This window comes from Stenotrophomonas sp. NPDC047960, assembly GCF_043204395.1.
Lineage (GTDB): Bacteria > Pseudomonadota > Gammaproteobacteria > Xanthomonadales > Xanthomonadaceae > Stenotrophomonas.
Genome location: NZ_JBIDBX010000008.1, coordinates 172,573 through 229,397 on the forward strand (window position 1 = coordinate 172,573; position 56,825 = coordinate 229,397).

The following is a 56,825-nucleotide window of genomic DNA, read 5'->3' on the forward strand; positions in this document are numbered from 1 at the left end:
CAGTGCCTCGGTTACCGGATCGCGCTGGATGGGCGCATCGTCAATCAGTTCCAGCGTAAACATGCGCCGCCCGCGTCGCAGTGCGATCACCAGCGCCTGCGCCGCCGCCGTCAGCGCAGCATCTTCGCCGGGCGCTCCCGGCGCGAACCATGTGAGCAATTGCCGACCGCCCTGGGCCAGGTACATGCGCAGGCGACCACCGCCGATCACCACGAGCGCCCCGGGCCGTCGCACCGGCCGCTGCGTTGCGTGGTGCGCCGGCCACGGCAGCACCGGCCCGAACGGATTGGCCGGATCCACCGCCGACAGCCCCAGGCTCAGTCCAACCTGCCCCGGCTGCTGTGCCTCGGCCACCTCACGCAACGCATCGACCATGCCACGCTCTGCGAACTGTGCGCCGCCCATGCCATCGACAAACCGCCCTCGCAGCACCCGGCCGGCATCTTCCATGCCGCGATACACCTGCACCAGCGCCGGGAAACCGCCGGCGATGCCTTCGGCGATGGCCGCGCCGCGCGTCACGATACCGTGGCGCTCCAGCAGCCCGTTCGCCAGCGCGACCGCGCGCACCGTGTCGCTGACCGGCGGCCGCTGCAACAGCGACCATCGGCCCGCGAGGGTGGGTGTGGCCAACGTGGTCGCCATCGGATGCAGGCCGCCCGCCGCGCCGAGTGGATCCATCATCGCCCTGCCCCGTGCGTAGCGACTCTGCCGCGCAGACGTCGTCGCCCGTGGGCGCGCGGGTCGGGTGGCCGACAGGTGGCGCAGCGGCGTCCATAGATCGGTAGTCACGACACCCGCCCACGCCAGTTCCCATAGCGCGGTGTGCAGCGTCTCGGCGTCGACCACGACGTCGCCCACTCCCGCAGCCGCCAGGCGCGCCTGCACTGCGGCGGCCAGCTGCCGTGCAAAGAACGCGCCCCCGTCTGCCAGCACCGTCAACAGCGCCGTCTGCAGGGGCGAAGGTTCGATCGCCTGCACGACAGGCAACGTTTCGCCCATGCCCTCCTGCACGTGAAGCGACACCAGACCGTCATCCTCGCCCAGGCGGCCGTGCCCCACCCACGCCACCGCGCCGGTTGCCAGCAGTTCGTCCAGCATCGTCGGTGTGTAGTCGGCTACCCGTGCCGACAGGATCTGCTGCTCCCACGCCGACACCGGCAGTGGCACGCCGGCCAGCAGCTCGATAACACGCAGTACGCCGTCCGCGCCTTGCAACGCGCCGTGCGCAGGGACCGCGCTGGAGCGGGACGCCACCGTCGCGTCGGCCACCAGCCCATGCCGCTCCAGCAGCAGCGCCGCATACGCCTCACGGCTGGCCGGACGGGTCGCTTCGCGCGCGGCCTGCAGGGAGCGCAGGCGCAGGCGCTGGAACACGGCGTCCCCCACCCATTCGCGGCGCGCCAACGGAACCGTTGCAGCATCGTCGCCATCGCCGCGCGCCTACCCCGCGCCGAAATGACCACTGAGCACCTTGCCCTGTCCGGCCAGATGCTCCAGCGCCGCGTCCACCACGGCCACCCCCAGCCCCCAGTGACGTGCGGCGTCGCCCGTCGTGAATGCAGCATGGGTGCGTGCGTAGCGACCCAATAGTTCGCCCAACGGGTCGCTGGCAGGCTGCAGGAACACGGCAGGTACACCGTCCGGCAGTTCAACGGCGAGCGCATCCCGTAAACGGGCGGCGTCCTCCACTGCGGCCCAGACCTGCCGTCCGCCTATCGGAACGGACACGATGCGCTGTTCGCTCTCAAGCGACAGAAGATGCACCCTGACGCTGTCTCCATCGATCAGGCGCGCCGCGATGTCGGTTTCGCTCAATGGCCCCAGTTCACGCAGCAGGTCGGCAACTCCTTCCCTGCCGTTCGCCTGGCGCCCCGGTGCCAACCGCTGCAGCTCCCACCCCACCTGTTCCACGACGGAGGGATCAAGCAATTCACCCAGATCCACCTGGCCGAGCAGGTCACCCAGCAGCCCGGCATCCAGCGACAGCACCGAGGCGCGGCGCTCGGCCAGCGGCACATCGGTGCCGTACATGAACTCGGCCACGTAGCCGAACAGCAGGTTGGCGGCGAACGGCGAAGGTACCTCGGTGGTGACCTCGGCGATCTCGATGCGGCCCTCGGCAAGCCGCTGCATCACCGTGTCCAGCGCATCCAGGTCGTAGACATCCTGCAGGCACTCGCGCGCCGCTTCGATCAGGATCGGGAATTCGGGATAGCGTTGCGCGATGGCCAGCAGCTCGGCGGCGCGAAGGCGCTGCTGCCACAGCGGCGAACGCTTCCCGGGCTTGCTTCGCGGCAGCAACAGTGCGCGTGCGGCACACTCACGGAACCGCGCGGCAAACAGCGCTGAATTGCCTACCGCCAGCGTGACCTCACGACGCAGCCGTTCCGGCTCGAACAGGAACAGCTCGGCACCGGGCAGCCGCCCGGACGAATCCGGAATGCGCACGATGATGCCGTCGTCGCTGGCCACCACCGCCGGGTCCACGCCCCAGCGGTCCTGGATGCGCCCTGCCAGTGCCAGCGCCCAGGGATCGTGGATGCGCCGTCCGTAGGGCGAATGCAGCATCACCCGCCAATCGCCGGATTCGTCACGGCAGCGTTCCACCACCAGCCGGCGGTCGGTCGGCAGCACGCCGGTTGCCGCGCGCTGCTCGTCCAGCAGGCCGACGATGTTGGCGATCGCATTGGGCTGCAGGCCCGCCCCCTGCAACCGCGCGAGCAACGCCGGTGCAAGCGTGTCGTTGCCCGCGTCGGCATCCAGCGCGGCCAGGAACGCGCCTACCGCCTCACCCAGTTCCGCCGGACGGCCCACGCCTTCGCCCCGCCAGAACGGCAGCCGTGCCGAGCGCCCGGGCGCGGGCGTAACCACCACCTGGTCATGGGTGATCCGCTCGATCCGCCAGGAAGTGGCCCCCAGCGTGATCACGTCATTGACCCGCGATTCGTGGACCATCTCCTCGTCCAGCTCACCGACCCGGCGCGAGCCGGCACGTTCTTCGCCTTCGGGCAGCATCACGCTGTACATGCCACGGTCGGGAATGGTCCCGGCGCTGGTCACCGCCAGCTGCCTGGCCCCGGGGCGCGCGCTCAGTTCACCGGTCTGCCGGTTCCATAGCAGGCGCGGACGGAAGCCGGCGAAGTCGTCGGACGGGTAGCGCCCGGCCAGCATGTCCAGCGTGGCATCGAACGCACTGCGCGGCAGCGTGCGGTACGGTGCCGCGCGACGTATGCGCGCATACCAGACCTCGACATCCAGTGGCTCCATCGAGGCCGCCGCCACGGTCTGCTGGGCGAGCACGTCCAGCGGGTTGCGCGGCGGATCCACCGCTTCGATGCGCCCTTCCAGCATCCGCTCGATCGCCACTGTGGCGTCGATCAGGTCGCGTCGCGTGCGCGGGTAGACCAGCCCGGTGGAAGTCCCGCCGACCTGGTGGCTGGCCCGGCCGATCCGCTGCAGCGCACTGGCCACAGACGGTGGCGCCGCGACCTGGATGACCAGGTCCACCAGCCCCATGTCGATGCCCAGTTCCAGGCTGGAGGTGGCCACCACGCAGCGCAGCGAACCGTCCTTGAGCGACTGCTCGATGTCGCGCCGCTGTTCCTTGGAAACCGAGCCGTGGTGCGACCGCGCGATCAGCTCGGGGCTGGCCACCACCCGCGACACGGTGCTGCCGGTGAACGAGCCGTACTGCTCGGGTACCGGCGCGACCGGCGGCTGGCCGGCTGCGCGCGCGCTGCGTTCGGCATGCAGCTCGTTGAGCCGCGCGGTCAGCTTCTCGGCTACGCCACGCGAGTTGGCGAACACGATGGTGGAGCGCCGCGCCAGCACCTGGTCGAGGATGCTCGCTTCCACGTGCGGCCAGATCGAACCCACCCGGCCGCCCGGTTCACGTTCCGCGCCGGGCCCTGCGTGCGGCGGCAGGTCCGCCATGTCCTCCACCGGCACCACGATGCGTACGTCGAGATGGCGCGGACTGTCCGGGTCGACTACGGTCACCGGCCGGTCACCACCAAGGAAGGCAGCCACCTGCTCCACCGGGCGCACCGTGGCGGACAGGCCGATGCGCTGCGCGGGCACCTGCAGCAATGCGTCCAGCCGCTCCAGGCTGAGCGCCAGATGGGTGCCGCGTTTGCTGCCGGCCACCGCATGGATTTCATCCACGATCACGGTATCGACCTCGCGCAGCGTCTCGCGCGCTTTCGAGGTCAGCATCAGGAACAGCGATTCGGGCGTGGTGATCAGGATGTCCGGCGGCCGCCGCACCAGGCGCGCACGCTCAGCCACCGGCGTGTCGCCGGTGCGGATGCCAACCGTCAGGGCCACCGCGGGATCGCCACGCCGTTGGCGCTCGGCGTCGACGCCCTGCAATGGCACCTGCAGGTTGCGCTGGACGTCAGCACCCAATGCCTTGATCGGCGAAAGGTAGAGCACGCGGGTCCGGCGCGGCGCTGCTCTCGAAGCGCCTGCCTGCGCCGCTGCCTCCTGCTGTCGCGCGCGGTACAACTGGTCGATCGCATGCAGGAAGGCTGCCAATGTCTTGCCCGATCCGGTCGGCGCGATCACCAGCGTGTGTTCGCCCGCCGCGATGGCGCGCCACGCCGCCGCCTGCACCGGAGTGGGTGCGGGAAACGCCGACGCGAACCAGGCGTGGGTAGCGGGCGCGAATACGGTCGGGGCGGAAGCAGCGTCGGAGGCCATGGCTGCCCACCTTACCTGCTGCTGCGTAGAAATACCGATCACGTCCACGCAGATTTTCCGATGCGGACGGCGCCTTTTCATGCAAGGCTCACGCTGGGTTGTTTCCTCGGCCAACGGCGGAGCGTCCAGCATGAATCCGCAGGCGATCAGAAACACCCTGGTGGCGGTGCTGGTTGCCATCTGCGCGCTGCCTGCCGCCCCTGCGCCTGTCCACGCGCAGTTCTCCCCGCTTCTCATGCCGAAAGCCGACCAGGCACCGCGACCCGAGCCGGCCGACCGCTGGCGGTTGGAGTTCAGCGACGCGGCCGATTCAGACGGCATCATCAGCTTCCGTCTCTGGGTGCATGAGGAGTCGCCGATGCATGTCGATATTCCGATCCGCAAGGGCGAGTCGAACGTGGACATCGCCATCGCCGTCCGCGATGCACTGGGCGGGCGGCTGGGCAACCGCTATACGGCGGTGCTGGTCGGTGGCGAGGAAGTGGTCATCACGGCGCGACGCGGCTCACCGCGTTTTACGGTCGAACTGCTACGCGACGCCGCACGGGACGTGGACGTCGACGTAGAGCGCGACTGATCCGATGCGTGGGCTATCCTTGCATGGCACCCGCCCCAAGGTTTCCTCCATGCGCACGCTCTATCCGTCGATCACCCCGTTCCGCGAGCACCACGTTCAGGTCGATGACCTGCACACCCTGCATGTGGAGGAATGCGGAACGCCTGACGGCATCCCGGTCGTGTTCCTGCATGGCGGTCCTGGCGCGGGCGTTTCGCCGACGCACCGGCGCTTCTTCGATCCCGCGCGTTACCGGATCGTGTTGATCGACCAGCGCGGCAGCGGCCGCTCCACTCCGTTCGGCGAACTGCGCGACAACACCACCGCGCACCTGGTGGCCGATATCGAAACCGTGCGATCCCGGCTGGGCATCGAACGCTGGCTGGTGTTTGGTGGCTCATGGGGCTCCACGCTGGCCCTGGCGTATGCGCAGGCGCATCCCGAACGCGCCACCGGCGTGATCGTGCGCGGCGTCTACCTGGGCCGCGCCGAAGAGAACCGCTGGTTCAATGAAGCCGATGGCGGTGCACGCTGGGTGTTTCCCGAGCGCTGGGCGAACTACGCTGCCCATCTGCCGGAGGGCGAACACGGCAACATGATCGAGGCCTATTGGCAACGCATGGACAGCGACGACAGTGCCACCCGAATCGCAGCGGCGCAGGCCTGGCTGGGCTGGGAGGACTTCGCCGCCACGCTGGTACACGACGTGGACGCGGTCTCCGACGCCGACCCGTTGGATACCCTGGCCAAGGCGCGGATCGAAGCGCACTACTTCCGCCACAACGCGTTCCTGGAGCACGGCCAGCTGCTGCGCGACATCGACCGCATCCGCCACTTGCCCGGGGTGATCGTGCAGGGGCGCTACGACATCATCTGCCCGCCGCGCAGCGCATGGGACCTGTCCCAGGCATGGCCGGAAGCCAGACTGGAGATGGTGCTGTCCGGCCACAGCGCGACCGAGCCGGCCACGGTGGACGCGCTGGTGCGCGCCACCGATGCCTTCGCCGATCAGGCCGCAGCGTACGCCGGGTAATCGGTGTAACCCTTCGCACCACCGCCGTAGAACGTGGTGCGGTCCGGGGTGTTCAGCGGCCAGCCGTTCTGCAGGCGCGCCACCAGGTCCGGGTTGGCGATGAACGGCGTGCCGAAGGCGGCCAGGTCGATCAGGCCAGCGTCGATCAACTGCTCGGCGCGTGCGCGGTCCAGGCCACCGGCGAGGATCAACGCGGTGTTGGGCAGGTTGCCCTTGATGGTGCGCAGCAGGCCCTGGAAGCCCCCCTCGGCGCCGGGGTCGACCACCACATCGCCCACCTTGAACCCGGACTGGTCCATCAGATGGACGAAGGCCAGCCCACGTTCGCCGATGGCCTTGCTCAGCACGCCGTAGGTCTGGTCGATGCCATCGTGCAACGGCATGTCGAACAGCTGCCCATACGGCGACAGGCGGATGCCGGTGCGCGCCGCACCAATTCGGGCCACCACCGCGTCGATCACCTCCAGGGTGAAGCGCAGGCGGTTTTCCATGGTGTCGGCCGAGTACTGATCGGTGCGGTCATTGACCAGCGGGTTCATGAACTGCTCGAACAGATAACCGTTCGCGCCGTGGATTTCCACGCCGTCGAAACCGGCGTCGATCGCATTGGCCGCCGCCTGCGCGAACTCGCCCACGATGCGTGCGATCTCGTCGGTGGCCAGCTGGCGCGGCGCCGGCGGTGCCACCAGGGTCGGCGTGCCGGTTTCGTCGTAGCCGAACGCCTGCGCGCCCACCGGCTGCTTGGAACTGGCGCTCACCGGCAGGCGGCCATCGGCCTGGATGGTCGGGTGCGAAACCCGGCCCACGTGCCACAGCTGGGCCACGATGCGGCCGCCCAGGGCATGTACCGAGTTGGTCACCAGGCGCCAGCCCTCGATCTGTTCCGGGCGGAAGATGCCCGGGTTGAACAGGTAACCCTGCCCTTCCTGCGAGATCGGGGTGCCTTCGCTGACGATCAGGCCGGCGGTGGCGCGTTGCGCGTAATAGAGCGCGATGCGCTCGTCGGCGATGTCGTTGGGCGCGCGGGCGCGGGTGAGCGGGGCCATCACCACGCGGTTGCGGAGCGGCGTGCCGGCGAGATCGAACGGGGTGAACAAGGACGTCATTGCGGTGTTCCTGGGGAGGGGCCCGCCAATGCGGGCAGGTGTGCATGCTAGACAGATGCCGATACAGCTACAATCCAGCCAACGGGCAAATCACAATTGCTCAAATGGCATTCATGGAGCACTCCCCATGCAGCTCAAGGCCCTGCGCTACTTCCTGATGGTGGCGAGTACCAGCAGCTTCCTGGCCACCGCCCGGCATTTCCGGGTACCGGCCTCCTCGGTGTCGCGCTTCATCGCCGCGCTGGAAAAAGACCTGGGCCGCCAGCTGTTCTACCGCAGCACCCGCGCGGTGCGGCTCACCGAGGACGGCGAGCGCTTCCACCAGCAGGTGCGCGAAGCCATCGAACTGCTCGATGCGGCCGTGGACGACCTGGGGCGCGATGACGGCGGGTTGAGTGGCCGGCTGCGGATCAATGCGCCGGAAGCGTTCGGGCGGCTGCACGTGGCCGCACTGATCAACGCGCTCCAGGCCGGGCACCCGGCGCTGGATGTGGAACTGCAGCTCACCGACGCCTACATCGACCCGGTGCAGGAAGGCGTGGACATCACGGTGCGGATCGGGCCGCAGGTGGATTCGGGATTGATCGGCAGGACCGTCGCTGCCCAGCAGCAGATCGTGGCCGCCAGCCCGGCCTACCTGGCCGCGCACGGTACGCCGCAGGTGCCCGCCGACCTGCTGGACCACCGCTGCCTGCTCTACAAGGGCCAGTTCGGCACCCAGCGCTGGTACTTCCGCGAGGAGGCATCGCAGCCGTTCGAAGGCATCAACGTCAGCGGGCCGTTGTGCAGCAACAACGCCGAAGTGCTGCTCGCCGCGGCGCTCGAAGGGCACGGCGTGGTCTTGTTCCCCAGCTGGCTGTACCACCGCGAAAGCTTCGCGAAGCAGCAACTGGTGCCATTGCTCGGGGCGTGGGAGGGCTCGGTCGCGACCGAGACCTCCTACATCCAGCTGCTCTCGCCCGAGAACAAGCTGCGCTCCCGCAAGGTCCGCGAGGTGACGGCGTTCCTGCTGGAGGGATTCGGCAACTGGGATCGCCCGTAGGGGCACGCCATGCGTGCGACCAGCGTTGACCCGGAACGCATGAAAGTCCTGTACGAGGTCGGCCATGACCGCGCCCGCGCCGGCCCCGAGTGGCTGTCGCGGCCACCCGGGATGACGCCCGGCGACGATCCCTGACGCGGGTCAGTGCGACCCGCCGCCACGACTGGCCAGCAGGGCGATCGCACGATCCGGCAACCGCCACGTGCCCTGGTCGTCGGCCTGCACCGGCGTGTCGTCCACCGAGGTGATCAGCAGCCGCCACGGGGTATTGTCGGCCGTGGGTGGCACGAACACCTGTGGTTCAGCGGCAGCATTGATCAGCAACAGCAGCTGTGTGCTTTCGGCCGCGTGTGCCTCGCCCTCCTGCGGCATGGCCGGCAACTGCAGCATCAACGCGCGCTGCTGCGGAGCGTGCCAATCGGCCTCCTGCATCGGCTGCCCATCCGGACGGATCCAGTGCGCGGCGTCAGCCTCGTGGCCGTCGCGAGCGTCAAGGAAGCGGCTGCGACGCAGCTGTGGATAGCGGCGGCGCAGCGCCAGCAGGCGACGGACGAACTGCGACTGCTGCTGGCCCTCTTCACTGGCCGCGCGCTCCCAGTCGATCCAGTTGATCGGGTTGTCCTGGCAATACGCATTGTTGTTGCCATTCTGGGTGCGGCCGAATTCGTCGCCGGCCAGCAGCATCGGCGTGCCCTGGGCCAACAGCAGGCTGGCCAGCAGGTTGCGCATCTGCCGACGGCGCAGCGCTAGGATGCCCGCGTCGTCCGTAGCGCCTTCCGCGCCGTGGTTCCAGGAAATATTGTGGTCGCTGCCGTCGCGACCTTCCTCGCCATTGTCGATGTTGTGCTTGTCGTTGTAGCTGACCAGGTCGTGCAGGGTGAAGCCGTCGTGGGCGGTCACGAAATTGACCGAGGCCGGCGGCCGACGGCCGTTGTGGTCGAACAGATCGGCCGACCCCATCAGGCGTGTGGCGAATTCGGACAGCTGCCCTTCATCGCCCTTCCAGAAGGCACGCAGGTTGTCACGGAAACGATCATTCCACTCGGCCCAGCCGGGTGCGAAGTTGCCCAACTGGTACCCACCCGGGCCGATATCCCACGGTTCGGCGATCAGCTTGACCTGGCTCAGCACCGGGTCCTGGCGTACCGCGTCGAGGAAGCTGCCGGACGGATCGAACCCGGCCCGCTCGCGGCCAAGGATGGTGGCGAGGTCGAAGCGGAACCCGTCCACGTGCATGTCCTGCACCCAGTAGCGCAGCGAATCCATCACCATGCGCAGTGCGCCGGCATTGGTCAGGTCGAAGGTGTTGCCGGTGCCGGTGTCGTTGATGTAGTAACGGCGGTCATCGGCCAGGCGGTAGTAGCTGGCGTTGTCGATGCCCTTGAACGACAACGTGGGCCCCAGTTCATTGCCCTCGGCCGTGTGGTTGTAGACCACATCGAGAATCAGCTCCAGGCCGGCATGGTGCAGGCTGGCCACCATCTGCTTGAACTCGGCGATGGTAGTGGTGGACAGATACGCCGGGTCCGGCGCGAAGAAACCCAGCGTGTTGTAGCCCCAATAGTTCTTGAGCCCGCGCTCCACCAGGTACTGGTCATCCACGTGCGCATGCACCGGCAGCAGTTCCAGCGCGGTCACCCCGAGGTGACGCAGATGGTCGGTGATCGCGTCGGCGCGCAGCGCCGAGAACGTACCGCGCGAAGCCTCCGGAACCTCGGGATGCTGCATCGAAAGCCCCCGCAGGTGCGCTTCGTAGATCACGGTGCGGTCCCACGGTACCGATGGACGACGGTCGTCGCCCCAGGTGAACGCCGGGTCGACCACCACGCAGCGCGGCACGTACGCGGCGCTGTCACGCCGGTCGAAACTCAGGTCCTTGTCCTTGTGCCCGATGGTGTAGCCGAACAGGTGCGGCGCCCATTTGATCTGCCCGACCAGCTGCTTGGCGTAAGGGTCCATTACCAGCTTGTTGGGATTGAAGCGGTGGCCGGCATCGGGCGCGTACGGCCCATGCACACGATACCCGTAGCGCTGTCCCGGACGCGCATCGGGCAGGTAGCCGTGCCAGATTTCGTCGGTATATTCGGGCAGGCGGATCCGCTCCACCTCGCGGCCTTTTTCGTTGAACAGGCACAGCTCCACTTGGGTGGCATGGCGGGAGTACAGGGCAAAGTTCACCCCCAGCCCGTCCCAGGTCGCGCCCAGCGGATAGGGCCTTCCGGCCTTCACCCGAGAATGGCTGGTGCTGGTGGCGCGGCTCATCGGCTGGCCTCCTGGTCATGCAGGGACGCTTCGATCTCAGCGGCGACCAGCCGCTCGGCCATCTGCCAGTGACGCGCCGAGTGCCCATCCGGGCGCCCCTCGGCCTCCCAGATCTGCCGGGCCAGTTCCCGGGTGCGTTCGGCCTTCTGTTGTTCGTCCATCATCGTCGTCTCAGCAGGTGGAGTAGATCGCAACCGGGCTGCCGTTGAACAGCTGCCGCAGTCGCATGGGAGAACCGTCGCTCACGAGGGAGGCGCCGGTCAGAACGTTGCGGTACGTCCCCTGGGGAATCACCAGGAGCGCACCGGCTGCGTGTGAGTCGCCCAGGGCTGCACCCTGTCGCGCAGGTTGCAGCACGGTATGCCGCGCCACCGCGACCAGCAGCGAGTCGTGCGCATGCCGACGCAGGAAGGCAAGCATCGGCACCTCGCGGTCGGCGTGCAGCGGCTGGTAGTCTCCGCCGGCGAACAGCGCGGGTCGGGCCTGCCGCAGCGCAAGCAGGCGCTGCACAAGGCGTGCCTTGACCGCGCCGTCCTGCCAGTCTGAAAGCAGCTGTGGCCACGAGCGGCGATCTTCCAGCCAGGCACGGCGCTGCGCATGATCCACCGGCGCTCGATTGTCCGGATCCACCAGCGACAGGTCCCAGCCTTCAGTGCCCTGGTACAGATCGGGAACACCGGGTTGGGTCAGCCGAAGGGCGACCTGTGCAAGTGAATTGCGCGCGCCAGCGGCACCCACGTGGGCGACCGCCTGCTCCAGCACGTTGCGCAGCGACCCCGTAGCCGGATGCAGCAGGAGCGTTTCAATGAAGGTCTGCACCCTCTGCTCCATCACCGCATCGGGGTCGGTCCACGAGGAGAACAGGTCGGATTCGCGCAGTGCCTTGCACTGCCACGCCACGATGCGCGCGGCGAAGCGTGCGGGATCCTCGATGCCCTGCGTCGGCCAGGCGCCCAGCAGGGTCTGCCAGAGCATCTGGCAAACTGCCGGCGGCGGCAGGGCCAGACCCAGGCGGGCCGCGCGGCGGTCCAGCGAGCGGGTCTGCCGCGCCCACCACTGCGGACGTTCGGACAACACCGCCAGGCGGGCGCGGCTGTCTTCGCCCCGCTTGTGATCGTGGGTGGCGGTCGCCAGCATCGCCTGCGGGTGGCGGCTGGCGCGCATCTGCGTCCGCGTGTGCAGGGCACGGCTGGACAGCGCGAAATGATCGGGGTGGCTGCCCACTTCATTGCGCGACAGCAACACGCCATGACGGTAGAAGGCCCGGTCTTCGACCGCTTTGGCATTGAGCGGGGCGCTGAGCTGCTGGAATCGCCGGCGCAGCGTTGCGCGCGCCTGCAGATCGGCTTCCGCGGTGGCGTCCTGCCAGAATCGTGCGGCGATCCAGCGTGCGGCCAGTGCCGTGTCCTCGGGCTCTTCGCCTGCCACCCCGTCCAGCACGTTGTCCCAGCGCTGGCGATCGGCGTCATGGGCCGTCGTCGCCGTCGCATAGGTGCGGTACACCGGGAACCGGACCAGCAGTGCGGTCAGCCCCCGCGACAGGACCGCGCGGCCCAGCCGTGCGCCCGGCTGCACCGCACTGCGCTCGTGTTTCACCACCAGCCGCAGCAGCGCATCGAACTCGCTCCGGAGGCCGCGCTCCAGGACTTCACGGCGCGCCAGCCGCTCCTCGCTGCTGAAACGTGCGGTCCGGGCCGTGGACTGGCGCCACTGCCGCGCCAGTGGCGCTTCACCCGAGGACTGGTGCAGCCACGCCCCGACCTGGTCCATGAAGTCGTAGCCGGTGGTGCCGTCACAGTCCCATCCGGATGGGAGGTCCTCGTCCGGCGCCAGGATCTTTTCCACCCACAGCAGGGGCCGCTCCGCGCGTTGGCCCCACGCGTGATCCATGGCGGCCCGCAGTCGTTGCAGGTAGGCCTGCGGGTCGGCCAGACCATCGACGTGGTCCACGCGCAGCCCGTCAACCAGGCCCTCGGCCAGCAACGCCAACGGCAACCGGTGTACGGTATCGAACACGTCGTCGTGCTGCACCTGCAGTCCGACCAGCGAGGAGATGGTGAAAAAACGCCGGTAGTTGAGGCGGTCATCGCCCAGCCGCCACCACAGCGGCCGGTACGCCTGCGCGCCCACCACCGCGCGCAGGTCAGGCGCGGGCGTGTCGGGCACGCTGCCCGGCGCCAGCGGCAGCCGCGTGTCGTGGTGGCGCAGCACCGGTTCGCTGCCGCTGCTGTCGATGCGCAACGCGCCTTCGTCCAACGCAGCGTCCAGCGGCCGGTCCAGCACGGGCACCTGCAGGCGGCCCTGCGACAGGGGCGCGCGCCAGTCGATGTCGAACCAGTGTGCGTACGCGCTTTGACGCCCGTGCCGAAGCACGTCCCACCACCAGCGGTTGTCGGCGTGCGCGGCCATGTGATTGGGCACGATGTCGAGGACCAGCCCCATGCCGAGCGCACGCGCCTGCGCCGCCAGGGCGCGCAGGGCGTCCTCGCCCCCCAGGGCGGGGTTGATCGCACTGGGATCAACCACGTCGTACCCGTGCGTTGAGCCTGGCACGGCGTGCCAGACCGGAGACAGATACAGGTGGCTGATGCCAAGCGCGGCGTAATAATCGAGCTCGCGCGCGGCGTCGTAGAGGGTAAAGCCGGCATGCAGCTGCAGCCGGACGGTCGCACGCACGATGCTCATGCCTCGGCCCTGCGGCGTGCGGCTGCGAAACGGGCCATCGAATCCTCCAGTGTCTGTCCAGCGCCCGATACGGGCAGGCGTTGCCGCCAATTGGGATGGGTGGCCACGGTGCCCGGCAGGTTCACCTGTTCGGCCATGCCGAGCGCGTCTTCCACCGGCAGCAGCGCCAGCGCGGCCGGGCTGGACGCTACATACTCCAGCGCAGCCAGGCGCACGTCTGTTTCATTCCCGGCCGGTTGGCCCAGCGCGAGATCGAGGCGCTGCACATCGGCCGCGCGTTCGGCGGCCTGCGCCTGCAGGGCAATGTCATCCATCTCACCCAGACGGTGCCGCCAGCCCAGGTCGAGGCCACGCCGCCATCCGACCAGGGTAGGAAGATCATGGGTGCCGGTCATCGCCACCGCGTCCGCGCGCCAGGCCCGGGGCGACAGGAAGCCGCCTGCCTCGTCGCGGGCGAACGCAAGCACATCCATGCCCAGCACACCGCGCGCGGCCAGTGTCTGGCGGATGCCGGGCGGAACCACGCCAAGGTCTTCGCCGATGACGATGCAGCGCTGCCGCCAGGACTCAATTGCCGCGATGTTGAGCAGGTCCTGCAGCGGGTAGCGCAGGTAGGCGCCCTGCCCTGCGCCGGCCCCTTCCGGCACCACCCACAGCCGTTGCCAGCCCAGGATGTGATCGATGCGAAGTCCGCCGCGGTCGCGCATCACCGCGCGCAGCAGCGCGATGAAAGGCGCAAAGCCCAGTTCGTGCAGTCCCTGCGGAGAATAGCTGGTCACTCCCCATACCTGGCCGCCGGCGCAGAATGCGTCGGGGGGCGCTCCCAGCACCAGGCCCTGCAGGCGGGCGCTGCCCGCAGCATCAGCTTCGGCACCACGGGGATCGAAACCCACCGCCAGATCGGCGATCAGGCCGATACCCATGCCGGCGCCTCGCGCCAGATGCTGCGCCCGTCGCCAGCCACGGCTTGCCACCCATTGCCCGAACCGGTACAGCGGTGCAGACACGCCTGCGTGCGGGTGCGAGAACGCGACGTGCCGCTCCAGCGCCTGCCCTCCCTCTTCAACGAAGCGCTGCAGGTCCTCGGCTGCTGCTGGATCTGCAGAAACGGCGGCGTGCACCGCGGCCAGCCACGCCCACTTTGCCCCGGCGGCAGCGGGCCAGTCGATCAGCGTCGCGTCCTCCTGCGCGGCGAGCTTCTCGCGCAGCGCAGGATGCTGGTCCAGTACCTGTAGTGCGATGTCGCCAAAGGCGTCCACAGGCGCGGCATGGATCGCCTCCAGATAGCGTCGGTCGCCCGGCGAGTAGGGACTGTAGGCGGCGTCGATGCCGTTGGCGGCGTGCACCGGCCCCAAGGCCAGCGCGTCCGCACCGGCGATCGCAGCGCGTTGCGCCCACGCAGCACACGCGGCGGTATCGCCCACCCCACCATCATGCGGGCCGCGCGCCGCGTACGGCTGCAGCACCAGTCCCCAAGGGTGCGATCGCCCCTTCACCGCGTCCGGCACTCCGAAGCAACGTGCGGGAGCGACAGCAACGCGCTGGCTGCGCGCGCCGCAGGACAGGGTCCAATAGCCGGGGCGCGCGGGTGCCTGCGCGTTGCCGTGCGCGTCTGCACGTCCTTCCTCTCGACCGCCGTCCTCATGCTCCCACAGGCAAGGCGCGTCGGCGGGACCCGCCTGCACCCGCTCACCCACAAGGGTGGTGCAGAGTACGGGGCGCTGCCGTGCCAAGCGCAGTGACAGCAGGGCGTCGCGTCGGTGTGCGGGATTCGCGCTCGGTACCCCGAGCGCCTCCAGCAGCGGCACCAGCGCGTCCTCGTGCACCCGCTGCGGCCGTCCGTCGACGTCGGTCCAGTCGACACTCAGACCGACCGCGTCGGCCAGCGCGCTTAGTGACGCGGCGCCGTTCATGCGCCATCGACCAGAACGGCATACAGCCCGTTCGGCTCCAAGCGCCCGTCATCGCGCGCCGCACCCAGCCTGAATACTTCACGACCGGACGGAAGGCTCACGGCCTCGGCCGCATCGCTGGCGTTGAATGCGATCCACCACTGCGCACCGGGCAGTTGCCAGCCGGCACGCAGCACCCCCGGCGCCAGCACCTCGGCACCGAGCGGACGCACGTCGACCGCGGTTCCGAGACAGGCCGCACGTACCGCCAGCAGGGCGCTGAACCAGCCCAGCCAACACGCTGCCTCCGCATCGCCCGGGTCGGGCCAGGGGCAGCGCGACGCCTCGAACGTACCGGGCGCATTCGGGTCGGGAATGCGGGCGCGCAGGGCGTCGTCGCGGAAACTGCTGAAATGGGCAAACTCGGCGCGTCGCCCGTCGCGTACCTGCACGTCCAACGGCGGACGGTGGTCGGTGAAAAACAGGAACGGCGTCGTGGCCCCCCAGGGTTCGCCCATGAAGAACAGCGGAATCGCCGGGGTCAACGCGGTCAGCGCCAGCGCCAGCGCGGTCCGGCGCGGGCCGATCAGCTGCAGCAGGCGCTCGCCCTGCGCGCGGTTGCCGATCTGGTCATGGTTCTGGGCGAACACCACGAACTGGCGCGGCGCAATGGCGGCACTCGGTTCACCGCGCGTCCGACCGGATGCATTGACCTCGCCCTGCCAGGCGAAACCTTCGGCCAGCACCCGACGCAGGCGGCCGTTCGGATCATCGGCGAAATCGCGGTAATAGCCTTCATGCTCGCCGGTCAGCAGCGCGTGCAGCGCATTGTGGAAGTCGTCGTTCCACTGCGCAGTGAAGCCGGCGGCGAGCAGCGATGCCTGGTTGTGCTCATTCTCCAGCACCAGCGCGATCTCGCGGCCGGGCAGTGCCGCGTGGATGCGCGCGCGCAGGGTCTCCAGGAACGCCGTGGGCTGGATGGCATGCACTGCGTCCAGGCGCAGTCCATCAATGCGGTAGTCGCGCAGCCACATCAGCGCGTTGTCGATGAAATAGCGCTGCACCTCGGGCCGGCGGAAGTCGATGGCCGCCCCCCACGGGGTATGTACATCTTCCTGGAAAAAGCCTGGGGCGAGCGCCGGCAGCGGATTACCATCCGGCCCGAAATGGTTGTAGACCACATCCAGCAGCACCATCAGGCCCAGCCCGTGGGCGGCGTCGACCAGCGCCCTCAGCTGATCCGGGGTGCCGTAGGCTGCAGCCGGCGCGTACTGCAGCACGCCGTCGTAGCCCCAGTTGCGGTTGCCCGGGAAAGTGGCCAGCGGCATCAGTTCGATAGCGGTGAACCCCAGCGCCGCCAGCTGCGGCAGCTGTGCGCGCACGGCATCGTAGGAGCCTCCCGCTGCGCCCACGTGCACTTCGTAGATCACCGCCTCATGCCAGGGGCGCCCGCGCCAGGACCGGTGCTGCCAGGCAAAGGCGTCATCGAGGGCGAGTGCACTGGGGCCGAACAGGCCCTCCGGCTGCTCGCGCGAGGCCGGGTCGGGCACCACGCGTTCGCCGTCCATGCGGTAGCGATAGCGCATGCCTGCCGCCGCCGGGGTGCGCAGCGTGAACCAGCCACTGTCGTCGCGCTGCATCGTCAGCTCGGCGCCTTCCAACAGCAGATCCATGCGCCGCGCGGCGGGCGCCCAGAGCGAGAAGTGCCAATGACCGTCCGTGCCCGGCCAGGCACCCCAGCGCCCTGCCTCGACGCTCATTCCTCTGCCTGCAGGTAAAGCACCGACAGGGGTGGCAGGGTCAGCGGCAGCGACTGGGCGTGGCCATGCATCGGCCGGGCAAGCGTGGACACACGACCGGCATTGCCGATGTTGCTGCCGCCGTAGAACGCACTGTCGGTGTTGAGCAGCTCGGACCACTGCCCCGCCGACGGCACCCCCAGCAGATAGCCGTGACGGGTCACCGGGGTGAAGTTGCACACCACCAGCGTGGAGCGTCCCTCGCCTGCCGGGGCATGACGAACGAAGGCGAGCACGCTGTTGCGGTGGTCGTCACTGACACTCCACTCGAACCCTGCTTCCTCGTCGTTGCCAAGGCGCAGGCTGGGTTCCTGCTGCAACAGGCGGTTGAGATCGCCGATCAGCCGGGCCATGCCGGCGTGTGCTGGCTGCGCGGCGCTGTCCCAGTCCAGGCTGGCGTCGTGGTTCCATTCGGCCGGCTGGGCGAACTCGCCGCCCATGAACAGCAGTTTGCTGCCCGGGTGCGCCCACATGAAGCCGTAGCACGCGCGCAGGTTGGCCAGCTGCTGGTCGCGGTCACCGGGCATTTTGGCCAGCAGCGAACCCTTGCCGTGCACCACTTCATCGTGCGACAGCGGCAGGATGAAGCGCTCACTGAAGGCATAGATCGCACTGAAGGTCATCTCGCCGTGGTGGTGGCAGCGGTGGATGGGGTCGCGGTGCAGGTAGGCCAGGGTGTCGTGCATCCAGCCCATGTTCCATTTATGGGTGAACCCCAGTCCGTGCGCAGCGGTAGGAGCGGTCACGCCTGGCCAGGCCGTCGATTCCTCGGCCATGACCAGCACATCCGGGAAGCGGGCGCGAATGGCATCGTTGAACCGGCGCAGGAACGCCACCGCCTCGAGGTTCTCGCGCCCGCCGTTGGCGTTCGGCAGCCACTCCCCTTCAGCGCGGCTGTAGTCGCGGTAGAGCATGGACGCAACCGCGTCCACGCGCAGGCCGTCGATATGGAAGCGATCAATCCACTCCAATGCGCTGCCGATCAGGAAGGCGGCCACTTCGGCGCGACCGTAGTTGTAGATCAGCGTGTTCCAGTCCGGGTGAAGCCCCAGGCGCGGGTCCTCGTGCTCGTACAGCGCGGTGCCATCGAACCGCTGCATGCCATGGGCATCGGTGGGGAAATGGGCGCCCACCCAATCCACGATGACCCCAAGACCCGCCTGGTGGCAGCGGTCCACGAAGGCGGCGAAGTCATCCGGGCTGCCATGGCGTGCGGTGGGTGCAAACAGACCCAGTGGCTGATAGCCCCACGAGCCGCCGAACGGGTGCTCGCTGACCGGCAACAGCTCCACGTGGGTGAACCCCAACGCCTTCACGTAAGGAATCAACTGTGCGGCAAGCGCATTCCAGTCGAGAGGGGTGCCATCTGCGTCGCGCCGCCAGGAGCCGGCGTGCACCTCATAAACCGAGATCGCCTGACCCGGCTGGATGGACCGGTTTTCCATCCAGCCACTGTCATTCCATTCGTGGCGGGACGCTGCGCGCACACGCGAGGCGGTATCCGGTGGCAACTCGCAGGCGCGCGCCATCGGATCGGCCTTCAACATCACCGCACTTCCGTCTGCGGCGGTCAGCGCGAATTTGTAACGGGCACCCTCCTCCACCCGCGGCAGGAACAGCTCCCAGACGCCCGCGTCATGACGCAGCCGCATCGGGTGGCGGCGGGTGTCCCAGCCGTTGAAATCGCCGACCACGGCCACGCGGCTGGCGTTCGGCGCCCAGACCGCGAAGCGGACCCCGCGCACGCCGTCGCAGCTGGTCGCCACCGCACCGAGCCAACCTCGCGCGGCATCGGGGTCGCCGGCACGCAATGCATGCAGGTCCGATTCGGCCAGTTGGATGCCGAAGGCATAGGCGTCTTCGATCTCCTGCACATGATCAGGCCACTGGATGCGCAGCAGCCCCGTACCCCGTTCTGTGACGTGGGCCTGGAACAGACCCGCGGGGTCTACCCGCGCCAGCGCCAGCCAACTGCCAGACGACAGCTGTGCGCTGGCGCCGCGTGCCCCCGGCAGCCAGACCGTCACTTGCCAGCCTGCCGCCTGCTGGTGCGGACCCAGCAGCGCGAACGCATCGCAGGGTCGACCGGCCACCAGATCGGCGTACGCCACGGGCAATGGCTCGGCGGCTTCCTCCCGCTGCTCATCAACCACAAGGTCTTCGCACCGCACACGCACATCCTCACTCATGCCTGACGCTCCAGCACGCGGTCGTACAACCGCAGGTAATGGGAGCCGGCCAGGTCCCAGCTGCCCGGCCGCAGCATCGCAGCGCGGCGCATCGCCGAGAGCAGGCCCGGCATGCGATAGGTACGGAAGGCGCGCTGCACGCAGCGACGCAGGGCATCGGCATCGGCGGAGTCGAACAGCAGCCCGGTCACGCCGTCCTCGATCGTATCGATCAGGCCGCCGGTCGCATGGGCGATGGGCAGGCAGCCGAATCGCTGCGCGTACATCTGGCTCAGTCCGCACGGCTCGAAGCGGGACGGCATCAACAGGAAGTCTGCACCGGCAAACATCTTGCGGGCCAGCCCTTCATCGAACCCCGGATAAACCCCCACCGAGGAAGGAAAGCGTCGCGACAGCGCGGCCACGTCGGCTTCGATGCGCGGCTCACCGCCGCCGATGATGGCCAGCTGCCCACCGGCCGCGGCAATCTGATGGGCGACCGCGCAGCTCAGGTCCAGCCCCTTCTGGTGAACCAGCCGCGACACCACTGCAAACAGCGGGCCGTCGCTGTTGGGCAGGCCAAGCGCACGCTGCACGCGACGTTTGTTGGCCACCCGGCCCTCCCAGCGGTGCAGGTCGAAGTGCTCGGTAAGATGGCGATCAGTGCGCGGATCCCAGCTGCTGTCGATGCCGTTGACGATGCCGCTCAGGCGGCCGCTGGCGGCGTGCCGCGACAACAACGCGTCAAGCCCGCAGCCCTGCTCCGGGCCGGTGATCTGACGGGCATAGCTGACGCTGACCGTGTTCACCTGGTCGGCGTGGACGATCCCGGCCTGCAGGAAGGAAAGCCGCCCGTGGAAGGTGATGCTGTCCATCTGGTCGGCCGAAACGCCCAGTGCCGCCGCCTGGTCCAGCGGGAACAGCCCCTGGTAGGCAAGGTTGTGGATGGTCAGCAGCGCCGGCACAGCCGAGCCGTACCAGCGCAGGTAGGCGGCTGCCAGCGCGCACGGCCAGTCGTTGAGATGCAGCAGTTCCGGCTGCCACTCCAGCCCCGCATTGCCGCAGGCGATCACCGCAGCGGCGCGCGACAGCGCGGCAAAACGCACCGCGTTGTCGCTCCAGTCCTGGCCGCTGCCATCGACGTAGGGGCTTCCGCCACGCTGGTACAGCGCCGGACACACCAGTACCAGCACCGGCAGCCCATCCGGCAGCGTGGCTTCGCCGATGTCGCAGGCCGGAATGCCCGCGCGCGCCGGGACGCGGCCGACCAGACGCAGGTCGGGCGAACCGGCAATCACCTCGTCATAGCCCGGGATGAGCACGCGCACGTCGGAGCGCCCGCGCAGAGCGCGCGGTAGCGATGCGGCCACGTCGCCCAGCCCGCCGGCCTTGATGTAGTCGGCCATTTCCGATGTCACGAACAGTACGCGTCGCGCACGCGCGGTCCTGGCGGTGGGCGCAGGGGTGCTTTCCACCGCGCGCAGGCGGGGCGCGCGGCGCACGCGGTTGCCGCGACCAGCGCCCTCTGCAGCGGGAACAGGCAAAGGAACAGGAACAGCAGAGACGCGCGGAGGCGACATGGGGGTTATCTCGAAGGTGGAACCGCTGTGGGGGTGCCCATGGCGTTGCGCCAGGAGCGGGGGGTTTCTGCGGCGCCGGAGCCGTCGCGCGTCAACCTTGGTTGGAATCTACCTGTGATGCGAATAAACAACTCGTGAACCCGGCGCGACAACTTCGTGACCACCGACCGCACGAGCGCCAGAATGCGCCTCGATCTGCCCCTGCGGATCGACCATCTGCTTTCCATAACGCATATGGACATGCGCCTCTGGCATGAACCTCAGTGCATGGCGCAGTAAAAACGCCGAGTCTTAAGCGTTCACACTTTTCACCGGTGACGCTGCAAGAACCTCGATCCAGGTGGGGGCATGGTCACTCGCCTTCGCCAGCCCTCTTACCCAGCGATCAACGCCAGCATCCTTCAGCCCATCCGCAAGCACGGGATTGAGCAGCAGGTGGTCGATCCGCAGGCCCCGGTCACGTTCGTAGTGCTGGCGGAAGTAATCCCAGAACGTGAATATCGGCGCGTCGCCGTGCATCTGGCGAAGGCTGTCGGTCCATCCCTGTGCCAGCAGATCGGCGTACGCCTCTCGCGCCTCCGGCTGCAACAGCGCATCCCGTCGCCACGACTTGGGATCGTAGATATCGGCGTCAGTCGGCACCACATTGAAATCCCCGATCAGCGCGACCGGATGCGGAAGCCCGACCAGCCCCAGTGCATGGCTGTGCAGCCGCTGCATCCACTTCAGCTTGTAATCGAACTTCGGCCCGGGCTGCGGATTGCCGTTGGGCAGGTACAGCCCTCCCACCAGCACGCCGTGCGCCGCCGCCTCGAGATAGCGGCTCTGGTCGTCGTTGCGGTCGCCTGGAAGCCCACGCCGGCTTTCGATCGGGTCCTGCCCACGGGCGAGCAGCGCCACGCCGTTCCACGCTCGTTGCCCCTGCCACAGGCAACCATAGCCTGCGTCACGTATCTCGGTTTCAGGAAACGCATCCTGGCTCGCTTTGAGCTCCTGCAGCGCCACGATGTCCGGCTTCTCTTTTTCCAGCCACGCCAACAGATGCGGAAGCCGCGTCTTGATGCCATTGACGTTGAAGGTGGCAATCCGGAGGCGCCTGCGACGGGCCATACCGTGCTCCTGCGAAAGGAGTCAGCAGTATCCCCGTCACTGCGCTGCGTGCGCGTCAAGATCCGGCTCACGTGGGCATCGCACGGTGGAGTGTGGGTCTGCGCCTGCGGCGTTGGGCCGCAGGCGCAAAGCAGCCACACAGGGCGTGGCCCTACGGCGCCGGGGCCTCCGGCGCCGACGGGGTTGCCGGAGGCGTCGACGGCGTTGCCGAAGGCGGTGCTGCTGGCGTGGCGGGTGCAGCGGTCGGGGTGATCCGCCAGATGGTGTTGGCCAGATCATCAGCCACGAGCACTGCGCCGCGCGGATCGACGCTGACGCCGACCGGGCGGCCGCGGGTCTTGCCGTCATCACCGCGGAATCCGGTGGCGAAATCGATCGCGTCGCCGGCCGGCTTGCCGTCACGGAACGGCACGAACACTACCTTGTAGCCCACCGGCGGGTTTCGGTTCCAGCTGCCGTGCTGGCCCACGAACACGCCGTCGGTGAACTTGCCGCCCACTGCAGGGTTGGCGAACGCCACCCCCAACGCGGCCACGTGCGAGCCCAGCGCGAAGTCCGGGGTCAGCGCAGACGCCACCTTCTCCGGGTTCTGCGGCATCACCCGGCGGTCCACATGCTTGCCCCAGTAGCTGTAAGGCCAGCCATAGAAGCCACCGTCACGCACCGAGGTGAGGTAATCCGGCACCAGGTTCGGCCCGATCTCGTCGCGCTCGTTGACCACCGCCCACAGCGTGCCCGTACCGGGCTGCACCGCCAATGCGGTGGGGTTGCGGATGCCGCTGGCATAGGTGCGGTGCGCGCCGGTCTGCGCATCGATCTCCCAGACCTGGGCACGGTCGATTTCCGCCGCCATGCCGCGTTCGGTGATGTTGCTGTTGGAGCCGATGCCCACGTACAGATGGCTGCCATCGGCGCTGGCCGCCAGCGACTTGGTCCAATGGTGGTTGATGGCCGATGGCAGGTCGGTCACCTTGGTCGGTGCACCGCTGGCCTTGGTCTGGCCTTCGGTGTAATCGAAGCGCACCAGCGCATCCTGGTTGGCCACGTACAGCGCGTTGCCCACCAGTGCCAGCCCGTAGGGGGCATTGAGCTTGTCGGCAAACACCGTCTTCAGCTCATAGACGCCGTCGCCATCGGCATCGCGCAGCAGGGTCAGGCGGTTGCCGCTCTTGACCTGCGTATTGCCCTTGGCCTTGATCTTGCCGGCAATCACGTCTTTCGGCTTGAGGTTGGGCGCACTACCGCCCCGGCCTTCGGCCACCAGGATGTCGCCGTTCGGCAGCACCAGGGTCTGGCGCGGAATGGCCAGGTCGGTGGCGATCGCCGAGACCTTGAAACCGGTCGGCACGGTGGGCACGGTATCGCCCCAGGCGGTCGGCTTGGCGATGGTCATGTCGGGCATGACGCCGCGATGTGGGTTGGGCAGTTCCGGGTTGGCGCCGATCTGCTGCAGCTCCGGCGCCTTGCCGCTGCAAGCCGCCAGGGCCACGGCGAGCACGGAGAGTGCAAGTACCTTCGAAGAAACGCGGTTCACAGGGCACCTCCCACGCGCACACGGACGCTGGAGAAACCAAGCCAGGTGGCGATCAACGCCAGCACCGTGACGATCACCGACCACAGCAGCGCGGCCGGCATGATGGCCCAGGCGTCGCGTGCGTGGTGCAGCGAGTTGATGAAGCCCACGATCCAGGTGACCGCCAGCACGATGACGTAGAAGCCGTTGCGGCTGCCGCGCACCAGGCCTACCAGACCGCACAGCAGGGCCAGCGTGGTCATCACCATCGCCCCGACCAGCAGCCAGGAGGCGAAGTTGCTCCACTGGATCTCATAGGTGTTCCAGTACGCGTAATCGGCCAGCAGCGCGCCGAGGAACAGCGGCAGCACGCCGCCGAGTACGGCGGCATGGAACGGATGGATGACCCAGTGGCGGGTCACGACGGCGGTTGTGGACACGGCGGTCTCCTGAGGGGAATGCAGCCGGTATCCTGCCACCGCGTGCGTGACGGGGGGTTGATGCGCTCAGCGCCAGTCGGCGGGCAGCTTGCGCGTGCGGGTGCGGTACTTCATCGTTCCGTTGCGCAGGGTGCCCTCCGTCGTCTGCAGGTGTTCGCCATCGGGCGACAGCGATTCCTCCCAGCTGGCCACCTGCTGCAGCTTCCCGTCCACATAGCGGTAGGTTTCGGTGGCGTGCGCGCAACAGCCCCCGCGCGAGGCAGACGTGAGGGTGCGCGTGGCGGGGTCGATGTCCAGCTGCGGCAGGCTCGACAGCGTTGGCTCGAACATGAAGGCCTGGGCCGCTGGATCGAAGAGGAACAGGTTCCGCGTGGCATTCGGGCCTGCCCCGCCAGAGTACCCAGGCACGCTGAGGTCGGGCCAGCCGTCGAAGTTGGCGTCCAGAAGCTGCACCACGTCCGGGCCAGCGCTCAGCGGCTCGGCATCGATGTCGCGCAGGATCTGCCGACGCTGGCCGGTGGTGGCGTCCAGGATGTCGATGGCCTGCAACAGCGCCTGATCGTCGTCGGCGGGCGCGACGACCAGCACGAAACGCAGGTGGGCGGTGGTTGCCTGCTGGGGAATACGCAACTCCCCGCCGGCAAGATCATCCCGGCGGATCCAGCCGGGCGTCGTCGCACCGCCCGCCGCCACTTCTTCGATGCCGATCCATTCGGCGCCCCTGCTGAGCACACCGGCATAGCGCCCCGCGGCAAGCGTGCCCGATGCCGTGCCGTCCTCGGCGCTTCGATAAACCGGGGTGTCCACGGTCGCCGCGAACACGTCGATGTAGGGTCGTGGCGCCTGCAGGGAGAACCCGTCGCGATAGTGGGTTACCTGGTAGTGCTGCAGAACGCTGCCGTAAGCGGCGGGCTCACATACGCCGCCCACCGCGCAGGCACCGATTTCATCCGGGGAGGGCTTGCGGGTGGCGGCAACCTGCTCGGTACGGATCAGCGTTTTCTGGTCGGCCCAGCGCAGCGTGAAACCACGTTCGGTCCAGGCCAGCGCCGCTTCGGTGTCCGCGCTGCCAATGTGGGTGCGGCAGAACGGCTGTGCGTCGGAACGTTCGTTCCAATCGGGAAAGGCATAGGCCGTGCACAGCCGGCTGGTGCTGTTGATGTCGTAGCGGTACGCCGCATCGGTGACGAACACCAGCTTGTTCAAGGCCTTGCCCGGATCGCGCGACACGAAGGCGTAGCGTACCTTCGCCGCGTCTGGAACGGCGCTGGCAAGCGCTTCGTGATGGATTTCGCCTGCGGCCGGCGCTGCCGCCGTTTCTGCCTCGGGCGCCTCGGGCGAGAGCTGGTAAATCCCGGGCTCGAGCAGCGGTCCCGCTTCGGCGCGGGCAATCATGAGGGCAAGCAACAACGCGGCGTAACGGATTCTCATGCCGCCATCATGCGTGATGTCCCTAATGCGACGATAGTGGCCCCTATCGCGCGAGACGGCAGCGTGCATCTGGCATACCCTCTTCCTTCGCTTGTCCCCCACCAGGCCCAGGCTGGAGCACGCGCCGGACCCATTGCAGGGTGGCCGGCCCGGGCCCTGCTGTCCTTCAACGGTCCCATGAGCACAGAAACCCCACCATCCGCTTCGCCTGCCGCCGTTTCACCGGTCTCGCCTGCCCCCGCCGACCCTGCCCATCAGGGCTTCGCGATCCGCATCGTCGGTGCCGCCGCGTTCGCGCACCTGCTCAACGACATGATCCAGGCGGTGTTGCCGGCCGTGTACCCGATGTTCAAGAGCCAGTTCGCGCTGACCTTCGCCCAGATCGGCACCATCGCGCTGGTCTATCAGTTCACCGCCTCGCTGCTGCAGCCGTGGGTGGGCATGTACACCGACAAGCGCCCGCTGCCCTACCTGCTGCCCTCCGGCATGATCGCCACCTTCGTCGGCATCGGCTTGATGGCTATGGCCAGCAGTTACGAAATGCTGCTGCTGGCCGCCGCCGTGGTCGGCGTGGGCTCGGCCACGTTCCACCCGGAAGCCTCGCGCGTAGCCCGCATGGCCTCGGGCGGGCGATTCGGCACCGCGCAGTCCACCTTCCAGGTCGGCGGCAATACCGGCTCGGCCATCGGCCCGCTGCTGGCCGCCGCCGTGGTGATTCCGCATGGCCAGCGCGCCATCGGCTGGTTCCTGCTGATCGCAGCGGTGGCCATCTTCGTGCTGTTCCGGCTGACCGGTTGGACCGTGCGCCACGGTAAGGCCAAGATGAACAGCCTCGCGCGCTCGCATGGCATCGGCCTGGGCCGCGGCAAGGTGGTGCAGGCCATCGCGGTGATCGCGGTGCTGATGTTCGCCAAGTTCGTGTACATCGCCTCCATCACCAACTACTTCACCTTCTACCTGATCGAACGCTTCCACCTGAGCGTGCAGCAGAGCCAGATGTACCTGTTCGTGTTCCTGGCATCGATCGCGCTGGGCACCTTCATTGGCGGCCCGGTGGGTGACCGGATCGGGCGCAAGGCAGTGATCTGGATTTCCTTCCTGGGCGTGGCCCCGTTCGCGCTCGCCCTGCCCTACGCCAACCTTATGGGTACGGCGGTGTTGGCCGTTGCGGTCGGCCTTGTGATGTCGTCTGCGTTTGCGGCGCTGGTGGTGTATGCACAGGAAGCGGTACCGGGACGCGTCGGCATGGTGTCGGGCCTGATGTTCGGGCTGATGTTCGGTATCGGGGGGATCGGCGCGGCCGGGCTGGGCAAGCTGGCTGACATTCACGGCATCGTGTGGGTCTACCACCTCACCTCGTTCCTGCCGTTGTTGGGGTTGGCTACTGCGTTCCTGCCGAAGACATCGATGCGATAGCCGGCTGTGGGGTAGCCAAGCCAACAGTCGGTGCGACCGTCGCGCACCAGACTGCCGCGTTACTGGAAGAACTGGCTGGGCAGCTGGCCGAAGCGCTTCTTGAACATGGCGGTGAACGCGCTGGGGCTGGCGTATCCCTGCGAGAGCGCTACGTCGATCACCTTGTCGCCGTGGGCCAGGCGTTCGAGCGCACGGACCAGGCGGATCTGCTGGCGCCATTGGCCGAATGTCATGCCCAGTTCGCGGGCGCACAGGCGCTGGATGGTCTTGGCGTCCACGCCCAGCCGCAGCGCCCAGTCCTGCAGGGTTGAGGCATCATCAGGCGACGTTTCCCAGTGCTGCGCGATCTGCTGCAGGCGCGGGTCGACCGGTTCGGGAACATGCAGCGGCAGCACCGGCAGCGCCTGCAGTTCATCCAGGATCAGCTGCATGAGATGGCCGTCGCGCGAGTGCGGACCGTAGGGGTGCGCCACGATGGCGGCCGCACTGATCAGTTCGGCCAGCAAGGGGGTGATCGACACGGTCGCTGCGCTGGGCGGCGCGTCGGCGATCGCCTGCGGCAGGATGTACAGGCTGCGCATGCGCACCGCGCCGATGCAGCTCACCTTGTGGCCGATCCCGGCCGGCATCCAGATCGCGCGCGTGCTGGGCACCACCCAGCGGCCGGCGCCAGCCTGCACCACCAGTACGCCGGAGGCGGCATAGACGAGCTGGTGTCGGTCCGGATGGTGGTGCAGCGGAATCACCGTACCAGCGGCGTAGTCGCGCGCCCGGCAGATGACCGCGGACTCGGGACCCAGCGGCAGGCGCTGCCCAGCAGCGTCGACAGGGCGGATGTCTTTTTTCCGATGAGGCATGGGCAGATACCGCGAAACAACCACCCGGAGACTTTAGCGCCGCCCGTGCCGCCGCTCAACCACATGCTCACGGCGCGCGCCCTACCCTGCACCCATGCGTCGTTTCGCCCAAGCCATCGCCGAGCCGGAATCGGTCCCTGACGGACTGCCGCGCGCGCTCGCCACTGCCGTGGCCGCAGCGCCGGACCGCTACAACATCGGCAAGGGCTCCACCGCATCGGTATTGGCGCGCAATGCCGATGGCGAGCTGATCGTGACCGACATGGTCTGGGGCCTGGTGCCGCGCTGGTCGAAGACGCCGGATACGCCCTACACCACGGTCACTGCCCGGCTGGATCGGGCGCCCGGCAGCCGCATCTTCGCCAAGGCCTGGGCCGAACGCCCGTGCGTGATTCCGATGACCGGGTACTACAAGCTGGACCGTCAGCGCCGCCCGCCATGGCCGCTGTTCGTGCAGCGCCGCGATGGCCTGGCCCTGCTGGCGGCCGGCCTCTGGGAGCACTGGGAGGACGGCGAAGGCAACGCGATGGATTCCTTCAGCGTGCTCACCGCGCCCAACCGTTCCATTCCGGAACCGCTGACACCGGATGGGCCGGTGTTCCTGCCCGCCGAGCTGGCACTGGCATGGCTTTCCGGTGCCGCCAACACGCCTGCCGCGCTGCGGGTACGCTCGCCGGCACTGGAGGCCTATCCGGTCGGGCGCGCCTTCCGCGACCTCAAGCGCGACGACTACACGCTGCTGGAGCCGGTCGACCCGGACCTTGAAACGACATCGCCGCCCCCGATTGACGGGGACGGCGATGGCTGGGACGAAGACAGCTGAGCGAGGTCAGCGCGACATCGAGTACGGCTGTTCCGCGCCCTCACCGGGCCATGCTTTGTTAGGCGCTGCCTGCAGGGTGAAGTGCAGTTCGCCGCCGGCCAGGATTTCCGCATGGCGCAGGAAGGTGCGGTTCAGCGGCTTGCCGTTGAGCGTCACCGAACCCACGTACTCGTGGCCCTTGCCCATGCCCTCGGTGGTGATGCGGAAGGTCTTGCCGTTGGGCAGGTTCAGCACCGCCTTGGGCAGGAACGGGCGGCCGATGATGTACTCGGTGCTGCCCGGTGCCACCGGGTAGAAGCCCAGCGCGGTGAACACGTACCAGGCCGACATCTGGCCCAGGTCGTCATTGCCGGCCAGGCCATCGGGGCGGTCGGCGTACTGGGTGTCCATGATCTGCTTCAGGCGCGACTGCGCGCGCCACGGCTGGCCTGCGTAGGAATACAGGTAGGCCACGTGGTGGCTGGGCTCGTTGCCGTGCGCATACCAGCCGATCAGACCGGTGATGTCTTCCATGTGCTCGAAGATGGACGGATCGACCTTGGCATCGAACACCGCGTCCAGGCGCGCCAGCAGCTTGTCGGCACCCCCATGTACATCGACCAGACCGGCCACATCCTGCGGCACATACCAGGAGTACTGCCAGGCGTTGCCTTCGGTGTAGTCGGTGCCGTACCCACTTGCGCTGGGATCGAACGGGGTGCGGAAGCTGCCGTCACGCTTGCGTGCGCGCATGAACCCGGTCTCGGCGTCGAAGGCATTGCGCCAGTTGCCGGCGCGCTTGTCGAACTCGGCGGCCACGTCGGACTTGCCCATGGCCGTGGCCATGCGGGCGATGGTCCAGTCGTCGAAGGCATACTCCAGCGTCTTGCTCGCCGCTTCGCCCTCTTCATCGATCGGCACCCAGCCCAGCTCGCGGTACTGCGCGATGCCATCGTAGGGGCCGTAGTTGGCGGTGGCCACCATCGCCTGCAGGGCCTTGTCGGCATCGAAGCCACGGATGCCCTTGACGTAGGCATCGGCGATCACCGGCACCGCGTGGTAGCCGATCATGCACCAGGTTTCCTGGCCATGGAACGCCCACACCGGCAGCATGCCGTAGGCACTGTTGTGCTGGTGGGCCAGCAGCGAATTGACCATGTCGCTGGTGCGCTGTTCCGGCTGCACCAGGGTCAGCAGCGGGTGCAGGGCGCGGTAGGTATCCCACAGCGAGAACGTCGAGTAATTGGTGTAGCCCTCGGCGCGGTGCACGGCGTTGTCCGAGCCACGGTACTGGCCATCGACGTCCATGAACAGCGTTGGCCCGAGCAGGCTGTGGTACAGCGCGGTGTAGGCGCTGCGTTTGTCATGCGCGGGGGCCTCGATGTCCAGCACCGACAACGCCTGCTGCCATTGCGTGCGGGCGTCGGCGCGGATGCGGTCGAAGTTCTGGTCTTTCGCTTCGGCGTCGAGGTTGGCGATGGCGCCGGCTTCGCTTACCGGGGAGATCGCCACGCTGACCACCAGCGGGGCATCGAGCTTGCCGAAGTCGAACGTGCCCACCAGCTGGCGGCCTTCGATCTGCGGGCGCTGCTCGGGATTGTTCTGGCCCGGCGGCGGGAAGCCCTTGTAGGCGATATCGGTTTCGGTGTTGTGCAGCGCGTGCCCGGTGAGCGGGCGCGAGAAGCGCATGGCGAAATACAGCTGGCGCCCCGGGGCCCAGCCGCGCGTTTCGCGGAAGCCGGTGACGGTGCCGTCCTCGCGCAGGCGCAGGCGCGACCACAGGATCTTGCCGGGGTAGTCGTACAGGCTGGTGCGCAGGTCGAGCAGCAGCTTGGCCGACTCGCCCTTCGGGTAGGTGTAACGGTGCACGCCGGTGCGGGCGCTGGCGGTGAGTTCGGCGCGGACCTTGTAGTCCTGCAGCGTCACGGCGTAATAGCCGGGCTCCGCTTTTTCATCCTTGTGGTCGAAGCGCGAGGCATAGCCGCTGCGCGGCTTTTCCGGATCGCCACGCTCCAGGCCGGGGTCGCCGATGAACGGCATTACCAGCACATCGCCCAGGTCGGAATGGCCGCTGCCGGAGAAATGGGTGTGCGAGAAGCCGACGATGCTGCTGTCGTCATGGCGGTAGCCGGCAGCCCAGTCGTAGGCCTTTTCGCGCGGCTGGATGCGGGTATCCGGGCTGAGCTGGACCATGCCGAACGGGACCGTCGCACCGGGATAGGTATGCCCTTCGCCGCCGGTACCAATGAACGGGTCCACGGCCGCGTACGCGCGTTCGCCTGCGCTCTGCGGCGCTGCTGTCGCGCCCCCTGCCACCAGCATGGCGCCCATGGCCAATGCCACCCACCCCGACTTCCCCGCTCTGCTCATATGAATTTAGATCGATTCAAGGTGAACCGATCCTAGCACTGGTTGTCCCCGCGCCGCATGTTGCGGCGCGGGGAGTGTCGCGAGTTGGTCGAGCGGAGCGGGTTGGCCGGGGTTGCCACGCAGGGCGTGGCACTACGCGGGGGTGGGGTCGTCCGGTAGTGCCGGCTGCGGCAGCGTCGGTTGGGTGGCGTCCACGGTTACCGGTTCGTCGCTGCGCAGCAGGGCGTGGGCTTCGGCTTCGCTGGCTACTGCCGGCGGCGAGCCACGCAGCGGCAGGTTGGCGGTTTCGTTGACGAACAGCATGGTCACCAGGCCGATCACCGCTGCACCCATCAGATAGTACGCGGGCACCAGCGGGTCGCCGGTGCGCTCCACCAGCCAGGCGGTGATCAACGGCGTGGTGCCACCGAACAGCGACACCGACACGTTGAACGCGATCGACAGTGCGCTGTAGCGCACCGGGGTGTAGAACAGCGCAGGCAGCGTGGACGGCATGGAACTGGTGAAACACACCAGCGCCAACCCGAGCAGCATCAGGCCGAGGAAGATCAGCCCGTCATGGCCACTGCCCACCAGCAGCAGGCACGGAATAGCCAACGCGAACAGCGCGATGCATGCACCGATGATCATCGGCCGGCGCCCCAGGCGGTCACTGAACAAGCCGCCCACCACGTTGAGCGGCATCATCACCAGCATCACGATGATGATCAGCAGCAGGCCCTTGCTCTCGGCGTAGCCCATGGTCACGCTCAGGTAGCTGGGCATGTAGGTGAGCAGCATGTAGTCGGTGACGTTGAACACCAGCACCAGGCCCACGCACTTGAGCAGCTGCGGCCAATGCACGCGCAGCAGCGCGCCCAGTCCCGGGCGCTCGAGGTCGCGCTTGTCGGCCTCTTCGGCATAGGCGCGGAAGGCCGGGGTTTCTTCCAGCTTCATGCGCATGTACAGGCCGAGCAGGCCCAGCGGGCCGGCGATCATGAACGGCAGGCGCCAGCCCCAGTCCAGCATCTGCGTGCTGCTCAAGGCCATGTGCAGCACGGTCACCGTGGCCGCACCGGCGATGTAGCCCCCCAGCGTGCCGAACTCGAGCCAGCTGCCCATCAGGCCGCGGTTGCGGTCGGTGGAATACTCGGCAATGAAGGTCGCCGCGCCGCCGTATTCGCCACCGGTGGAGAAGCCCTGCACCAGCCGCGCGAGCAGCAGCAAGGCCGGGGCCCACATGCCGATGCTGTCGTAGGAGGGAATCAGGCCGATGCTGAAGGTGCCCAGCGCCATCAGGATCATGGTGAAGGCCAGCACTTTCTGGCGGCCGTATCTGTCACCCAGCGGGCCGAACACCAGCCCGCCCAGCGGGCGTACCAGGAATGCCACGGTGAACGTGGCAAAGGTGGCGATCAACTGCGCGGTCGGGCTGCTGGCGGGGAAGAACACCTGGCCGAGCGTGACCGCAAGATAGCCGTACACACCGAAATCGAACCATTCCATCGCATTGCCGAGCGCGGCGGCACCCACCGCTTTCTTGAGCATGGGGCGGTCGACCACCGTGACTTCGTCGACCTTCATCTGGCGGCGGCGCTTGAACCACCCGAAGTGGGCATGTGCGGCATGCAGTTCCTGCATCTGCTTTCTCCTGGAAGCAGGGCCATCAACGCGCCCGAGGTCCCGCGCAAGGCACAGGTGAACACCGCCTCTGGAAGAACGCTGCACGAGGCGCGAAGAGGGGTAGCAACAGGCGTTCCCGGACGGCCGCGTGGTACACCACGGCGCTGCAGGAAGGATGACCGAGAGACGGGCAATGGCCCGAGGCAATGATCAAGCGGTTATGTTAGCACAGTGTGTGCATGCGTCCTTTATCACTTCTTCACGCACGGCGTAAATGCCCTTTTCAAGGCATGTTTTGGCTACGCGTGCGCAGGTAGGGTCGCATCCCGATCGACTGCAGTGGAACCACCAACGTTCGTTTGTGGCATGACCATTACCGGAAAACGGCCTTCGCGTCGGCGCAGGTCATGCGTTACCGAACGCGGACGCGTCGAGGGCGGTCGTTTGGGAATCGACCCTACCGCCGCACGGCGAACACCGCGGCCGCATCAAGCCCCGCTTTGCAGTTCCATTGCGCGCATCACGATGGGTTTGGCCCAATCCGGCGTCTGCAGCAGATCGATCACCGTCACCGGAAAATGCAGGCCGTCGCGATCCAGCTGCAGCAGTGGCAGTGGTGCTGCCCTGCCCTTTGCATCAGCCGGCGCGCTGTTGTCATACACGTGCAGTTCGGCGAGATGCGGCAGCAGGTCGATCAGGTTCTCGCGCGCGGAATCAAACCGTGCCCGGATCTTGTCGTGCGGAATATCGTGCCCGCCCTGGCTGACCCGATCGGCCACGCGTTCGATGTGCAGCGCAACGCTGTGCAGGCCGCAGAACCAGATCGCCACGTCGTGGGTCTGGCAGGCATCGCGCAGCAGACGCGGGATGGTGTTGCCACCCAGCGTGGTTTCAAACGCGAAATCGGTGCCGTCGGCCATCGCCTGGCGGAGCCGCCGCGCGCCTTCGCTCCACGCGGCCGCATTGGCCTCGTCCAGTGGCCAGCCCTGTTCGACCAGGCGCCGGGTGAAGCTGTCCGGGTTGAACCAGGTCAACCCGGCGTCGCGCAGCCATGTACCCAGCAGCGAACTTTTACCGGCGCCATTGACGCCGGCCAGTACCAGTATCCTTGCCACCGATCAGAGCGAGGGGCCAAGGGCAGTCCTGCGCCCACGACGGATCGGCTGACCCATCACCTTGCCCAACCCACCGTTGGCGTTGAGGCTGGCCAGGGTGGTGTCGAACTCCGCGCGCAGGCGGTCCAACTCGCCCTGGCGTACGTCATCCGGGTTGCCGGCCGCGCGGGCCAGCAGTTCCTGGTAGGCCTTGATGTCCACGATCACCGCTTCGGGGTGGTTGTGGTTGGTGATTACCAGGGCCTGCTTTTCGCGCACCGTACGCATCAGGCTCGGCCAGCCCCGGGTCTTCACCGATGACGCAGTGGCCTTTTCAAGGCCGGGAACATCCAGGGGCAGGCTCATGACCGACATCCAGCAAGGGAATGTGGCCACTATACCCCTTTTGGGTAAATTGGGAATAAAGGGATATTCATCTACCCAAGGGCGCGTTCAAGCACCTCCAGATCCTCCTTGGCGGTCGGGCGGACTACCCGCCCCACCTCGCGGCCATCGCGCAGCAGGATCAGTGTGGGCCAGAGCTTGACCGTGAAGGCGCGCCCCAAGGGGCGGCCCTTGCCATCCTCGATTTTGCGGTGGTCCAGGGCGCGCTTTTCAACAAAGTCCTTGACCACTGGCTGCGCGGCCGCGCAATGCCCGCACCAGTCCGTACCGAATTCCAGCAGCAGCCAGCCCTCGCCAGCTTCTACCTCGGCGCGGGGCGGCTCCAACTGGTCGGTGAACTTCCGTGCGTAGGCCATGACTCAGGCCGCCAGTACGTTCTGGATGTCTTCCAGCGTGGAATTGGTGTAGTCCTTGGCGATCTCTTTGAGCATCCGGCTCTGTACTTCCTTGTGCAGCTGCGGCCGGATGTGGCCCAGCGTGGTCGGGTCGGCAATCAGGATCAGGTGCTCGTAGAGGTGCTTGAGCGCGTGATCGTTCAACTGCTGCGCCAGCTGTTTGGCGAAGGTGGCTTCATTGAGCTGGGAAATGCTCATGTCCTTGGGCACCGCGCCGGACGGCCCCTGGCCGGAGACGCCTTCGGCACTGATGTCCTTGACCTTCAGCTCGTCCTCCTGCTTCAGCTGCAGCGTGCGGTCGTCGCCCACATTGGTGAACACGCGGGCCGAGCCGCCATCAGCGACGATGACGAGGGTACCTTTGGGGATCTGCAGGTGGGACATGGAGGACTCCTTGGATGGAAAAACGGGCGGTGTGTTGGCCCGCCCCCACCGTAGGGAAACGAATGTAAGCGCGGTGCATAGGCGCGTGTTCGCCGTGTGTGCAAGGGCATTCAGGGAGCTGGTTCGTCATTACGGTGTAAAATTCACGGTTTTTGACCGGAACCATGGCGAAGAAGCAGCACCGCACGCCCGTCCCCGGCCCGCCCTTCATCCGGTTGCTGGCGGCGCTGGCCGACCGCAATGCCCCGCGTGCCGGGCCCGACCTGTCCGACCGGCTCAGCCAGTGGATCGACTGGACCCGGGCCGTTGCGCTTTCTCGCGCGCTCGACGGGCGGCTGCCGGCTGTGGCCGAGCCCGCACCGGGCTCCATTGAGGCGCTGGACGAAGAATGTGCGCGGGTTCGCACCACCCTGGTCGAAAGCATCACCGCCCCGCCCGCGGCAGGCAAGCCGGTCGCGACCGACGCCACGGCCTACCGCCAGCGCTGTCTCACCGTGCAGCGCGCCATGCTCACCGCCACCGGGCGCCTGCGCGGCCTGTTGCGGGACCGGCTCAGTGCCGGGCCCGGCGAGCTGCCGCGGCTGGCCGAGGTGGACGCCGCCATGGAGCAGGCGCTGAGCCCGCGCGAGCAGCACCTGCTGGCCAGCGTGCCGGCCCTGCTCGGCGCCCATTTCGAGCGTCTGCGCGACGACGCCGGCACCGCCGAGGTCGATCCGGACAGCGGCTGGCTGCACGTGTTCACGAACGACATGCAGGCCGTGCTGCTGGCCGAACTGGATGTCCGTTTTCACCCTATCGAAGGCCTGCTTGCAGCGCTTCGCCCCCACTAACCGGGCTGTCATGTTCAGAACTCCTCTCTACCTCGTTGTTTTCCTCGCCGGCCTGCTGGCGGTGTGCTGGATCGGTGCCGGTTACGTGGGCAGCAACCCGGTCGGCCTGGCCGTGGCGCTGGTGATTGCCGCCTGCTACGTGGCCGGTGCCGTTGAACTGCACCGCTACCGGCAGGCGACAGCCGGGCTGGGGCTGGCGGTGGCCGAGGCGGCTACCGCGCCGGCCGGCCTGGGCGCGTGGCTGGAGAAGGTCCCGGCCGGCCTGCGCAACGCGGTGCGCCTGCGCGTGGAGGGCGAGCGCGTGGCGCTGCCGGCGCCGGTGCTGACCCCCTACCTGGTCGGCCTGCTGGTGCTGCTGGGCATGCTCGGTACCCTGCTCGGCATGATGGCCACCCTGCGCGGCACCGGGCTGGCACTGGGCAGCGCCACCGACCTGCAGTCCATCCGCGGTTCGCTGGGCGCGCCGGTGGAGGGCCTGGCCGTGGCGTTCGGCACCTCGATCGCCGGTGTGGCCACCTCGGCCATGCTGGGCCTGCTGTCGGCGCTGTGCCGGCGGGAACGCCTGCTGGGCGTGCAGCAGCTGGATACCCGTATCGCCACCACCCTGCACGTGCATTCCCAGGCGTGGCAGCGCGCTGAAGCGTTCCGCCTGCTGCAGGCGCAGGCAGGCCTGATGCCGGCGCTGGTGGACCGCCTGGAAGCGCTGAGTGCCGCGATCGAAGCGCAGAGCGGCGCGGCGGGCGAACGCCTGGCGGCCAGCCAGGAAACGTTCCATGCCCGTGCCGAGGCCGCCCATGAGCGCCTGGCCGGTTCGGTGCAGGAGGCACTGCAGGCCAGCGTCGCGCAGAGTGCGCGCGCGGTCGGCGAGGCCCTGCAGCCGATCATGGCCGAGACCATGGCCGGCATCAGCCAGCAGACGACTGCCCTGCAGGCCACCGTGGGCGATGCCGTGCGCGCGCAGCTCGACGGCCTGGCCAGCGGCTTCGAGGCCAGCCGCGCCGCCACCAGCGAGACCTGGACCGCTGCGCTCAGCAGCCAGAAGCAGGCGCACGACACGTTGTCGGCCGAACTGCGTTCGACCCTGGCCACGCTCGGCGAGCAGCACGACCAGCGCGCCGTGCAGCTGCTGGAAACGCTGGCGGCCCGTCTCGACGCCAGCGTCGATACCTGGACCGGGGCACAGACCGAACAGGAGCAGCGTCACGCCGCCCTTACCCGCGACCTGCGCGGCACCCTTGAGCGCTTCAGCCAGCTGCAGGGCGAGCACGGTGCCCGCCTGCTGGACGCAGTAGGCGCACGCCTGGAGGCCACGGCAGCCCAGTGGCAGGAAGCACAGACACTGCAGCAGCAGACCCACGCCGCGCTGATCGCGCAGCTGGGCGCCGCACTGGAACGCTTCGGCGACGCACACAACCAGCGGGCCACCGAGCTGGTAGATACCCTCGCCGAGCGCATCGAGAGCAGCGCAAGCACCCATGCGCAGGCGTGGCGCGATGCGCTGCAGGGCCAGCAATCGGTCAATGCCGAACTCGCCGAGCGCAACCAGCAGGCGCTGGTGGCGGCCACCGCCAGCTTCGATGGCCATGCACGTTCGCTGGTGGACGGCCTGCAGGCCTCGCACAGCGGCCTGCAGGACCGCCTGGAGGCGCGCGATGCGCAGCGCCTGGCCACCTGGAGCGATGCCTTCACCCAGTTGTCGGAACAGCTGGGCCAGCAGTGGGCCGACAACGGCGCCCAGGTCGCGGCCAGCCAGCAGGCGGTCTGCGAAACCCTGTCGCGTACCGCACACGAGATCGGCACGCGGGCGCAGGCACATGCGGCCGAGACCATCAGCGAGATTTCGCGACTGGTCACGCTCGCCTCGGAAGCACCAAAGGCGGCCGCCGAAGTGGTCGCCGAACTGCGCCAGAAGCTGTCCGACAGCATGGTCCGCGACACCGCCATGCTGGACGAGCGCACCCGCCTGCTGGCCACGCTGGAAACGCTGCTGGATGCGGTCAACCACGCCTCCACCGAGCAGCGCGCCGCCGTGGACGCGCTGGTCAGCACCTCGGCGGATCTGCTTGAGCGCGTGAGCACGCAGTTTACCGACCACATCGCCGCGGAAACCGGCAAGCTCGATGGCGTGGCCGCGCAGCTCAGCGGCAGCGCGGTGGAAGTGGCCAGCCTGGCCGACGCCTTCGGCACCGCGATGCAGAGCTTCGGCACCGCCAGCACCGGGCTGGGCGAACAGCTGCAGCAGGTGGCCGGCGCACTGGATGCCTCGATGACCCGCAGCGATGAGCAGCTGGCGTATTACGTAACGCAGGCGCGTGAAGTGATCGACCTGAGCGTGCTCTCGCAGCAGCAGATCATCGAAGAACTGCAGCAGCTGGCCGGCCGCCGCCGCAACGCCGGGGCCGCCACCGCATGAGTGACGAGATCGAGCTGGAAGGCGAAACCGGCGCGCCGATCTGGGCCGCCTTCGGCGACCTGATGTCGGTGCTGCTGGGCGCGTTCGTGCTGATCCTGGTCGGCGTGGTGGCGCTGCAGCTGGAGCTGTCGCATCGCCTCGATGAGGAAGTCGCGCAGCGCCAGGCCGAAGCCAAGCGGCGCCAGACCCTGGAACAGGCGCTGGCCGGCCCGCTGGCCGCCGGGCGGGTGACGCTGGTGGATGGCCGCATCGGCATCCGTGGCAGCGTGCTGTTCGCCCTCAATTCCGACCAGCTGCAGCCTGAAGGTCGCGAGCTGCTGCGCAGCCTGGCCGCGCCGCTGGCCGGGTATCTTTCGTCGCGCGAGGAAATCCTGATGGTCAGCGGTTTCACCGATGACCGTCCGGTACGCGACAGCAACCGCCAGTTCGCCGACAACTGGGAACTGTCGGCCGAGCGCGCCTTGACCGTGACCCGCACCTTGATCGCCGAAGGCGTGCCGGCCGGTTCGGTGTTCGCCGCCGCGTTCGGTGCCGAACAGCCGGTGGGCTCCAACGCCGATGAGGAAGGCCGTGCGCGCAACCGGCGCGTGGAAATGGCGCCGATTCCACGCCCGAAACCGACCGTAGCGGGCGATGGACGGTAACCGTACTGCCGCCAGCGACCGGCTCGCGCACTGGCGCGGGCAGCAGCTGGATCGCCACGATCCGGTGCAGTTCGCCTTCCTGGAAGCGCTGCAGCGCCGCGCGCAGCTGGCCAGCGGTTCGCTGCGCGGCGTGCTGGACGCTCGCCTGGAGACGCTGCTGGCGGCCTACGCTGAACGCGTGGCTGCCGCCCCCGTTGCAACCGCGCCCGCGAGGCACGCCGAAAGGGCGGATACGCTGGCCGCGCTGGGCCAACCGCGCGCCACGCACAACCCCGACTACCCGGCACTGCCGGCCTTGGCCGGGTTCCGCAGCACGTGGGCAGCGCTGCGCACCGCTGGCCAGGTGCGGCACACCCTGGCGCAGACCCCGAGCGATGGCGGTCCGTTGAACTCCAGCGTGCTGGTGCACCGTGCCATCGGCTGGATGGGCGACGTGTCGCCCGCGTACCTGCAACACTTCCTGGCGTACATCGACAACCTGGCCTGGCTGGAGCAGATGCAGCAGCGCGGCACCCTGCCCAGTCGCGACAGCGTGGCCGGCCGTGCCCCGGCCAAGCCGCGCCGCAGCCGTACCGCGCGCTAGCCGCGCAGGGTCGCGCCGCCGTCCACGTACAGGTCGCTCATGGCAATGTGGCCGGCCTGGTCGGACAGCAGGAACATCACCGCCTGCGCGATGTCATCCGGGGTGGCCAGCTTGCGTAACGGAATGCCGGCCTTGTAGGTCGCAGGACTGCCATCGATGACCCGCTGCGCGCCGTGTTCATCGGCCCACATTCCGGTCTGCATCGGCGTCAGCGTGGAACCCGGCGCCACGATGTTGCAGCGGATGCCGTGCGGTGCCAGTTCCAGGCCCAGGCAGCGGGTGAACATGGTCGCCGCCGCTTTCGACGCCGCATACGCGGCCATGCCATGGCGCGGCACGCCGGCGGCGTTCGAACTCACCGTCACGATGGCCCCCTGCCCGCGCGGAGTCATCACCCGCGCCAGCGCACGGCATAGATGGAAGACGCCGTCGGCGTTGACCGCGAACACATGGTGCCATTGGGCGTCATCGATGCCGCTGACCTCGCCGACCTGCAGCACGCCGGCAACGCTGATGCCGAAGCCGATCGGGCCAAGGGTGGCTTCAACCGCTCCGACCAGGGCGCCAACCGCCGTTGAATCGGTCACGTCCAGCAGCCGCGGGTGCAGTCGCGGATGGGGCGGCAGCGCCGGCGCGGCGAGGTCGGTGGCCACCACCACGCAGCCGCTGTCCAGGAGCTGCTGGACCAGCGCGGCGCCAATCCCACCGCCGGCGCCGGTGACCAGCGCAATCGTATTTTCGAATCCCGTCAGCTTCATGTCCTGTCCTTTCGTTCAAGGTCGTCCCAGTGCTGCAGCCGCGCCGACAGCCATGGCGCCAGCTGCGCCACGGCATCGCGGCCGGTCAGCTCGGCATGCAGGAACGGCAGCGGCACTGCTTCCACCCGCGATGCGTGCGCCTGCCACAGCGCGGACTGCAGGTGCGGGCGTAGCGCATGGTCATTGCCGGCACGCACGTGCACCAGGGTGCCGTCGAAGTGGCGATGGTCATGCTCGCGGATCAGCCGGTTGGTGCCGGTCACCGCGCGCACCACGCCGTCCAGTACGTGCCCGGGCAGGTTGCCGAGCGCGCTGTCGCCGCGGCGCAGGAACGCCACGATGCGTTCACGGCTGTCCAGCTCCGGATGGCCCTCCGGGTCGTACCCGGCAATGGCCAGCAGCGCACGCAGCGCCGCCACCGGGTCCGGCTCGGGTTCGGCGCGCCAGCATTCGCTGGGATACGCATCCAGCAGGACCAGCGCGCCGACCTCACGCTGCATCGCCTGCAGGTGTACGGCGATCGCCTGGGCAATGATGCCGCCCACCGACCAGCCCAACAGGTGCACCGGCCCCAGCGGCTGCAGCGCGAGGATACGTGCGGCGTAGTCGGCAGCCAGCGCATCGATCCCCGCCGGCAGCGGTTGGGCGGGATCGAGTACCGGCGATTGCAGGCCATGCACATCGCGCGCCGGGTGCAGCGCACGGCCCAGCTCACGGTAGTTCCAGGCGATGCCGCCCGCGGGATGGATCACGAACAGCGGCCCCCTGCCCGGCTCGCCGCGTGCGAGGGTGATCACTGGCGCCAGCCCGTGGTCGGTGTGCTGCTGCGCCGCCTCCAGCCGCGCGGCCAACCCTGCCACCGTCGGCGTGGCGAATACCGCACCCAAGCCCGGGTCCTGCTGCCAACGGTGCTGGATCGCCAGCAGCAGCTGCACGGCGGACAACGAATCACCCCCCAGCATAAAGAAGTCCGCGTCGGCTGCTGCCGGCGCCGCCAGCCCGAGCACCTGCTGGAACAGCGCGGCCAGTGCCTGTTCGGTTGGCGTCTGCGCGCGGCGGCCGGCCGCGTGGGTGTCCGGCAGTGGCAGCGCGGTGCGGTCGAGCTTGCCGTTGGCCGTCACCGGCCATGCCTCCAGCACCATGATGGCGGCCGGCACCATGTACTCGGGCAGTTGCGCGCCGAGCACACGGCGCAGGCTGCCTGTGTCCGGTACGTCGCCGGACAGGTACGCCACCAGACGGGCCGGCATGCCTGGATCCTGGTCGCGCAGCAACACCTCGGCGCGGGCCACGCCGGGCACGCCGCGCAGCGCGGATTCAATCTCGCCCAGCTCGATGCGCAGGCCGCGCAGCTTGACCTGGTGGTCACTGCGGCCCAGGTATTCCAGCGCCCCGTCATCACGCCAGCGTGCGCGGTCGCCCGTGCGGTACAGGCGCCCTCCGGGGACGTGCGGATCGTCGAGGAAGCGCTCGGCGGTCAGGTCCTCCCGCCCAAGGTAGCCACGCGCGAGCTGCACACCGCCGAGATACAGGTCACCGGGCACGCCTGCCGGCAGCGCACGCAGCTGTGTGTCCAGCACGTAGAGTCGGGTGTTCCAGACCGGGCGGCCGATCGGCACCGGGTCGGAGCGGTCCTCGCGGGAAGCAGGCCAGTAACTGACATCCACCGCGGCCTCTGTGGGACCGTAGAGGTTGTGCAGTTCCGCATCCACGCGCGCATGGAAGCGGTCGCGCAAGCCGGCGTCCAGGGCCTCGCCACTGGTGAACACCTGCTGCAGCGCCAGCCCACGCAGATCCGGCACGGCCAGCCAGGCGTCCAGCATGGACGGCACGAAATGCAGCGTGGTGATGCGTTCGGCCGCGATCAGTCGGGTCAGCGCCTGTGGGTCGCGGTGCAGGCCGGGCGATGCGATCACCAGCGTGGCAGCGCTGATCAGTGGCAGGAAGAACTCCCAGACCGAGACATCGAAGGTGGCGGGCGTCTTCTGCAGAATGCGTGCCTCCGGCCCGATCCGGTACTGGCTGCGCATCCATTCGAGACGGTTGACGATGGCGCGGTGTTCCACCACGACGCCCTTGGGTTCGCCGGTGGAGCCGGAGGTATAGATCACGTACGCGGCATCGCTGGGCTGCACGATATCGGGGAGAGCATGATCGCTGCTGGTTGCCCACTGCGGCGGCGATAACACGGGCGCGCCCACGAAACGGTGCGCGGCGCCTGCCTCCGCCAGCACGCACCGTGGCTGCGCCGACGCCAGGATCTTCCGCAGGCGCGCATCCGGGTGGTCCAGATCCACAGGCAGGTACGCGCCGCCTGCACGCACCACGGCCACCAGCGCGATCACCAGCGACAACGAACGCGGCAACGCCACCACCACGCGCGACTCGCGGGTAACGCCAAGTACCTGGAGCTGCAGCGCCAAGGCACGGCTGCGCTGTTCCAGCGCCGCGTAGCTCAATGCCTCGCCGTCGAACACCAGCGCGGTTGCGTCCGGCGAATCGGCCAGCCGCAGGTTCAGCAGCGCGGCCAGCGACACATCGGGAACCGCATGCTGCGTGGCATTGACCGTGTGCAGCCACTGCTGCGCCTCGTCAGGCGTGCACAGCGCAACGTCTGCCAGCAGGTCACCGCGTGCCTGCACGTCGAGCGCGGCCGACACGAAATGCAGCAGCCGTCTGGCATGCGCGGTGATCCCCGACCTCGCGTACTGCTGCGGGTTGGCCTCGATCTCCAGCGCCAGCGACGTCAGTGCATCCCCGCGGAAGCCGAAGGTGATGTCGTCCACCGGGCCGGTACACAGCACTTCCAGCTGTGCCTCGACCCCCGGCCACGGCAGCGGCCGGTAGAACGGCTGCACGTTCACCAGGGCGCCGTGCAGCCGATGCTGCTGCCCGCTCCAGTCCAGGTCCCGGCGGATCTGCTCGCCCCGGTAGCGCCCATGCCGTCGGCCGCGCACCAGCGCCCGCGCGGTATCGCGCACCCTGCCCTCAACGGTTTCATCTGCTGTTGCGGCTACGCGCAGCGGCAGCACGTTCATCACCATCGCCGGCACCCGTGCCGACACGCTGCCCAAGCGCCCCATGTAGGGCACACCCACGGTCACTTCGTCGCTTGCCGTCATCCGTCGGCAGTACTCGGCGGTCAATGCGGTGAGCAGGTCCGGCCAGGGCTGGCCCATGGCCTGCGCAGCGGCAAGCAGCCGCTCGCGCAGCGGCGCGCCGATGACCTTGGTCAGGCGCAGGGCGTCGCCAGCCGCCGCGGCCATGCGCCCCCCCAAAACTTCTGCAGGTGCCGCGCCCCGCATGTATGCCTGCCAATAGGCGGCGTCGGCCGCGCGGCGTTCACCGGTGCGGTACTGCGCGTCTTCGTCCAGCACCGGCGACAGTGGCTGCAGCGCATCGGTGGTCTCCCCGGCGTACAGCGCACGCACCCGGGCACTGAACTGCGCCATGCCATAGCCATCGGTGGCCAGGTGATGCACCCGCAGATACCACGCGAAACGCCGCGGACCAAGCACGAACAGGCGCTGCTGGGCGACGCGGTCGCGGCCGGGATCGACCGGCCGCAGGCGGTCGGCCTGCATCACCTCCCGCGCGGCGTGCAACGGGTCGCTCTGCGCAGACAGATCCACCACCTGCACGCGCGGAATGTGGCTCGGGTCCAGCCACTGCTGCGGCACGCCCGCTGCGTCTTCGGCCACGCGCAGGCACAGTGCCTCGGCTTCAGCGGCGGCTGCATCGGCAGCGGCGCGGAAACGGTCAATATCCAGCGCGCCTTCAAACCACACGACGTGTGCGGTATTGAATGCTGCGGGCGCAGACGACAGGCGCTGCGCGTACCACAGGCCGGTCTGCGCCCCGCTCAGCGGATACCGTTGCTGCCCTGCGCCCTCAGCGCTGGCCACCTGCGCGCTCATGCCCCGGCGCTGGCCCGGGCCTGCAGCTGCTGCACCACCTGCCACCAGCCGGCCAGCGTGGTGTGCTCGGCCAGGTGGCCGAACTCCAGCGCGATGCCGGTGCTGCTCCAGGCCAGCACCAGCCCGAGTACCCGCATCGAATCCAGGCCCAGGTCCATCAGGTGGTCGTCATCACCAACCGCGTCAGGGGCTTCGCCGAGCATGCCGGCCACATCGGCGCGCATCCGTTCCAAGGTCAGGGATGCGGTGCGGGCGTCATTCATGCCAGGCGCTCCAGCAGCTGCGCGGTGGTCATCGGCACGCCGCAGGTGCGGGCGATCCAGTGCAGTGCCTGGTCATGGTCCGCCCGCGAAAAATCGGCCACGGCGTCGGCCGCGATGAAGGCTTCGATATCGCGCTGGAACGCCTCGGCCACGGTGGCGGCGCAGCCGATATGGGCGTACACGCCAGTCACCAGCAGCTGGTCGCGGCCGCGTGCACGCATCATCGTCTCCAGGTTGCTGCGCTGGAACGCGCTGTAGCGGTGCTTGACCAGTATGTGATCGCCATCGGCAGGCGCCAGCGCATCGACGATCGCCACGTGTTCGCTGATCGCCTGCATTCCCGGGCCCCACAGATCCGCCTGCAGTCCACGGTCTCGCCGGTCCTGGTTGCCGCGCTGGGCCGTGTAGAAGACCGGAATGCCCTGCGCCCGGCACTGCGCGACCAGCCGGACCATGTTGGCGGTCGCCGGGGCCAGCGGCGCGGCGTTGGCACCGAACGCGGCCAGGAAGTAGCGCTGCATGTCATGCACCAGCAGCGCGATGCGCCCGGCGTCAGGCTGCCACGGCCCGCGCGGCGCCGGCAATTCGGCCGCCGTGGGCAGCGCGTAGGTGGGAATGGTGGGCAGCGCCATCAGCGCGGTTCTCCTGTCTGTTCAATATGGCGTGCGCGCAGCTGCGCACGCAGTTCGCGGCGGCTGACCTTGCCCACCGCCGTGGTGCCGAAGGCGTCCACGAATACCACCTGGTCCGGCACCTTGAAGGCGGCAAGGCCGCGGCCGCGCACCCAGGCCTTGAGGGTGGCGGCGGTCGGGCGCTCGCCGCGGGTGATGACGAAGGCGCAGCTGCGCTCGCCGAGGTACGGGTCGGGCATGGACACCACCGCCGCGTCAAAGACGCTGGCGTGCGCGAGCAGGTGGTCTTCGATCTCCTCGGCAGAGATCTTTTCACCCGCGCGGTTGATGTGGTCGCCGGCGCGGCCCTGCACCACCAGGTAGCCGCCCGGCAGCTGCTGGACCATGTCGCCGGTGCGATAGAAGCCATCCTCGGTGAACGACCGTGCGTTCGCGCCGGGATCATTGTGGTAACCGCGGATCGTGTAAGGGCCCCGGGTCAGCAGGTGGCCCACCTCGCCCGGCGCCACCGGGTTACCGTGATCGTCCACCACCAGCACTTCATCGTCGGGCGAGATCGGGCGGCCCTGGGTATTCAGCACGCACTCCGGCGCATCGTGCAGGCGGGTGTAGTTCACCAGCCCTTCGGCCATGCCGAACACCTGCTGCAACCGGCAGTCCAGCCCATCGATGACCCGGCGCGCGGCTTCCGGCACCAGCTTGGCGCCGCCGACCTGCAGCACCTGCAGGCTGGACAGGTCATGCGGGGTACTGGCCGCAGCCTGTGCCCACAACAGCGCCAACGGCGGCACCAGGCCCACGCAGGTCACTCGCTCGCGCGCGATCAGCGGGAACGCGGTGTCCGGGCCTGGGCCGGGGCTGAGCACCACTCGCGCCCCGGCGTACAGTGCGCCGAAGAAGCCGGGTGAACTCATCGGGAAATTGTGTGCGGCCGGCAGCGCCACCAGGTACACGCTGTCGCGGCCGATGCCGCAGATCCCGTTGCTGGCGCGGAACGAATACAGGTAGTCGTCGTGGGTGCGCGGAATCAGCTTCGGCAAACCGGTGCTGCCACCAGAGAGTTGCAGGAACGCCACCGACTGCGGGTCGGGGTCCGGCGGCAGCGCGTCGGGATCGCCGGCCAACCCGGCAACGGCAACGAACTCCGCGGCATCGCCGACGATGAACACGTGGCGCAGGGCGGGAATGAACGCCTGCAGTTCGCGCGCCAATGTCCGGTAGTCGAAGGTTCCAGGCGACGAGGCGGCGGCAATGTACGCGCTGGCTTCTGCCGTGCGCACCACGTGGGCTATCTCGGTCAGCCGATGCGCCGGCAGGGCATACACCGGGATCAAGCCCGCGCGGAACAGCCCACAGACGACGCTGACAAATTCGACCGTGTTGCCCAGCTGCACCACCACCCGGTCACCCGGCGCCAATCCGGCGGCCAGGAGACCAGCACCGATGCGCCCGGCCTCCTGCCACAGCTGTGCATAGGTCAGGCGGGTCTCGCCGCCGACCACGGCCACGTGGTCGGCGAACTGCGCTGCACGCTCGCGCAGGAAACCGGGGAAGGTTTCGCCACGCCAGTAGCCGGCGGCGCGGTAGCGTGCGACCAGCGCCGGCGGCCAGACCTGGCGCAGCGGCACACGCACCGGAGAAGCGGCGGTAGTCATCAGCATGTCCATCCTTCAATCCGTGGGGCGGCGTCCGCGCCCAGCGCGGCCAGCAAGGCCCCGAACTTCACCCCGGTCTCGACGACCTCTGCGGCCGGCTCCGAACCCGCGACGATGCCGGCGCCGGCATGGATGCGGGCCCGGTGACCCTGCACGCGTGCACAGCGGATCGCCACGTACCAGTCGCCATCGCCGTGCGCGTCCATCCAGCCCACCGCGCCTGCGTAGAAGCCGCGCTGCACCGGCTCAAGGCGGCGGATGGTATCCAACGCCAGTGCGGCAGGCGTACCGCACACCGCCGGTGTGGGATGCAGGGCAGCCAGCAGCGTGGCTACCGAGGTGGACGGATCGCGCAGGCGTGCTTCGATGCGCGTGCCCAGGTGCCACAGGGTGGTGGTGGCATGCAGGGTCGGCCGCGCTGCAGCGTCGATCCGCTCGCAATACGGACGCAGTGCCGCCACGATGGCGTCGACCACGTAGCGGTGCTCGTCATGGTCCTTCGCCGAGCCCAACAGCTCATGGGCCGCCAGGGTGTCCTCATCCGGATCCGGGCGACGCCGGGTCGAGCCGGCCAGCGGATGCGAGAACACCTGCGGTCCGCGGCGCGACACCAGCAGCTCCGGGCTGGCCCCGACCAGCCACGCTGGTGCATCGCCGGCGGCTACCGGCAGCGGGCACAGGTAGGTGACCGCTGCCGGGTCCTGGCCCAGCCGCGCCACCAACGCGCGCGGGTCGATAACCGCGCGGCTGTGCACACGCAGCGTGCGTGCCAGTACCACTTTCTTCAGTTCGCCGTCGCAGTCGTGCAACGCTGCCACTGCCTGCTGCACCGCATCCGCATACTGCGCCGCGCTCGGCTCCGGGTGGATGTCGCCATTGAAGGGCACTGCAGGCGTCGCCGGTTCAGCGCTTCCCTGCACCAGTTCCTGCGGCTGGTACAGCGCGTCGGCCGCTGCCGGATCGAACGGCAGCGCGCCCACCAGCAGCCCGGGTGCGCGGCCTTCGCGCGCAAAGAAGGTCCGCACGCGCGCGTCCAGCGTTGCGGTTCCGCCGGCCGGGAGCGTGGCATGGCATCCGCGTGCATCCAGCGTGCGTCCGGGCAGGCGCAGCAGGAACTGTCGCCTCGCCTGCGCGGCCGGAACCGGCAACCCCGCATCTCGTTCGGCAGACACCAGATCGGGCAAGCCGGGTACCACGGGAGTTGAATGCATGCATCACCACGACCGATCAGAAATGGACACGCACCGCGCGAGAGCGGGCGTTCGATTGATTCGGCTTCGTCGATCCGGGGACCGTCGTGGCTATCGACTCAAATGATAACAGCTCGCATTTGTGTTTGCCCGCTCAATGATTCCGGTGTTCATGAGGCGGATCGACGCCGTCTTCCGGCGACCCGACTAAGCTGCAGGCAATGGTCCCCGGAAACCCGCCCATGGCGTCACCTGCCCCGCCCGCTCTGCTTGCCGACGCACAGGGCTTCCCACTGCAGATCATCAGCCTGGCGGGTGAACTGTGGAGCGGCGAGGTGCGCGAGGTGAGCATGCCCGGCAGTGACGGCCGTTTCGGCGTGATGGCCCGGCATGCCCCGCTGCTGAGCACGCTGCACGAGGGCATGGTCTCGGTGTATCCACTCAAGGCCGAACCGCCGCTGCACGTGTACGTGTCCGGCGGCTACGTGGAAGTGCAACCCGCCAAGGTGATCGTGATGGCCGATCTGGCCCTGCGCAGCGAGGATCTCGACCAGGCGCGCGCACGGGTGGCCGCCGAGGCCGCACGCTCACCGATGGCGCAGGCATTTACCGGGGAGGATTATGTGCGCCTGCACGCAGAACTGATGCACCAGCGTGCCCTGCAGCTGCGCGGGCTGCCCTGGAAATAGCACCACCGGGTGCGACAACCGGTCCTCTGCGTGCGCACGCCGGGCGACGTCCTCCGCGTGCCCGGATACGGGGCGTCCGCCGTGCCACCACACTGCCTTCACGCTGGCCCCACAGAGACCTGCTCATGCTGAACAGGCGGTAGTGATAGATGACGCATACAAGATGTTGCATGGATACAGCGGCCTTTGGACCGGAGGATTCGGTCCCTCGCTGATCCTGGTACGACGTTGTGGTGCTACGGGGGTCGTGCGGTCCACCCAGTTCCGTTTCGGAGTCCAGTCATGACAGCCATTACCCCATGCGGCCCGCGCCGCATGCTCGTTACGGCCATCGCCGTGACGCTCGCAACCCTGCCCCTTGCTGCAGCAGCAGGCACGCTCACCGGCCCCGGCAGCACGCACACCGTGCAGCCCGGCGACCTGCGTGAGGACTGGACGGTGTCCGATGGCGCCGAGCTCACCATCGCCGCCGGTGGCCTGGCTGGCCCGACCCAGGTCGACAACGCCAGCGTGATCGGCACCGACGTGGACATCAGCGGCCTGTTCGGGATCCGCGTTGCCAACGCCGGCAGCGCCGCCATCAACGGCGGCACGATGACCTTCACCTCGACCTTCGCCGACGCTGGCGGGGTCTCGTCCGGCAGCACGATGGGCATCAACGCGGTGACCGTCGCTTCTGCCGGGCGCGGTTTCAGCGCCACCGGCGAAGGCAGCGAACTCACCCTGACCAACACCACCGTCGACACCGGCGGCGAAGCCCTGCAGCTGAGCGATGGCGCGCTGCTGGTGCTGGACAACGTGCAGGCAACCTCGGTCGGCACTCCCGGCGCCGGCTTCGGCTACGCGCTGGACATCGAAGGTGGTACAGCGCGCGTATCCAGCAGCACCCTGACGGGCAGCCTGTCCGGGGTGGCGATGACCGGCGGCGCGCTGGTCATGGATGCCTCGACGATCCAGTCCGGCAGCACCGCGCTGTCCATGGCCGGCACCGGCACCTCCGGCCCCACGGCTGCGCTGTCCGGCTCGGAGGTGATCGGCGCCACCGGCGCGACCGTCTCGCGCGGGGCCAGCCTGACCCTGGCCGCCAGCCAGGTGCGTGGCACGGGCACCGGCAGCGGCGCCAACAACGGCATGGGCGTGGTGTTGAACAACGCCAGCCTGGTGGTGTCGCAGGGCAGCACCGTGGAGAGCAGCAGCAGCGCCCTGTCCATCACCGGCAACGCCGCCGGCAACAGCACCGTGGTCATCGACCAGTCGCGCCTGGTGTCGACTACCGGCCCGGCCATCGTCATGCCGCTGACGGGCAACGCCGACATCCGCATCGCCAACGGCTCCACCGTTGAAGCGGGCAATGGCGTGATCCTGCAGGTCGCGGCCGGGGCGGTCGCCAACCTGGCGGTTGCCGGCTCCAACCTGGTCGGCGACATCGTCGGCCAGACCCGCGGCTTGAACAGTGCCGAGGTCAATATCGCGCTCAGCGAGGGGGCATCACTGACCGGCACCATCCTCAACGGTGCCGCGGTCGGCCTCACCGACGCCCGCTGGCAGATGACCGGCGACAGCACGGTGCAGGACCTTTCCCTGGGGAGCGGGTCGCTGCTGGAACTGGGTGATGGCAGCACCTTCAACACGCTCCAGGTGGCCGGTGACTACGTAGGCGGCGGCGGTACGCTGCTGTTCAACACCGTACTGGCCGGCGACGAATCGGCCTCGGACAAGCTGGTGATCGCCGGCGACAGCAGCGGCCAGACCAGCGTGCGCGTCAACAATGTCGGCGGTGCAGGTGCGCAGACCAGCCAGGGCATCAGCCTGATCGAAGTGGGTGGGGCGTCCAACGGCACCTTCGACCTCGCCGGGCGCGCGGTGGGTGGCCAATACGAGTACTTCCTGTTCAAGGGCACCGCCGATGGCAACTGGTACCTCCGCTCGCAGGCCCCCGATCCCTGCAGCGTCGATCCGACCCTGCCTGGCTGCGTGGATCCGGAACCGGATCCGTGCGCGGTCGATCCCACCCTGCCCGAATGCGTGGACCCCGAGCCGGTGCCGGTGCTGCGGCCGGAACCGGGCGCGTACCTGGCCAACCTGCAGGCGGCCGAAGGGATGTTCCGGCTCGGCTATCACGAGCGCCACGCAGGCCAGAACAGCGGGCGCGCCTGGGTGCGCGTGGATGGCGCGCGTTCGCGCTTCGACGCCGACAGCTCCCAGCTGGATGTGCATGGCAGCAGCCAGGCGCTGAGCGTGGGTACCGACCTGCTGCGCAACACCCAGGGCAGCGCGTTCGGGGTGATGCTGTCCAGCGGCAATGCCTCCAGCACCTCGACCAGCACGCTGACCGGATACTACGCCCGCGGCAAGGTGCGCGGGGCCGCATTGGGCGTGTATGCCACCTGGCGCGCCGCGGCCGACGCCGATGCCGATCCCTACACCGGGTTCTACCTGGACGGCTCGCTGCAGCACGCGCGTTTTTCCAACCGGGTGGAAGGCGCCGGACTGGCCACCGAGCAGTACGACAGCCGCGCCTGGCAGGGCGCGCTGGAAGTGGGCCACGCCTTCCGCATCGGCGGTGGCGGGCATGGCGGGGTGTTCCTCGAGCCGCAGCTGCAGGTGGGCTATACGCGCTGGAGTGATGTACGACATCTTGAACAGAACGGCACGCTGGTCACCAGCGAAGACGCCAACGGAACCTTCGGGCGTGTCGGCGTGCGCGTGTCCGGCGTGACCCGCTGGCAGGGCACGGCGGCCAGCGTACAGCCCTACATCGCCGCGCACTGGATCCGCACCGGCGCGGACGCGCGCGTGCGCATGGATGACGAGCCGGTGGATGCGCGCATTCCGCGCAACCGTGGCGAGTTCAGTGCCGGTGCCTCGCTGCTGTTCGCCAACGGCTTTGGCGCGTGGGGCGGGTTGTCGCTGCAGCAGGGCCAGGGATATTTCCAGCGCACTGCGCAGATCGGGCTCAGCTACAGGTGGTGAGATGGCGGCGCGGACAACAAGCCGCGCCGCTTGAACCACCCCTCCAGCGGCAACGTCACCAGTGGCGGCACCGCTGCCAGCAGTGCCAGGCCGGCGGCCCACCACGGCCAGCGCAGCTTCACCGCCGCCAGCACCGTGACCACCACGTAGACCATGAAGGCCACGCCATGCACCGGCCCGAACAGCGCCACGCCAGCGGTGGACGGCTCGGCGGCGTGGTACTTCAGATACATGCCGACCAGCAGCCCGGCCCAGGTAAAGGCCTCGAACAAGGCGACAACGGCAAACACACGACCCATCGGGTGCATCGGTACGGACGCTCGCAAGGCAATCTCTGCAGGGGCGGCAAGGCCGGCCATCATACCGGCTTGGCGCGAATGCGATGCTTTCGCACTCAGACGAACATGCCGCCCGACGCTTCCACGCGCTGCGCGTTGATCCAGCCCGTGCGCGGCGACAACAACGCGGCAACCACCGGTCCGATATCGTCCGGCTGCCCTGCGCGACCCAGCGCGGTGTTGCCGGCCACCATCGCATTGATGTCGGCGTTGTCACGCACATGCCCGCCGCCGAAGTCGGTTTCGATCGCGCCCGGCGCCAGCGTGTTGGCACTGATCCCGCGCGCGCCGAGTTCCTTGGCCAGGTAACGGCTGAAGACCTCGATACCGCCCTTCATCATCGCGTAGGCCGAACTTCCCGGCAGCGAGAAGCGGGCCAGGCCACTGGACACGTTGAGAATGCGGCCGCCATCGGCGATCAGCGGCAGCAGCGCCTGGGTCAGGAAGTACGGCCCTTTCAGGTGCACGGCGACCAGTTCGTCGAACTGGGCCGGGGTGGTGTCAGCGAACCCCGCATACAGGCCTTCGCCAGCATTGTTGAACAGCCCCTGCAGGCCGGCCGCGCCCCAGGCCTGCAGTTGCGCCTGCACGGCCATGGCGAAGCCGGCAAAGCCGGCGCTGTCGGCCATGTCCAGCGGCAGCGCGGCGGCACGCCGGCCCAGCGCCTGGATCTGGGCGACCACGGCGTCGGCCGCATCGGCCCGGCGACGGTAGGTCAGCAGGATGTCGGCACCGTCGGCCGCCAGCGCCAGGGCGGCGTTGCGGCCAAGGCCACGGCTGCCCCCGGTGATCAGCACGACACGGGAAGTGGAGAGGGACATGGAGTGCTCCTGGATGAGGTGTGACGCCAGACTATTGGCATTGCACAATCACATAAACCACGCAATCCTGATTTGACTGTCCACCCAGAGCGAACAATCCATGGACCGCCTCGACCACCTGCGCAGTTTCCTGCGCGTTGCCGAACTGGGCTCTTTTACGGCCGCCGCCGAGCAGCTGGGCCTGCCCAAGGCCAGCGTATCGCTGGCCGTCCAGAGGCTGGAGGCGGAGGTGGGCGTGCAGCTGCTGCACCGGACCACCCGCCGGGTGCGGCTGACGGCCGATGGCGCGCAGTTCCAGCAGCGTGCCCGCGACCTGCTCGACGACATGGAAGACCTGCAGGGCATGTTCCGCCGTGACACCCAGCTCAAAGGCCGGCTGCGGGTGGACATGTCCAGCGGGCTCGCCCGGCAGCTGGTGATACCACGCCTGCCGGGGTTTCTTGAGAGGCACCCCGGGCTGGAGATCGAACTGAGCGGCACCGACCGCCGCGTCGACCTGGTGCGCGAAGGCTTCGACTGCGTGGTCCGGGTCGGCCCGTTGGACGACAGCACGCTTGTAGCGCGCCCGCTGGGGGTGATGCACATCGTCAACTGCGCGAGCCCGGCCTACCTCGCCACACACGGCGTGCCACGCTCGCTGGAGGACCTGTCGCGCCATGCGCTGGTGCATTACGTGGGCACGCTCGGCCAGCGCTCGCCGGGCTTCGAGTACCACGATGGCCAGGCCTACCGCAGCGTGCCGATGCGCGGCGCCATCACGGTCAACAGTGGCGAGGCCTACAGTGCGGCGGCGCTGGCCGGGCTGGGCATCATCCAGGTGCCACGGCTGGGTGCGCGCGTGGCGCTGGCCGCCGGGACGCTGGTGGAAATCCTGCCGGAGTGCGTGGCCGAGCCGATGCCGGTCACCCTGCTGTACGCGCAGCGACGGCACCTGCCACGCCGGGTGGCGGCCTTCATGGACTGGCTGGCGGCGCTGGTCACGCCGGAGCTGGGCCGCCCGGATTGACCTGGGGCGAGGGGGTGCAGGTAAGCTGGGCGTCCTTCTGTAATCGTTTTCAGTGCCATGCAGGATGCCAGCAACGCCCTTTCCGACAGCCCACGCGCACGAACCGCCGAACAGCACGCCACCCGTGCTGCGTTTTTCCTGCCTGGCTTCGCTACCGCCGCCTGGGCCCCGCTGGTGCCGTTCGCCAAGAGCCGCGCCGGACTGGATGAAGGCACGCTCGGCCTGGTGCTGCTGTGCCTCGGCGCCGGTTCGCTGCTGGCAATGCCGTTGGCCGGCATCCTGGCCGCGCGCCATGGCTGCCGCGCGGTGATGATCGCCACCCTGCTGATGGTGATGGCGAGCCTGCCGCTGCTGGCCATCGCGCCCTCGCCGTGGACACTGGGCCTTGCCCTGTTCGTGTTCGGCGCCGGTGTGGGCGCCTGCGACTGCACCATGAACATCCAGGCGGTGATGGTGGAGCGCGACAGCGGGCGGCCGATGATGTCCGGCTTCCACGCCTTCTACAGCATCGGTGGTGCGGTGGGTGCTGCTGCGATGACCGCGTTGCTGGCGCTGCGGCTGCCGCCGCTGTGGGTGTGCGTACTGGCGTCGGTGGCGATGGCGGTAGTGCTGGCGCTATCGGTAGCGTACTGGCGGCGCGATCGCGCGCCGAGCGGCGCCCCGGTATTCGCGATCCCGCATGGCGTGGTACTGGCGATCGGCGTGCTCTGTTTCGTCGCCTTCCTTGCCGAGGGGGCCATGCTCGACTGGAGCGCGGTGTTCCTGCATGAAGTGCAGCAGGTACCACCGGACCGCGCCGGCCTGGGCTTCATGACCTTCGCCATCGCCATGACGGTTACCCGCCTGGTCGGCGACGGCATCGTGGCGAAACTCGGCCGGCTGCGCGCGATCCTGCTGGGCAGCCTCGTGGCCGCCGCCGGCTTCGGCATCGCCACCTTTGCCAGCGCCCTGTTACCGGCCCTGCTCGGCTACGCCCTGATCGGCCTGGGCTGCGCCAACATCGTGCCGGCCCTGTTCTCGATGGCCGGCAACCAGAGGACCATGCCGGAAAGCCTGGCCATCCCCGCCATCACCACCCTCGGCTACGCCGGCGTGCTCGCCGGCCCGGCCCTGATCGGCGTCGTCGCCCAAGCGAGCAGTCTGGCGACGGCGTTCTGCCTGGTCGCAGCAGCCCTGCTGCTGGTAGGCATCACCGCCCGCTGGGTGAAGGCGTAGGTCCACACCCTGCGTGGACAGCGCGCACCGTCATCGGGCGGTGCACGCCTGCAATGCTCAATGCGCCAGCGCGTAATCGATCGCCGCGCACACCGCCGCCACCTGCGCATCGTTGCACTGCTGTGGGGTCGCGCGCGGGCTGTCCGGATACACCTCGGTGGTGGTGGTGAAGCGCGCACCAGTGATGCTGGCACACAGCCCCAGCTTCTTCAGCGGATACTCGATCACCCCCGGTGCCACCACCGGCGAGCCGATGATCTCGTTCCTGTCGTCGGCCGGGGCGATATGGGTCACCCGCTCCACCGCCGCGTTGACCGCCTGCTGGAACGCCGGCTGCGGGTTTTCGGTGTCGTCCACCAGGTAGAAGCCATCGGGAATCAGGCCCGGGGCGAACGCCTTGCCATCGCGCGCGGCCAGCGCCGGGCGGAACTCGCTTTCGTCACTGTCGGTGGTTTCGTGCAGGTCGATATGCAGCACCATGCCGTCACGCAGCGGCGCCACCAGGGCCATCAGCGCTGCCGATTCCTGCGCCGGGCTGCTGGCCACGAACGAGCGGTTCGGGTCGATCGCATCGGCATTCCAGCGCTGGACGCGCTCGTAGCCCCATGGGCTCACGCACGGCGCCACCAGCACATTGGCGCGCCCTGCGTAGTCGGCCGCACGCGTGGCCAGGAACTGCAGTGCACCTTCCACGCCGCTGGTTTCGTAGCCGTGCACGCCACCGGTGACCAGCACCGACGGCAGCGCCGGGTTCCAGTCACGGCTGCGCACCGCGAACAGCGGGTAGCTGTCCGGTGCGTACTCCAGCGTGCCGTACTGGACCACATCGAACTGGGCGCGCAGCTGGTCCAGTACCGGCAGCACATCGTCGGCATAACGCCGCACCGGCAACTGCCGCGCCCGCCACTCCGCTTTCTCTGCATCGCCCCAGGGCTGGCCGGGGGTACCGATGGGATAAAAGCGGGTGTCGTTCATGCGGGGCTCGCGGTTGTCACGGAAGAACCGCGATTCTAGCCTGCACCCCACGCCCCTACCAATCGCCATGGCTCCCGGCCATCATGGGCTGGCATGACCGTCATGCGCCGCAGCTGCCCTCATGGCCCGCGAGAACTTCAATGACCTGCAGGTCTTCGTGACCGTAGCGCGCGAGCGCAGCTTTACCCGTGCTGCCGCGCAGCTGGGCGTATCGCAGTCTGCGCTCAGCCATACCGTGCGGGCGCTGGAGGAGCGGCTCGGTGTCCGCCTGTTGACCCGCACTACCCGCAACGTGTCGATGACCGAAGCCGGCGAACGCCTGTACGTGAGCGTGGCACCGCGGCTGGAGGAAATCGAAGCAGAGATCGCGGCCGTGGCGGAGTACCGTGACCGTCCGGCCGGCACCGTCCGCATCACCGCCTCCGAGCACGTGGCCAACACGGTGGTATGGCCCCGCCTGGCGAACGTACTGCCCCGCTACCCCGATCTGAACGTGGAGCTGACCATCGACTATGAACTTGCCGATATCGTCGAACAGCGTTACGACATCGGCATCCGGCTCGGCGAACGGGTCGCACGGGACATGATCGCGGTGCCGGTCACCGGCCCGCAGCGGATGGCGATCGTCGGCAGCCCGGCGTACTTCAGGAGCCACACCGCGCCGCTGCGGCCAGGTGACTTGGCCGCACACGACTGCATCGGATTGCGGCTGCCTACCCACGGCGGGTTGATGGTGTGGGACCTGCGCCGGGACGAGCAGAACGTGAACGTGCGCGTTCAGGGGCAATGGACCTTCAACAGCAGCATCGCCATGCACCGCGCCGCACTGGCCGGCGCTGGGCTGGCCTATCTGCTGGAAGAGATGGTGCTGGAGGACATCGCTGCAGGGCGCCTGCACCGGGTGATGGAGGACTGGTGCGATGTGTTCGACGGCTTCTACGCCTACTACCCCAGCCGCCGCCAATCTTCCAGCGCACTGCGCGTGGTGATCGACGCGCTGCGGGTGTAACGCCGCGCCCTTACGGGCGCAGCAGGACCTTGCCGTTGCGGCCCGGTTCGAGACTGGCTTTCGCCGCCTCTGCTATCTGGTCCAGCCCGAATACGGCGTCCACCGGCAGGCTCAGGCCGCCCGCCGCGGCCAGCTTCAGCAGCTCGCCCACCAGCGCACGCTTCTTTTCCGCGGCCATGTTCTGGCTCACCTTGCTGCCCCAGAAGCCCTTCACCACGGCCTGCTTGAAGATCACATCGCCTGAGCCCAGCTGCATCGGCTCGCCGGT

Annotated in this window: 46 protein-coding genes (2 of these 46 only partly in view); 15 read left to right on the forward strand and 31 right to left on the reverse strand. The window is 68.5% G+C overall.

The window, feature by feature from the left end:
- Together ACGFZ3_RS17340 and ACGFZ3_RS17345 are read right to left on the reverse strand one after the other, a co-directional pair.
- Positions 1-1,407, reverse strand: the 5' portion of a protein-coding gene (locus ACGFZ3_RS17340) for a hypothetical protein (protein ID WP_392923969.1). 51 nt of this gene lie to the left of the window's left edge; the window shows 1,407 of its 1,458 coding nt (coding positions 1-1,407); the start codon lies at positions 1,405-1,407; its stop codon lies off the left edge, out of view.
- 36 nt (positions 1,408-1,443) lie between these two features.
- On the reverse strand, positions 1,444-4,704 hold the full coding sequence (locus ACGFZ3_RS17345; protein ID WP_392923972.1) for an ATP-dependent helicase: 3,261 nt from the start codon (positions 4,702-4,704) through the stop codon (positions 1,444-1,446).
- 79 nt (positions 4,705-4,783) lie between these two features.
- Here ACGFZ3_RS17345 and ACGFZ3_RS17350 point away from each other — a divergent pair, with 79 nt between their 5' ends.
- Positions 4,784-5,281, forward strand: coding sequence for a hypothetical protein (locus ACGFZ3_RS17350; protein WP_392923975.1), 498 nt, complete (start codon positions 4,784-4,786; stop codon positions 5,279-5,281).
- Positions 5,282-5,330: 49 nt separating this feature from the next.
- Entirely contained in the window at positions 5,331-6,293 is a 963-nt protein-coding gene (pip, locus tag ACGFZ3_RS17355) for a prolyl aminopeptidase (RefSeq protein ID WP_392923978.1), read from the forward strand.
- Here pip and ACGFZ3_RS17360 read toward each other — a convergent pair.
- Positions 6,269-7,399, reverse strand: a complete 1,131-nt coding sequence (locus tag ACGFZ3_RS17360; RefSeq protein ID WP_392923981.1) for an alkene reductase — start codon at positions 7,397-7,399, stop codon at positions 6,269-6,271. The genes pip and ACGFZ3_RS17360 overlap by 25 nt on opposite strands.
- 127 nt (positions 7,400-7,526) lie before the next feature.
- Here ACGFZ3_RS17360 and ACGFZ3_RS17365 point away from each other — a divergent pair, with 127 nt between their 5' ends.
- Together ACGFZ3_RS17365 and ACGFZ3_RS17370 are read left to right on the forward strand one after the other, a co-directional pair.
- The gene (locus tag ACGFZ3_RS17365; protein ID WP_392923984.1) at positions 7,527-8,441 is read left to right on the forward strand and encodes a LysR family transcriptional regulator; all 915 of its coding nucleotides are present in this window, start codon (positions 7,527-7,529) and stop codon (positions 8,439-8,441) included.
- 9 nt (positions 8,442-8,450) lie between these two features.
- Positions 8,451-8,576, forward strand: a complete 126-nt coding sequence (locus ACGFZ3_RS17370) for a hypothetical protein (RefSeq protein ID WP_392923987.1) — start codon at positions 8,451-8,453, stop codon at positions 8,574-8,576.
- Between the two features lie 6 nt (positions 8,577-8,582).
- Here the strand turns inward: ACGFZ3_RS17370 and glgX are convergent, their stop codons facing one another.
- The 11 genes from glgX to ACGFZ3_RS17425 form a co-directional block, all read right to left on the reverse strand.
- Positions 8,583-10,703, reverse strand: coding sequence for a glycogen debranching protein GlgX (glgX, locus tag ACGFZ3_RS17375; protein WP_392923990.1), 2,121 nt, complete (start codon positions 10,701-10,703; stop codon positions 8,583-8,585).
- A complete protein-coding gene (locus ACGFZ3_RS17380) occupies positions 10,700-10,864 on the reverse strand; it encodes a DUF2934 domain-containing protein (protein ID WP_392924260.1) in 165 nt (54 codons plus the stop codon). The genes glgX and ACGFZ3_RS17380 overlap by 4 nt, the downstream gene beginning before the upstream one ends.
- Before the next feature lie 10 nt (positions 10,865-10,874).
- A complete protein-coding gene (gene treY, locus ACGFZ3_RS17385) occupies positions 10,875-13,388 on the reverse strand; it encodes a malto-oligosyltrehalose synthase (RefSeq protein ID WP_392923993.1) in 2,514 nt (837 codons plus the stop codon).
- Entirely contained in the window at positions 13,385-15,301 is a 1,917-nt protein-coding gene (locus tag ACGFZ3_RS17390; RefSeq protein ID WP_392923996.1) for a 4-alpha-glucanotransferase, read from the reverse strand. The genes treY and ACGFZ3_RS17390 overlap by 4 nt, the downstream gene beginning before the upstream one ends.
- Positions 15,298-17,040, reverse strand: coding sequence for a malto-oligosyltrehalose trehalohydrolase (treZ, locus tag ACGFZ3_RS17395; protein ID WP_392923999.1), 1,743 nt, complete (start codon positions 17,038-17,040; stop codon positions 15,298-15,300). The genes ACGFZ3_RS17390 and treZ overlap by 4 nt, the downstream gene beginning before the upstream one ends.
- Positions 17,037-19,268 (reverse strand): 1,4-alpha-glucan branching protein GlgB, encoded by a 2,232-nt coding sequence (gene glgB, locus ACGFZ3_RS17400; RefSeq protein ID WP_392924002.1) that lies wholly within the window; start codon positions 19,266-19,268, stop codon positions 17,037-17,039. The genes treZ and glgB overlap by 4 nt, the downstream gene beginning before the upstream one ends.
- A complete protein-coding gene (gene glgA, locus ACGFZ3_RS17405; RefSeq protein WP_392924005.1) occupies positions 19,265-20,827 on the reverse strand; it encodes a glycogen synthase GlgA in 1,563 nt (520 codons plus the stop codon). The genes glgB and glgA overlap by 4 nt, the downstream gene beginning before the upstream one ends.
- 291 nt (positions 20,828-21,118) lie before the next feature.
- Positions 21,119-21,937 carry an exodeoxyribonuclease III gene (xth, locus tag ACGFZ3_RS17410; RefSeq protein WP_392924008.1) on the reverse strand — a complete coding sequence of 273 codons (819 nt, stop codon included), beginning with the start codon at positions 21,935-21,937 and terminating at the stop codon, positions 21,119-21,121.
- Between the two features lie 151 nt (positions 21,938-22,088).
- Positions 22,089-23,471, reverse strand: a complete 1,383-nt coding sequence (locus ACGFZ3_RS17415; protein WP_392924011.1) for a PQQ-dependent sugar dehydrogenase — start codon at positions 23,469-23,471, stop codon at positions 22,089-22,091.
- Positions 23,468-23,890 carry a DUF2231 domain-containing protein gene (locus ACGFZ3_RS17420; protein ID WP_392924014.1) on the reverse strand — a complete coding sequence of 141 codons (423 nt, stop codon included), beginning with the start codon at positions 23,888-23,890 and terminating at the stop codon, positions 23,468-23,470. Before ACGFZ3_RS17420 ends, ACGFZ3_RS17415 begins: the two co-directional genes overlap by 4 nt.
- Before the next feature lie 66 nt (positions 23,891-23,956).
- Positions 23,957-25,321: an XAC2610-related protein gene (locus tag ACGFZ3_RS17425; protein ID WP_392924017.1), complete on the reverse strand. Its 1,365-nt coding sequence runs from the start codon at positions 25,319-25,321 to the stop codon at positions 23,957-23,959.
- Between the two features lie 177 nt (positions 25,322-25,498).
- On the opposite strand from ACGFZ3_RS17425, the gene ACGFZ3_RS17430 reads away from it, so the two are divergent.
- Complete coding sequence (locus tag ACGFZ3_RS17430; RefSeq protein ID WP_392924020.1) at positions 25,499-26,737, forward strand: MFS transporter; 1,239 nt, start codon at positions 25,499-25,501, stop codon at positions 26,735-26,737.
- A 59-nt stretch (positions 26,738-26,796) separates the two neighbouring features.
- Here ACGFZ3_RS17430 and ACGFZ3_RS17435 read toward each other — a convergent pair whose 3' ends face one another.
- A complete protein-coding gene (locus ACGFZ3_RS17435; protein ID WP_392924023.1) occupies positions 26,797-27,594 on the reverse strand; it encodes an AraC family transcriptional regulator in 798 nt (265 codons plus the stop codon).
- Positions 27,595-27,688: 94 nt separating this feature from the next.
- Between ACGFZ3_RS17435 and ACGFZ3_RS17440 the strand changes: the two genes are divergently transcribed.
- The gene (locus tag ACGFZ3_RS17440; protein WP_392924026.1) at positions 27,689-28,417 is read left to right on the forward strand and encodes an SOS response-associated peptidase; all 729 of its coding nucleotides are present in this window, start codon (positions 27,689-27,691) and stop codon (positions 28,415-28,417) included.
- 6 nt (positions 28,418-28,423) lie between these two features.
- Here the strand turns inward: ACGFZ3_RS17440 and ACGFZ3_RS17445 are convergent, their stop codons facing one another.
- The 6 genes from ACGFZ3_RS17445 to ACGFZ3_RS17470 form a co-directional block, all read right to left on the reverse strand.
- Positions 28,424-30,766, reverse strand: coding sequence for a GH92 family glycosyl hydrolase (locus ACGFZ3_RS17445; RefSeq protein WP_392924029.1), 2,343 nt, complete (start codon positions 30,764-30,766; stop codon positions 28,424-28,426).
- 132 nt (positions 30,767-30,898) lie between these two features.
- On the reverse strand, positions 30,899-32,386 hold the full coding sequence (proP, locus tag ACGFZ3_RS17450; RefSeq protein ID WP_392924032.1) for a glycine betaine/L-proline transporter ProP: 1,488 nt from the start codon (positions 32,384-32,386) through the stop codon (positions 30,899-30,901).
- A gap of 470 nt (positions 32,387-32,856) precedes the next feature.
- Positions 32,857-33,483 (reverse strand): hypothetical protein, encoded by a 627-nt coding sequence (locus ACGFZ3_RS17455; RefSeq protein ID WP_392924035.1) that lies wholly within the window; start codon positions 33,481-33,483, stop codon positions 32,857-32,859.
- 3 nt (positions 33,484-33,486) lie between these two features.
- Entirely contained in the window at positions 33,487-33,828 is a 342-nt protein-coding gene (locus ACGFZ3_RS17460; RefSeq protein ID WP_392924038.1) for a type II toxin-antitoxin system prevent-host-death family antitoxin, read from the reverse strand.
- 71 nt (positions 33,829-33,899) lie between these two features.
- Positions 33,900-34,223 (reverse strand): thioredoxin family protein, encoded by a 324-nt coding sequence (locus ACGFZ3_RS17465; protein ID WP_392924041.1) that lies wholly within the window; start codon positions 34,221-34,223, stop codon positions 33,900-33,902.
- Between the two features lie 3 nt (positions 34,224-34,226).
- Entirely contained in the window at positions 34,227-34,646 is a 420-nt protein-coding gene (locus ACGFZ3_RS17470) for a host attachment protein (RefSeq protein ID WP_392924044.1), read from the reverse strand.
- A gap of 152 nt (positions 34,647-34,798) precedes the next feature.
- Here ACGFZ3_RS17470 and ACGFZ3_RS17475 point away from each other — a divergent pair, with 152 nt between their 5' ends.
- Genes ACGFZ3_RS17475 through ACGFZ3_RS17490 form a run of 4 tightly spaced genes read left to right on the forward strand, consistent with a single transcriptional unit; the run spans position 34,799 to position 39,116 of the window.
- Positions 34,799-35,476: a DUF3348 domain-containing protein gene (locus tag ACGFZ3_RS17475; protein ID WP_392924047.1), complete on the forward strand. Its 678-nt coding sequence runs from the start codon at positions 34,799-34,801 to the stop codon at positions 35,474-35,476.
- 10 nt (positions 35,477-35,486) lie between these two features.
- Positions 35,487-37,889 carry a DUF802 domain-containing protein gene (locus ACGFZ3_RS17480; RefSeq protein WP_392924050.1) on the forward strand — a complete coding sequence of 801 codons (2,403 nt, stop codon included), beginning with the start codon at positions 35,487-35,489 and terminating at the stop codon, positions 37,887-37,889.
- Positions 37,886-38,533 carry an OmpA family protein gene (locus ACGFZ3_RS17485; protein WP_068852349.1) on the forward strand — a complete coding sequence of 216 codons (648 nt, stop codon included), beginning with the start codon at positions 37,886-37,888 and terminating at the stop codon, positions 38,531-38,533. The genes ACGFZ3_RS17480 and ACGFZ3_RS17485 overlap by 4 nt, the downstream gene beginning before the upstream one ends.
- On the forward strand, positions 38,523-39,116 hold the full coding sequence (locus ACGFZ3_RS17490) for a DUF2894 domain-containing protein (RefSeq protein ID WP_392924054.1): 594 nt from the start codon (positions 38,523-38,525) through the stop codon (positions 39,114-39,116). The genes ACGFZ3_RS17485 and ACGFZ3_RS17490 overlap by 11 nt, the downstream gene beginning before the upstream one ends.
- On the opposite strand, the gene ACGFZ3_RS17495 is transcribed toward ACGFZ3_RS17490, so the two are convergent.
- Genes ACGFZ3_RS17495 through ACGFZ3_RS17520 form a run of 6 tightly spaced genes read right to left on the reverse strand, consistent with a single transcriptional unit; the run spans position 39,113 to position 47,513 of the window.
- A complete protein-coding gene (locus ACGFZ3_RS17495; RefSeq protein WP_392924057.1) occupies positions 39,113-39,874 on the reverse strand; it encodes a 2,3-dihydro-2,3-dihydroxybenzoate dehydrogenase in 762 nt (253 codons plus the stop codon). The genes ACGFZ3_RS17490 and ACGFZ3_RS17495 overlap by 4 nt on opposite strands.
- Positions 39,871-43,791, reverse strand: coding sequence for an amino acid adenylation domain-containing protein (locus tag ACGFZ3_RS17500; protein WP_392924060.1), 3,921 nt, complete (start codon positions 43,789-43,791; stop codon positions 39,871-39,873). The genes ACGFZ3_RS17495 and ACGFZ3_RS17500 overlap by 4 nt, the downstream gene beginning before the upstream one ends.
- Positions 43,788-44,054 carry a phosphopantetheine-binding protein gene (locus ACGFZ3_RS17505; RefSeq protein ID WP_392924063.1) on the reverse strand — a complete coding sequence of 89 codons (267 nt, stop codon included), beginning with the start codon at positions 44,052-44,054 and terminating at the stop codon, positions 43,788-43,790. Before ACGFZ3_RS17505 ends, ACGFZ3_RS17500 begins: the two co-directional genes overlap by 4 nt.
- On the reverse strand, positions 44,051-44,686 hold the full coding sequence (locus ACGFZ3_RS17510) for an isochorismatase family protein (RefSeq protein ID WP_392924066.1): 636 nt from the start codon (positions 44,684-44,686) through the stop codon (positions 44,051-44,053). The genes ACGFZ3_RS17505 and ACGFZ3_RS17510 overlap by 4 nt, the downstream gene beginning before the upstream one ends.
- Complete coding sequence (locus tag ACGFZ3_RS17515) at positions 44,686-46,341, reverse strand: (2,3-dihydroxybenzoyl)adenylate synthase (protein WP_392924068.1); 1,656 nt, start codon at positions 46,339-46,341, stop codon at positions 44,686-44,688. The genes ACGFZ3_RS17510 and ACGFZ3_RS17515 overlap by 1 nt, the downstream gene beginning before the upstream one ends.
- Positions 46,341-47,513 carry an isochorismate synthase MenF gene (locus tag ACGFZ3_RS17520; protein ID WP_392924071.1) on the reverse strand — a complete coding sequence of 391 codons (1,173 nt, stop codon included), beginning with the start codon at positions 47,511-47,513 and terminating at the stop codon, positions 46,341-46,343. Before ACGFZ3_RS17520 ends, ACGFZ3_RS17515 begins: the two co-directional genes overlap by 1 nt.
- Positions 47,514-47,773: 260 nt before the next feature.
- Between ACGFZ3_RS17520 and atpC the strand changes: the two genes are divergently transcribed.
- Together atpC and ACGFZ3_RS17530 are read left to right on the forward strand one after the other, a co-directional pair.
- Positions 47,774-48,220 (forward strand): ATP synthase F1 subunit epsilon, encoded by a 447-nt coding sequence (gene atpC / locus ACGFZ3_RS17525; RefSeq protein ID WP_392924074.1) that lies wholly within the window; start codon positions 47,774-47,776, stop codon positions 48,218-48,220.
- Positions 48,221-48,502: 282 nt separating this feature from the next.
- A complete protein-coding gene (locus tag ACGFZ3_RS17530) occupies positions 48,503-51,193 on the forward strand; it encodes an autotransporter outer membrane beta-barrel domain-containing protein (RefSeq protein WP_392924077.1) in 2,691 nt (896 codons plus the stop codon).
- On the opposite strand, the gene ACGFZ3_RS17535 is transcribed toward ACGFZ3_RS17530, so the two are convergent.
- Entirely contained in the window at positions 51,181-51,501 is a 321-nt protein-coding gene (locus ACGFZ3_RS17535; protein WP_392924263.1) for a DUF3817 domain-containing protein, read from the reverse strand. The two genes, ACGFZ3_RS17530 and ACGFZ3_RS17535, sit on opposite strands and share 13 nt — an antisense overlap.
- An 86-nt stretch (positions 51,502-51,587) precedes the next feature.
- On the reverse strand, positions 51,588-52,352 hold the full coding sequence (locus ACGFZ3_RS17540; RefSeq protein WP_392924080.1) for an SDR family NAD(P)-dependent oxidoreductase: 765 nt from the start codon (positions 52,350-52,352) through the stop codon (positions 51,588-51,590).
- Between the two features lie 100 nt (positions 52,353-52,452).
- On the opposite strand from ACGFZ3_RS17540, the gene ACGFZ3_RS17545 reads away from it, so the two are divergent.
- Both ACGFZ3_RS17545 and ACGFZ3_RS17550 read left to right on the forward strand, forming a co-directional pair.
- Positions 52,453-53,358 carry a LysR family transcriptional regulator gene (locus tag ACGFZ3_RS17545; protein WP_392924083.1) on the forward strand — a complete coding sequence of 302 codons (906 nt, stop codon included), beginning with the start codon at positions 52,453-52,455 and terminating at the stop codon, positions 53,356-53,358.
- Positions 53,359-53,415: 57 nt separating this feature from the next.
- Positions 53,416-54,573 carry an MFS transporter gene (locus ACGFZ3_RS17550; protein ID WP_392924085.1) on the forward strand — a complete coding sequence of 386 codons (1,158 nt, stop codon included), beginning with the start codon at positions 53,416-53,418 and terminating at the stop codon, positions 54,571-54,573.
- 57 nt (positions 54,574-54,630) lie between these two features.
- On the opposite strand, the gene ACGFZ3_RS17555 is transcribed toward ACGFZ3_RS17550, so the two are convergent.
- Positions 54,631-55,548 carry a M14 family metallocarboxypeptidase gene (locus ACGFZ3_RS17555; protein ID WP_392924088.1) on the reverse strand — a complete coding sequence of 306 codons (918 nt, stop codon included), beginning with the start codon at positions 55,546-55,548 and terminating at the stop codon, positions 54,631-54,633.
- A gap of 121 nt (positions 55,549-55,669) precedes the next feature.
- Here ACGFZ3_RS17555 and ACGFZ3_RS17560 point away from each other — a divergent pair, with 121 nt between their 5' ends.
- On the forward strand, positions 55,670-56,557 hold the full coding sequence (locus tag ACGFZ3_RS17560; protein WP_392924090.1) for a LysR family transcriptional regulator: 888 nt from the start codon (positions 55,670-55,672) through the stop codon (positions 56,555-56,557).
- Between the two features lie 10 nt (positions 56,558-56,567).
- On the opposite strand, the gene ACGFZ3_RS17565 is transcribed toward ACGFZ3_RS17560, so the two are convergent.
- Positions 56,568-56,825, reverse strand: partial view of a zinc-binding dehydrogenase gene (locus tag ACGFZ3_RS17565; RefSeq protein WP_392924094.1) — the final stretch only. It continues 717 nt past the right edge of the window; only the last 258 of its 975 coding nucleotides appear in the window; the start codon falls outside the window, past its right edge; it ends in the stop codon at positions 56,568-56,570.

What these genes read in the sequence shown, in the direction of transcription:
- ACGFZ3_RS17460 (WP_392924038.1), bottom strand. Translation starts at nt 33,828, where the DNA reads ATGAGCCTGCCCCTGGATGTTCCCGGCCTTGAAAAGGCCACTGCGTCA.
- ACGFZ3_RS17535 (WP_392924263.1), bottom strand. Translation starts at nt 51,501, where the DNA reads ATGCACCCGATGGGTCGTGTGTTTGCCGTTGTCGCCTTGTTCGAGGCC.
- glgA (WP_392924005.1), bottom strand. Translation starts at nt 20,827, where the DNA reads ATGTCGCCTCCGCGCGTCTCTGCTGTTCCTGTTCCTTTGCCTGTTCCC.
- ACGFZ3_RS17505 (WP_392924063.1), bottom strand. Translation starts at nt 44,054, where the DNA reads ATGAATGACGCCCGCACCGCATCCCTGACCTTGGAACGGATGCGCGCC.
- ACGFZ3_RS17345 (WP_392923972.1), bottom strand. Translation starts at nt 4,704, where the DNA reads ATGGCCTCCGACGCTGCTTCCGCCCCGACCGTATTCGCGCCCGCTACC.
- treY (WP_392923993.1), bottom strand. Translation starts at nt 13,388, where the DNA reads ATGAGCATCGTGCGTGCGACCGTCCGGCTGCAGCTGCATGCCGGCTTT.
- proP (WP_392924032.1), bottom strand. Translation starts at nt 32,386, where the DNA reads ATGCAGGAACTGCATGCCGCACATGCCCACTTCGGGTGGTTCAAGCGC.
- ACGFZ3_RS17370 (WP_392923987.1), top strand. Translation starts at nt 8,451, where the DNA reads ATGCGTGCGACCAGCGTTGACCCGGAACGCATGAAAGTCCTGTACGAG.
- ACGFZ3_RS17425 (WP_392924017.1), bottom strand. Translation starts at nt 25,321, where the DNA reads ATGAGAATCCGTTACGCCGCGTTGTTGCTTGCCCTCATGATTGCCCGC.
- ACGFZ3_RS17485 (WP_068852349.1), top strand. Translation starts at nt 37,886, where the DNA reads ATGAGTGACGAGATCGAGCTGGAAGGCGAAACCGGCGCGCCGATCTGG.
- ACGFZ3_RS17380 (WP_392924260.1), bottom strand. Translation starts at nt 10,864, where the DNA reads ATGGACGAACAACAGAAGGCCGAACGCACCCGGGAACTGGCCCGGCAG.
- ACGFZ3_RS17390 (WP_392923996.1), bottom strand. Translation starts at nt 15,301, where the DNA reads ATGAACGGCGCCGCGTCACTAAGCGCGCTGGCCGACGCGGTCGGTCTG.
- ACGFZ3_RS17490 (WP_392924054.1), top strand. Translation starts at nt 38,523, where the DNA reads ATGGACGGTAACCGTACTGCCGCCAGCGACCGGCTCGCGCACTGGCGC.
- ACGFZ3_RS17510 (WP_392924066.1), bottom strand. Translation starts at nt 44,686, where the DNA reads ATGGCGCTGCCCACCATTCCCACCTACGCGCTGCCCACGGCGGCCGAA.
- ACGFZ3_RS17445 (WP_392924029.1), bottom strand. Translation starts at nt 30,766, where the DNA reads ATGAGCAGAGCGGGGAAGTCGGGGTGGGTGGCATTGGCCATGGGCGCC.
- ACGFZ3_RS17350 (WP_392923975.1), top strand. Translation starts at nt 4,784, where the DNA reads ATGCAAGGCTCACGCTGGGTTGTTTCCTCGGCCAACGGCGGAGCGTCC.
- ACGFZ3_RS17500 (WP_392924060.1), bottom strand. Translation starts at nt 43,791, where the DNA reads ATGAGCGCGCAGGTGGCCAGCGCTGAGGGCGCAGGGCAGCAACGGTAT.
- xth (WP_392924008.1), bottom strand. Translation starts at nt 21,937, where the DNA reads ATGGCCCGTCGCAGGCGCCTCCGGATTGCCACCTTCAACGTCAATGGC.
- ACGFZ3_RS17550 (WP_392924085.1), top strand. Translation starts at nt 53,416, where the DNA reads ATGCAGGATGCCAGCAACGCCCTTTCCGACAGCCCACGCGCACGAACC.
- ACGFZ3_RS17555 (WP_392924088.1), bottom strand. Translation starts at nt 55,548, where the DNA reads ATGAACGACACCCGCTTTTATCCCATCGGTACCCCCGGCCAGCCCTGG.
- ACGFZ3_RS17440 (WP_392924026.1), top strand. Translation starts at nt 27,689, where the DNA reads ATGCGTCGTTTCGCCCAAGCCATCGCCGAGCCGGAATCGGTCCCTGAC.
- glgX (WP_392923990.1), bottom strand. Translation starts at nt 10,703, where the DNA reads ATGAGCCGCGCCACCAGCACCAGCCATTCTCGGGTGAAGGCCGGAAGG.
- ACGFZ3_RS17515 (WP_392924068.1), bottom strand. Translation starts at nt 46,341, where the DNA reads ATGACTACCGCCGCTTCTCCGGTGCGTGTGCCGCTGCGCCAGGTCTGG.
- ACGFZ3_RS17365 (WP_392923984.1), top strand. Translation starts at nt 7,527, where the DNA reads ATGCAGCTCAAGGCCCTGCGCTACTTCCTGATGGTGGCGAGTACCAGC.
- ACGFZ3_RS17435 (WP_392924023.1), bottom strand. Translation starts at nt 27,594, where the DNA reads ATGCCTCATCGGAAAAAAGACATCCGCCCTGTCGACGCTGCTGGGCAG.
- atpC (WP_392924074.1), top strand. Translation starts at nt 47,774, where the DNA reads ATGGCGTCACCTGCCCCGCCCGCTCTGCTTGCCGACGCACAGGGCTTC.
- ACGFZ3_RS17360 (WP_392923981.1), bottom strand. Translation starts at nt 7,399, where the DNA reads ATGACGTCCTTGTTCACCCCGTTCGATCTCGCCGGCACGCCGCTCCGC.
- ACGFZ3_RS17430 (WP_392924020.1), top strand. Translation starts at nt 25,499, where the DNA reads ATGAGCACAGAAACCCCACCATCCGCTTCGCCTGCCGCCGTTTCACCG.
- treZ (WP_392923999.1), bottom strand. Translation starts at nt 17,040, where the DNA reads ATGAGCGTCGAGGCAGGGCGCTGGGGTGCCTGGCCGGGCACGGACGGT.
- ACGFZ3_RS17545 (WP_392924083.1), top strand. Translation starts at nt 52,453, where the DNA reads ATGGACCGCCTCGACCACCTGCGCAGTTTCCTGCGCGTTGCCGAACTG.
- glgB (WP_392924002.1), bottom strand. Translation starts at nt 19,268, where the DNA reads ATGAGTGAGGATGTGCGTGTGCGGTGCGAAGACCTTGTGGTTGATGAG.
- ACGFZ3_RS17465 (WP_392924041.1), bottom strand. Translation starts at nt 34,223, where the DNA reads ATGGCCTACGCACGGAAGTTCACCGACCAGTTGGAGCCGCCCCGCGCC.
- ACGFZ3_RS17540 (WP_392924080.1), bottom strand. Translation starts at nt 52,352, where the DNA reads ATGTCCCTCTCCACTTCCCGTGTCGTGCTGATCACCGGGGGCAGCCGT.
- ACGFZ3_RS17470 (WP_392924044.1), bottom strand. Translation starts at nt 34,646, where the DNA reads ATGTCCCACCTGCAGATCCCCAAAGGTACCCTCGTCATCGTCGCTGAT.
- ACGFZ3_RS17495 (WP_392924057.1), bottom strand. Translation starts at nt 39,874, where the DNA reads ATGAAGCTGACGGGATTCGAAAATACGATTGCGCTGGTCACCGGCGCC.
- ACGFZ3_RS17560 (WP_392924090.1), top strand. Translation starts at nt 55,670, where the DNA reads ATGGCCCGCGAGAACTTCAATGACCTGCAGGTCTTCGTGACCGTAGCG.
- ACGFZ3_RS17530 (WP_392924077.1), top strand. Translation starts at nt 48,503, where the DNA reads ATGACAGCCATTACCCCATGCGGCCCGCGCCGCATGCTCGTTACGGCC.
- ACGFZ3_RS17480 (WP_392924050.1), top strand. Translation starts at nt 35,487, where the DNA reads ATGTTCAGAACTCCTCTCTACCTCGTTGTTTTCCTCGCCGGCCTGCTG.
- pip (WP_392923978.1), top strand. Translation starts at nt 5,331, where the DNA reads ATGCGCACGCTCTATCCGTCGATCACCCCGTTCCGCGAGCACCACGTT.